Source organism: Burkholderia sp. SRS-W-2-2016 (genome assembly GCF_001931485.1).
Classification (GTDB): Bacteria; Pseudomonadota; Gammaproteobacteria; order Burkholderiales; family Burkholderiaceae; genus Paraburkholderia.
In genome coordinates this window covers 56798-114468 of sequence record NZ_MSDV01000022.1, presented here as the reverse complement: position 1 = coordinate 114468, position 57671 = coordinate 56798, and the positions used below count along the sequence as shown (strand labels likewise).

Annotated in this window: 52 protein-coding genes (2 of these 52 running past the window's edge); 32 read left to right on the top strand and 20 right to left on the bottom strand. The window is 65.4% G+C overall.

Annotation, left to right across the window (positions count from 1 at the left end; all coding sequences use genetic code 11):
* The 5 genes from dmpG to BTH42_RS10700 form a co-directional block, all read right to left on the bottom strand.
* Positions 1-555, bottom strand: partial view of a 4-hydroxy-2-oxovalerate aldolase gene (gene dmpG / locus BTH42_RS10720; protein WP_075298909.1) — the 5' portion only. Its footprint begins 510 nt before the window's first position; only the first 555 of its 1065 coding nucleotides appear in the window; its start codon is at positions 553-555; the stop codon falls past the left edge of the window.
* Positions 555-1514 (bottom strand): acetaldehyde dehydrogenase (acetylating), encoded by a 960-nt coding sequence (locus BTH42_RS10715; protein ID WP_075298907.1) that lies wholly within the window; start codon positions 1512-1514, stop codon positions 555-557. Before BTH42_RS10715 ends, dmpG begins: the two co-directional genes overlap by 1 nt.
* Before the next feature lie 94 nt (positions 1515-1608).
* Entirely contained in the window at positions 1609-2376 is a 768-nt protein-coding gene (locus tag BTH42_RS10710) for a 2-keto-4-pentenoate hydratase (RefSeq protein ID WP_075298905.1), read from the bottom strand.
* Positions 2373-3188, bottom strand: a complete 816-nt coding sequence (gene mhpD / locus BTH42_RS10705) for a 2-keto-4-pentenoate hydratase (RefSeq protein WP_075298903.1) — start codon at positions 3186-3188, stop codon at positions 2373-2375. The genes BTH42_RS10710 and mhpD overlap by 4 nt, the downstream gene beginning before the upstream one ends.
* A complete protein-coding gene (locus BTH42_RS10700) occupies positions 3185-3394 on the bottom strand; it encodes a tautomerase family protein (protein ID WP_075298939.1) in 210 nt (69 codons plus the stop codon). Before BTH42_RS10700 ends, mhpD begins: the two co-directional genes overlap by 4 nt.
* 193 nt (positions 3395-3587) lie before the next feature.
* Between BTH42_RS10700 and BTH42_RS10695 the strand changes: the two genes are divergently transcribed.
* A complete protein-coding gene (locus BTH42_RS10695) occupies positions 3588-4502 on the top strand; it encodes a LysR substrate-binding domain-containing protein (RefSeq protein ID WP_075298901.1) in 915 nt (304 codons plus the stop codon).
* A 48-nt stretch (positions 4503-4550) separates the two neighbouring features.
* On the opposite strand, the gene BTH42_RS10690 is transcribed toward BTH42_RS10695, so the two are convergent.
* Both BTH42_RS10690 and BTH42_RS10685 read right to left on the bottom strand, forming a co-directional pair.
* Positions 4551-4775, bottom strand: a complete 225-nt coding sequence (locus tag BTH42_RS10690) for a hypothetical protein (RefSeq protein WP_075298899.1) — start codon at positions 4773-4775, stop codon at positions 4551-4553.
* A gap of 47 nt (positions 4776-4822) precedes the next feature.
* The gene (locus BTH42_RS10685) at positions 4823-5350 is read right to left on the bottom strand and encodes a hypothetical protein (RefSeq protein WP_075298897.1); all 528 of its coding nucleotides are present in this window, start codon (positions 5348-5350) and stop codon (positions 4823-4825) included.
* A gap of 422 nt (positions 5351-5772) precedes the next feature.
* On the opposite strand from BTH42_RS10685, the gene BTH42_RS10680 reads away from it, so the two are divergent.
* From BTH42_RS10680 to BTH42_RS10650, 7 genes are all read left to right on the top strand, one after another.
* Positions 5773-8172, top strand: a complete 2400-nt coding sequence (locus BTH42_RS10680; RefSeq protein WP_075298895.1) for a phosphoketolase — start codon at positions 5773-5775, stop codon at positions 8170-8172.
* Between the two features lie 96 nt (positions 8173-8268).
* Positions 8269-10857 carry a phosphoenolpyruvate--protein phosphotransferase gene (ptsP, locus tag BTH42_RS10675; RefSeq protein ID WP_075298893.1) on the top strand — a complete coding sequence of 863 codons (2589 nt, stop codon included), beginning with the start codon at positions 8269-8271 and terminating at the stop codon, positions 10855-10857.
* 33 nt (positions 10858-10890) lie between these two features.
* Positions 10891-12735 carry a PTS glucose transporter subunit IIBC gene (gene ptsG / locus BTH42_RS10670; protein ID WP_075298891.1) on the top strand — a complete coding sequence of 615 codons (1845 nt, stop codon included), beginning with the start codon at positions 10891-10893 and terminating at the stop codon, positions 12733-12735.
* Between the two features lie 141 nt (positions 12736-12876).
* Positions 12877-15339 carry a glycogen/starch/alpha-glucan phosphorylase gene (locus tag BTH42_RS10665; RefSeq protein WP_218642002.1) on the top strand — a complete coding sequence of 821 codons (2463 nt, stop codon included), beginning with the start codon at positions 12877-12879 and terminating at the stop codon, positions 15337-15339.
* Positions 15323-17434, top strand: coding sequence for a glycogen-debranching protein (locus BTH42_RS10660; RefSeq protein ID WP_372237255.1), 2112 nt, complete (start codon positions 15323-15325; stop codon positions 17432-17434). Before BTH42_RS10665 ends, BTH42_RS10660 begins: the two co-directional genes overlap by 17 nt.
* A 52-nt stretch (positions 17435-17486) precedes the next feature.
* Entirely contained in the window at positions 17487-19076 is a 1590-nt protein-coding gene (locus tag BTH42_RS10655) for an aspartate:alanine exchanger family transporter (RefSeq protein WP_075298885.1), read from the top strand.
* A 51-nt stretch (positions 19077-19127) separates the two neighbouring features.
* Positions 19128-20123 carry a 2-hydroxyacid dehydrogenase gene (locus BTH42_RS10650; RefSeq protein ID WP_075298883.1) on the top strand — a complete coding sequence of 332 codons (996 nt, stop codon included), beginning with the start codon at positions 19128-19130 and terminating at the stop codon, positions 20121-20123.
* A gap of 9 nt (positions 20124-20132) precedes the next feature.
* On the opposite strand, the gene BTH42_RS10645 is transcribed toward BTH42_RS10650, so the two are convergent.
* Positions 20133-20822, bottom strand: a complete 690-nt coding sequence (locus BTH42_RS10645; protein ID WP_075298881.1) for a CBS domain-containing protein — start codon at positions 20820-20822, stop codon at positions 20133-20135.
* 499 nt (positions 20823-21321) lie between these two features.
* Here BTH42_RS10645 and BTH42_RS10640 point away from each other — a divergent pair, with 499 nt between their 5' ends.
* The 3 genes from BTH42_RS10640 (at position 21322) to BTH42_RS10630 (ending at position 22911) form a co-directional block, all read left to right on the top strand.
* Entirely contained in the window at positions 21322-21921 is a 600-nt protein-coding gene (locus BTH42_RS10640) for a chorismate mutase (protein ID WP_075298879.1), read from the top strand.
* Positions 21922-22149: 228 nt separating this feature from the next.
* Positions 22150-22407, top strand: coding sequence for a LysR substrate-binding domain-containing protein (locus BTH42_RS36435; RefSeq protein WP_372237254.1), 258 nt, complete (start codon positions 22150-22152; stop codon positions 22405-22407).
* Positions 22408-22662: 255 nt separating this feature from the next.
* Positions 22663-22911 carry a hypothetical protein gene (locus BTH42_RS10630; protein WP_075298877.1) on the top strand — a complete coding sequence of 83 codons (249 nt, stop codon included), beginning with the start codon at positions 22663-22665 and terminating at the stop codon, positions 22909-22911.
* A 132-nt stretch (positions 22912-23043) separates the two neighbouring features.
* On the opposite strand, the gene BTH42_RS10625 is transcribed toward BTH42_RS10630, so the two are convergent.
* The 4 genes from BTH42_RS10625 to gtdA form a co-directional block, all read right to left on the bottom strand.
* Complete coding sequence (locus BTH42_RS10625; protein WP_075298875.1) at positions 23044-24441, bottom strand: aromatic acid/H+ symport family MFS transporter; 1398 nt, start codon at positions 24439-24441, stop codon at positions 23044-23046.
* 41 nt (positions 24442-24482) lie between these two features.
* Positions 24483-25124, bottom strand: coding sequence for a maleylacetoacetate isomerase (gene maiA, locus BTH42_RS10620; protein ID WP_075298873.1), 642 nt, complete (start codon positions 25122-25124; stop codon positions 24483-24485).
* A 30-nt stretch (positions 25125-25154) separates the two neighbouring features.
* Positions 25155-25853, bottom strand: a complete 699-nt coding sequence (locus BTH42_RS10615; protein ID WP_075298871.1) for a fumarylacetoacetate hydrolase family protein — start codon at positions 25851-25853, stop codon at positions 25155-25157.
* 149 nt (positions 25854-26002) lie between these two features.
* On the bottom strand, positions 26003-27049 hold the full coding sequence (gtdA, locus tag BTH42_RS10610) for a gentisate 1,2-dioxygenase (protein ID WP_075298869.1): 1047 nt from the start codon (positions 27047-27049) through the stop codon (positions 26003-26005).
* Between the two features lie 180 nt (positions 27050-27229).
* Between gtdA and BTH42_RS10605 the strand changes: the two genes are divergently transcribed.
* Entirely contained in the window at positions 27230-28216 is a 987-nt protein-coding gene (locus BTH42_RS10605; protein ID WP_075298867.1) for a LysR substrate-binding domain-containing protein, read from the top strand.
* Here BTH42_RS10605 and BTH42_RS10600 read toward each other — a convergent pair.
* Positions 28191-29096, bottom strand: coding sequence for a cation diffusion facilitator family transporter (locus BTH42_RS10600; protein ID WP_075298865.1), 906 nt, complete (start codon positions 29094-29096; stop codon positions 28191-28193). The two genes, BTH42_RS10605 and BTH42_RS10600, sit on opposite strands and share 26 nt — an antisense overlap.
* Before the next feature lie 264 nt (positions 29097-29360).
* Between BTH42_RS10600 and BTH42_RS36430 the strand changes: the two genes are divergently transcribed.
* A complete protein-coding gene (locus BTH42_RS36430; protein ID WP_075298863.1) occupies positions 29361-29588 on the top strand; it encodes an AbrB/MazE/SpoVT family DNA-binding domain-containing protein in 228 nt (75 codons plus the stop codon).
* Between the two features lie 59 nt (positions 29589-29647).
* Here the strand turns inward: BTH42_RS36430 and BTH42_RS10590 are convergent, their stop codons facing one another.
* Positions 29648-30520: a LysR family transcriptional regulator gene (locus tag BTH42_RS10590; protein ID WP_075298861.1), complete on the bottom strand. Its 873-nt coding sequence runs from the start codon at positions 30518-30520 to the stop codon at positions 29648-29650.
* Between the two features lie 188 nt (positions 30521-30708).
* On the opposite strand from BTH42_RS10590, the gene BTH42_RS10585 reads away from it, so the two are divergent.
* From BTH42_RS10585 to BTH42_RS10575, 3 genes are read left to right on the top strand one after another with little or no spacing between them, the layout of a single operon-like run.
* The gene (locus tag BTH42_RS10585) at positions 30709-32043 is read left to right on the top strand and encodes an MFS transporter (protein ID WP_256701946.1); all 1335 of its coding nucleotides are present in this window, start codon (positions 30709-30711) and stop codon (positions 32041-32043) included.
* Positions 32044-32079: 36 nt separating this feature from the next.
* Positions 32080-33273 (top strand): M20 aminoacylase family protein, encoded by a 1194-nt coding sequence (locus tag BTH42_RS10580; RefSeq protein ID WP_075298857.1) that lies wholly within the window; start codon positions 32080-32082, stop codon positions 33271-33273.
* A 35-nt stretch (positions 33274-33308) separates the two neighbouring features.
* Positions 33309-34409, top strand: coding sequence for a M14 family metallopeptidase (locus BTH42_RS10575; RefSeq protein ID WP_075298855.1), 1101 nt, complete (start codon positions 33309-33311; stop codon positions 34407-34409).
* A 1-nt stretch (position 34410) separates the two neighbouring features.
* On the opposite strand, the gene BTH42_RS10570 is transcribed toward BTH42_RS10575, so the two are convergent.
* The 4 genes from BTH42_RS10570 to BTH42_RS10555 all read right to left on the bottom strand — a co-directional run bounded on the left by BTH42_RS10570 (position 34411) and on the right by BTH42_RS10555 (position 40160).
* Positions 34411-35580 (bottom strand): oligogalacturonate lyase family protein, encoded by a 1170-nt coding sequence (locus BTH42_RS10570; RefSeq protein WP_075298937.1) that lies wholly within the window; start codon positions 35578-35580, stop codon positions 34411-34413.
* A 150-nt stretch (positions 35581-35730) separates the two neighbouring features.
* Positions 35731-37542, bottom strand: coding sequence for a transporter (locus BTH42_RS10565; RefSeq protein ID WP_075298853.1), 1812 nt, complete (start codon positions 37540-37542; stop codon positions 35731-35733).
* Positions 37543-37565: 23 nt separating this feature from the next.
* Positions 37566-38753, bottom strand: coding sequence for a porin (locus BTH42_RS10560; RefSeq protein ID WP_075298851.1), 1188 nt, complete (start codon positions 38751-38753; stop codon positions 37566-37568).
* A gap of 252 nt (positions 38754-39005) precedes the next feature.
* Positions 39006-40160 (bottom strand): mandelate racemase family protein, encoded by a 1155-nt coding sequence (locus BTH42_RS10555; protein ID WP_075298849.1) that lies wholly within the window; start codon positions 40158-40160, stop codon positions 39006-39008.
* Between the two features lie 165 nt (positions 40161-40325).
* Between BTH42_RS10555 and BTH42_RS10550 the strand changes: the two genes are divergently transcribed.
* Positions 40326-41027 (top strand): FadR/GntR family transcriptional regulator, encoded by a 702-nt coding sequence (locus tag BTH42_RS10550; RefSeq protein ID WP_075298847.1) that lies wholly within the window; start codon positions 40326-40328, stop codon positions 41025-41027.
* On the opposite strand, the gene BTH42_RS10545 is transcribed toward BTH42_RS10550, so the two are convergent.
* The gene (locus BTH42_RS10545) at positions 41021-41605 is read right to left on the bottom strand and encodes a hypothetical protein (protein ID WP_256701942.1); all 585 of its coding nucleotides are present in this window, start codon (positions 41603-41605) and stop codon (positions 41021-41023) included. The genes BTH42_RS10550 and BTH42_RS10545 overlap by 7 nt on opposite strands.
* A 40-nt stretch (positions 41606-41645) precedes the next feature.
* The gene (locus tag BTH42_RS34300; RefSeq protein WP_083654730.1) at positions 41646-42542 is read right to left on the bottom strand and encodes an IclR family transcriptional regulator C-terminal domain-containing protein; all 897 of its coding nucleotides are present in this window, start codon (positions 42540-42542) and stop codon (positions 41646-41648) included.
* Positions 42543-42644: 102 nt separating this feature from the next.
* Here BTH42_RS34300 and BTH42_RS10535 point away from each other — a divergent pair, with 102 nt between their 5' ends.
* From BTH42_RS10535 to BTH42_RS10465, 15 genes are all read left to right on the top strand, one after another.
* Positions 42645-44228, top strand: coding sequence for an alkaline phosphatase family protein (locus tag BTH42_RS10535; protein ID WP_075298845.1), 1584 nt, complete (start codon positions 42645-42647; stop codon positions 44226-44228).
* A 236-nt stretch (positions 44229-44464) separates the two neighbouring features.
* The gene (gene dctP, locus BTH42_RS10530; RefSeq protein ID WP_083654729.1) at positions 44465-45481 is read left to right on the top strand and encodes a TRAP transporter substrate-binding protein DctP; all 1017 of its coding nucleotides are present in this window, start codon (positions 44465-44467) and stop codon (positions 45479-45481) included.
* Positions 45478-46032 (top strand): TRAP transporter small permease, encoded by a 555-nt coding sequence (locus BTH42_RS10525; protein ID WP_075298843.1) that lies wholly within the window; start codon positions 45478-45480, stop codon positions 46030-46032. Before dctP ends, BTH42_RS10525 begins: the two co-directional genes overlap by 4 nt.
* Positions 46029-47321 (top strand): TRAP transporter large permease, encoded by a 1293-nt coding sequence (locus BTH42_RS10520; RefSeq protein ID WP_075298841.1) that lies wholly within the window; start codon positions 46029-46031, stop codon positions 47319-47321. Before BTH42_RS10525 ends, BTH42_RS10520 begins: the two co-directional genes overlap by 4 nt.
* Before the next feature lie 571 nt (positions 47322-47892).
* Entirely contained in the window at positions 47893-49182 is a 1290-nt protein-coding gene (locus BTH42_RS10515) for an MFS transporter (RefSeq protein ID WP_075298931.1), read from the top strand.
* Between the two features lie 142 nt (positions 49183-49324).
* The gene (locus BTH42_RS10510; RefSeq protein WP_075298839.1) at positions 49325-50254 is read left to right on the top strand and encodes a LysR family transcriptional regulator; all 930 of its coding nucleotides are present in this window, start codon (positions 49325-49327) and stop codon (positions 50252-50254) included.
* 172 nt (positions 50255-50426) lie between these two features.
* Positions 50427-50927, top strand: coding sequence for a hydroxyquinol 1,2-dioxygenase (locus BTH42_RS10505; RefSeq protein WP_075298837.1), 501 nt, complete (start codon positions 50427-50429; stop codon positions 50925-50927).
* A gap of 42 nt (positions 50928-50969) precedes the next feature.
* Positions 50970-51989: a hydroxyquinol 1,2-dioxygenase gene (locus BTH42_RS10500; protein WP_075298835.1), complete on the top strand. Its 1020-nt coding sequence runs from the start codon at positions 50970-50972 to the stop codon at positions 51987-51989.
* A 127-nt stretch (positions 51990-52116) separates the two neighbouring features.
* Entirely contained in the window at positions 52117-53583 is a 1467-nt protein-coding gene (locus BTH42_RS10495) for an aldehyde dehydrogenase family protein (protein ID WP_075298833.1), read from the top strand.
* 7 nt (positions 53584-53590) lie between these two features.
* Positions 53591-54658, top strand: a complete 1068-nt coding sequence (locus BTH42_RS10490; RefSeq protein WP_075298831.1) for a maleylacetate reductase — start codon at positions 53591-53593, stop codon at positions 54656-54658.
* A 63-nt stretch (positions 54659-54721) separates the two neighbouring features.
* Positions 54722-55597 (top strand): intradiol ring-cleavage dioxygenase, encoded by an 876-nt coding sequence (locus BTH42_RS10485; RefSeq protein WP_075298829.1) that lies wholly within the window; start codon positions 54722-54724, stop codon positions 55595-55597.
* A gap of 2 nt (positions 55598-55599) precedes the next feature.
* Positions 55600-55911 carry a YciI family protein gene (locus BTH42_RS10480; RefSeq protein ID WP_075298827.1) on the top strand — a complete coding sequence of 104 codons (312 nt, stop codon included), beginning with the start codon at positions 55600-55602 and terminating at the stop codon, positions 55909-55911.
* Between the two features lie 3 nt (positions 55912-55914).
* The gene (locus BTH42_RS10475) at positions 55915-56247 is read left to right on the top strand and encodes a Rieske 2Fe-2S domain-containing protein (protein WP_075298825.1); all 333 of its coding nucleotides are present in this window, start codon (positions 55915-55917) and stop codon (positions 56245-56247) included.
* Between the two features lie 88 nt (positions 56248-56335).
* A complete protein-coding gene (locus BTH42_RS10470; protein ID WP_075298823.1) occupies positions 56336-57178 on the top strand; it encodes an AraC family transcriptional regulator in 843 nt (280 codons plus the stop codon).
* A gap of 167 nt (positions 57179-57345) precedes the next feature.
* Positions 57346-57671 carry the beginning of an APC family permease gene (locus tag BTH42_RS10465; RefSeq protein WP_256701941.1) on the top strand. 1027 nt of this gene lie beyond the right edge of the window, so 326 of the gene's 1353 nt are visible here — the first part of the coding sequence; the start codon lies at positions 57346-57348; its stop codon lies beyond the right edge, outside the window.

Here is a 57671-nt window from a genome sequence, read left to right as displayed (position 1 = left end):
CGCGCGAAAACGATCGCGGATATCGTTCATTCCCAGCGCGCCACCCGAATCGACCACATACACGCAACTCGCGCCATAACTCTCCATCAGCTTCGCCTGTTCGGCGAGCTTCTGCGGCGTGGTCATATGGCTCATCATCAGAAAGCCGACCGGATCCATCCCGAGTTCGCGCGCGAATTCCAGATGCTGACGCGACACATCCGCTTCCGTGCAATGCGTAGCGACCCGCACCACTCGCGCACCGGCATCGTACGCATTGCGCAGATCGTGCATCGTGCCGATGCCTGGCAGCAGCAGTGTCGCGATCTTCGCGTTCTTCACGCTCTCGGCCGCTGCGGCGATCCACTCCACGTCGCTATGCGCGCCAAAACCATAATTGAAGCTGGAACCTTCGACACCATCGCCATGCGCGACTTCAATGCTATCGACACCCGCCTGATCGAGCGCGGCCGCGATCGTCTTCACATGAGCGATGCTGTACTGATGGCGAATCGCATGGCTGCCGTCACGCAGCGTGACGTCGGAGATATAGAGCTTTTTGTCGATCGTTGTCATTACGCGGCCTCCTTGTGTCCACGCGCGATGCCGGCCGCAATGCGACGGCGCGCCATCATATCGGCGCATGCGAGCGCGGCCGACGTCATGATGTCGAGATTGCCCGCATACGCAGGCAGGTAGTGAGCGGCGCCTTCCACTTCGAGAAACACCGAAGTCTTCAGCCCATGCTTCAAGCCGAGGCCGGGCACGTTCAGCGGCTGATCGGGCGAAATCACGTCGAACTGCACCTTCTGCTTCAGACGATAACCCGGCACATAAGCCTGCACGCTCGCGACCATCCGCGCGATGCTGTCTTCGATCGCCTGCTGGTCCGCCAGATCGGACAGCACGAACACGGTGTCGCGCATGATCAACGGCGGCTCGGCCGGATTCAGCACGATGATCGCCTTGCCGCGCGTCGCGCCGCCGAGCGTTTCGATCGCGCTGCGGGTCGTTTCGGTGAACTCATCGATGTTCGCGCGCGTGCCCGGGCCCGCCGATTTGCTCGCGATCGAAGCGACGATTTCCGCGTAGTGCACCTTGGCGACGCGCGAGACCGCCGCCACCATCGGAATGGTCGCCTGGCCCCCGCAGGTAACCATGTTCATGTTGGTCGCGTTCTCGGCTTCGAGGTTGATCGCGGGGATCACGTACGGACCGATCGCCGCCGGCGTCAGGTCGATCACCTGCACGCCATGCTGCTGCAGCACGTCGTTGTGACGCTTGTGCGCGCCGGCCGAGGTCGCATCGAACACGATGTCGATGTCCTTGAAGAGATCGAGCTTCAGCAGCCCGTCGAGGCCTTCGGCGGTCGTCGTCACGCCGAGCCGCGCGGCCCGTGCGAGGCCGTCCGATTGCGGATCGACACCGACCATCGCGCTCATTTCGAGGTGCTGACTATTGCGCATCACCTTGATCATCAGATCGGTGCCGATATTGCCGGACCCGATGATCGCCACTTTTACCTTACCTGTCATATTCACTCCGGACTCATGCTTGATGCTTCAGGTTGCGTGCTCGGGGTCGAGCGGCGCGCGCGCCGGTGCTCCACGGCCGCGCGCCGCCAGCGCGTCAACCCCTGACGTGAAAGCCCGCGCTGCCGAGCTGTTCCATCTCGACCGACACATACTGGCCCGGCTTGATCCATTCCGCCGGCGTGGCGCCGCCCGCCATCACGATCCAGCCCGCCTGCAGCGGCTCGCCCGCCTGCGCGGAGAGCCGCGCGGCGGCCACCAGCGAGCGCAGCGGCTGGCCGAGCAGCGCGGCGGTCGAACCGACCTGCACGACCTTGCCGTCGATGTTCAACGTCAGGCCCAGGTTGCTGAAGTCGGTACGCGGATCGCGCCACGCGCCGATCACGAAGCCGCTCGACGACGCGTTGTCCGCGATCACTTCGGGCAGCGTGAATTTGAAGTCCTTGTAGCGCGAGTCGATGATCTCCAGCGCGGGCGCGATCGCCTCGACGGCCGCGAGCGCCTGCGGCCCGGTCACGTCGCCGTCGAGCGAATGCTTGAGCACGAACGCGATTTCCGGTTCGACGCGCGGATGCACGAAGCGCGAGAAATCGATCGTGCTGCCTTCCTCGATCTGCATGCCGGCGGTCAGGCGTCCCCAGATCACGTCGGACAGGCCCATCTGCACCATCTTCGCGCGGCTCGTGAAACCCATCTTCACGCCGACGCGGCGTTCGCCGCGCGCCACCCGCCGCTGGATCGACGCGGACTGAATCTGATAGGCCTCGTCGAGCGACAGGCGGCCTTCGGGGTCGAATTGCGAGACTTCGGTGGCGGTGCGCGCTGCGTCGTCGAGCAGCGTCGCGTATTCGTTAATCTGGCTCATTGACGTGCCTCGTTCGCGGAAGTGGGGTTGGCGTCGAACACGGCTCGCACCGAGCCCAGTCCGTTGATGCGCGCCTCGAAGATGTCGCCGGGCGCGACCGCGACCATCGGGCCGAGCGCGCCGGACAGCACGAGGTCGCCCGCTTTCAGCGGGGTGCCGACCGCGGCCATCGTGCGCGCGAGCCAGACCACCGCGTTGATCGGATTGCCGAGGCAGGCGGCGCCCGCGCCGACCGACACCGGTTCGCCGCGCCGCTCCATCACCATCCCGCACAGACGCAGATCGAAATCGGCGAGCTTGCGCGGCCGGTTGCCGAGCACGAAGGCCGACGACGACGCGTTGTCCGCGATCGTGTCGGTAATGCGGATGTTCCAGTTGGCGATCCGGCTGCCGACGATTTCGAGCGCCGGCAATGCGTAGTCGATCGCGTTCAGCACGTCGAGCTGGCCCGGATTGCGCTGGTTCAGATCGCGGCCGATCACGAACGCGATCTCCGCTTCGATCTTCGGCTGCGTGAGGATCGACGCCGGAATCGGTTCGCCGTCGCCGTAGCCCATGTCGTCGAACAGCATGCCGAAATCGGGCTGATCGACGCCGAGCTGCTTCTGCACCGCGACCGAGGTCAGGCCGATCTTGCAGCCGACCACGCGGCGGCCGGCGGCGATGCGCCGCTCGGTGTTTACGCGCTGGATCGCGTAAGCATCGTCGATGCTCATCTGTTCGTAGGTCTCGCGCAGCGGCGCGATGTAGGCGCCGCTACGTTCGGCGTCGACCAGCGCGCGCGCCGCGGTTTCGATCTGTTGGGGTGTCATTTGGCCTTCTCCTGGGCGGCGGCGATTTCGTCCTTGGTCTGATCGCCGACGGCCCAATGGTTGGCCGGCGTCAGCGTTGCGTAGACGCGAATCGAATTGAGCGGCGCGCCGAGCGTTTCGTGCACGGTGCGCGCGACGGCTTTGACGCACGCCTTGATCGCGGCGTCGTCACGTCCTTCGACGAGGGAAATATGAACGATTGGCATGCTGGGTTCCTGGTTGCGCGAGCACGGAGGAAGCGGCGGCACGTTGCGCGAACGATGCGGCAACGCGGCGGCGCCATCGGAATCGGCTGCCATGATCGCGGTTTTGGCGGCATACCGTCCAATACTGTTTTTTGAAAATCTGATACCGTTCCGGTATGGCTTGACCCGCACGCTCACGCAAGGAAATGAACCGATGGAACTGAAGCAGATGCGCTATTTCCTCGCGCTGGCCGAGGAGTTGAATTTCGGCCGCGCGGCCGAGCGGCTGCATATCGCGCAGCCGCCGCTCACGCGCAACATCCGCGCGCTCGAAGAGGAACTGGGCACGCCGCTGTTCATCCGCACCAGCAAGGGCGCGGAGCTGACCGAGGCGGGGCGCGCGCTGCTGGAGGAGGTGCCGAACATCCTCGCGCTGTCGCGGCGCGCGGAGGAACAGACCCAGCTGGCGGGCCAGGGTTATACGGGACGGCTCGACGTCGGCATTTTCAGTTCGGGGATTCTGAACGTGATCCCTCGTCTGCTCGCCGACTTTCACACCGAGCGGCCGGCGGTGAAGATCGGTTTGCACAATATGTCGAAGGCCGAGCAGATCGCGGCGCTGCGCGAGCGGCGCATCACGATCGGCTTTAACCGGCTGGTGCCGAACGAGGCCGACATCGCGGTCGACTGGGTGCAGCGCGAGTCGTATCTGATCGCGCTGTATGAAGGGCATCCGCTGTGCGAGAAGAAAACCATCACGCTGCGCGACCTCGATAACGAGCGGATGATTCTCTACCCGAACGCGCCGGTGCACGGGCTCGCGCAGGAGGTCGCGGCGGCGTTTCGCGCGGACGGCGTGCGGCTGCGGGTCGAGCAGGAAGTGGAGGACGTGGTGACCTGTATCGCGCTGGTGGCGAGCCGTTTCGGCGTGTGCGTGACGACCGAGTCGGCGGTCAATCTGCGGCTGCCGGGCGTCGTGTACCGGCCGCTCAGATCGACGCGCTTGCGCGAGATCGAGTTGAGCTGTCTGTACCGGCGCGACGATAGCTCGCCGATTCTGCAGGCGTTTCTGAAGCTGATCCGCGCGTCGCGCGGGAAGGCGGGCAGGGCGCGGGCGGCGGCGACTTAGCGGCGCTCGTTGTTCCGCTTGCGCGCGTTCTGCTCAACACCCGCTCGTTTACTGCGACGCGGCGGCCGGTGCGGATGCCGGATGATCGGTCTTGTGCGTCTGCCCGGCGGGTTCGTTCTTCGCTTTACGCGCCTTTTGCTGCGCGGCCCGCTGCGTGTCCTGCATCTGTTTGGTCGCGCTCATACCCATCTGTGCGTAAGCCGCGGTGGACCACATCGCATTCGCGATGACGAATGCCGCAATCGCCGGCACGACGGTATAAAACCTGTTCATCTCGTTCCCCTAACTAACTACGCGTCGCTTCGAAAGTGCGCGTCGCTTCAGAATTTGTTGCGCTGGCTCGGATCGAATACCGGGTCCGGCTGCTTCTGCGTTTGCCTGAGCACGCCCTGCGGGTCGAAATAGAAATTGAAGATCATGTGGTAGATGTTGCTTTCCATGTACCGGTACGACCACACCTCGCGCTCCATCCGCTTGAAATACGCGGTCTCGAACGGCCGGCCGAACGCGACCAGCACGTCGTTGCGGGTCCATTTGTTGACCTCTGCGCGATAGAACTCCTGTTCCTGAAGTACTTGCTGCACACGGGTCGTCTTGCCCGATGCATCGATATCGACGGCGGTGGTCGTGGTGCCCATCGGCTGCGTGGGCCACATCAGACGCTTGCCGCCGTCGGGCAGATCATAGGTTTCCTTCGGAGGACCAAGCGTCGCGATTACCGTCTGCTGATCCATGCCGGTCTGTACGCGCTGCTGCGGCTGCGCGCACGCGCCGAGCAGGAGCGTAAGCGTGAGCGCGACCGCGCACGCGCACGGCGACGACGACGCAAAAGTAATGCGCTGTTTCATAGGTCTCTCCCGCGTTTGTGCATGGCGTGGGTGGCGGCTGTCACGTGACCGTCAAGTGATCGTCACATGAAAATCCCGCGCGAAACATACGCAAATCGTACGCGAATCGCACGCGGCGAACACCGCACCAGGCTCAAACGTGCCACGCGCGGCCGGGCGGCAAATCGGACCAAGGTCCGATAGGCAAGCGGGCAGCGCGCGACTAGGCTGAGAGTTGCAGCCGGAAAGCGTGAAAGCCAGAGAACCCTGGAACCTGAGAACCGCACAGCGCGAAAACCGCCTACGGCATCGGCAATACCGACGGCCGTCGCGAGGCTCGCCGCGCTCCGGCACCTTCCCATCGCTACACCGCGTCGTTGCAGCGCGCCCGACGCTGCGCCGTTTCAAGCCGGGCCCGCGCCGCACGGACAGGAGACGTCAGGATGAGCGCACCAACCGCTTCAGACGCTTCGCTTCGCACGCCGCTATCCGGCGACGAACTCGCCCGCATCGACGCGTGGTGGCGAGCCTGCAATTACCTGTCGGTCGGCATGATTTATCTGCGGGACAATCCGCTGCTGCGCGAGCCGCTCGTGGCCGAACACGTCAAACACCGGCTGCTCGGCCACTGGGGCGCGAGCCCGGCGCTGTCGTTCGTGTGGGCGCATCTGAACCGCGTGATCAAACGCGACGACCTCGACGTGATTTTCATGGCCGGCCCCGGCCACGGCGCGCCGGGCGTACTCGGTCCCGCTTATCTGGAGGGCACCTATTCGGAGGTGTATCCGGACAAGAGCGAAGACGTCGAGGGGATGCAGAAGTTTTTCAAGCAGTTCTCGTTTCCGGGCCATATCGGCTCGCATGTGACGCCCGAGACGCCCGGCTCGATCCACGAAGGCGGTGAGCTTGGCTACAGCCTGTCGCACGCTTACGGCGCCGCGCTCGACAACCCCGATCTGCTGGTCGCCTGCGTGATCGGCGACGGCGAGGCCGAAACCGGGCCGCTCGCGACCGCGTGGCATTCGAACAAGTTCATCAACCCCGCGCGCGACGGCACCGTGCTGCCGATCCTGAACCTGAACGGCTACAAGATCGCCAATCCGACGATTCTTTCGCGCATCAGCCACCGTGAACTGAAAGCGCTGTTCGAGGGCTACGGTTATACGCCGCATTTCGTCGAAGGCTCGGACCCCGCGCAACTGCACCAGAAGATGGCCGCGACGCTCGATACCGTGCTCGCCGAGATTCGCGCGATTCACGACTGCGCGCGCGCCGATGGCGCGACCCCCGAGCGGCCGCTGTGGCCGATGATCGTGTTGCGGACCCCGAAGGGTTGGACCGGGCCGAAGGAAATCAACGGCCATAAGGTGGAGGGCACGTGGCGCTCGCACCAGGTGCCGTTTTCCGACGTGCGCGGCAATCCGGCGAATCTGGCGCTGCTGGAAAGCTGGCTGCGCAGCTATAAACCGGCCGAACTGTTCGACGGCGACGGCCGCCTGCTGGCCGAACTGCGCGAACTCGCACCGCGCGGACCGCGCCGGATGAGCGCCAATCCGCACGCGAACGGCGGCCTGCTGCGCCGCGAATTGAAGCTGCCGGACTTTCGCGACTACGCGGTCGAGGTCACGCACGCGGGCGCGGTGCTGCGCGAGAACACGCAGCCGCTCGGCCAGTTCCTGCGCGACACGATGCGCTGCAATATGCGCACCTTCCGCGTGTTCGGCCCGGACGAAACCGCGTCCAACCGCCTGCAATCGATCTACGAGGTCAGCAAGAAAGTGTGGATGGCCGACCGGCTGCCGGAAGACGACGACGGCGGCGAACTCGCGCCCGACGGCCGGGTGATGGAGATGCTCTCCGAGCACACGCTGATGGGCTGGCTCGAAGGTTATCTGCTGTCCGTCCGGCGCGGCTTTTTCCACACGTACGAAGCGTTCGCGCATGTGGTGGACTCGATGTTCAACCAGCACGCGAAATGGCTGGACGTGTGCAAGAACCACGTGCCGTGGCGCGCGTCGGTGGCGTCGCAGAACATCCTGCTGTCGTCGACGGTGTGGCGTCAGGATCACAACGGCTTTTCGCATCAGGACCCGGGCTTTATCGATCTGGTCACCAACAAGAGTCCGTCGGTGACGCGGGTGTATTTGCCGCCGGATGCGAACACGCTGCTCGTCGTCGCGAACGAATGCCTGCGCTCGACCGACTGCATCAACGTGATCGTCGCGGACAAGCAGAAGCACCTGCAATTCACCACGATCGACGAAGCGGTCGTGCATTGCGCGAAGGGGATGGGCGTATGGCGTCGTGCGAGTAACGACGAGAACGCCGAGCCGGATGCGGTAATGGCCTCGTGCGGCGACGTCGCTACCCAGGAAGCGCTCGCGGCCACCGCGATTTTGCGCGAGCGTCTGCCAGAGTTGAGATTGCGTTTCGTGAACGTGGTCGATCTGTTCCGGATGCAGCCGGTGAGCGAGCATCCGCACGGCTCCAGCGAGCGCGAGTTCGACAGCCTGTTTACCGTCGATAAACCGGTGATCTTCAATTTTCACGGCTATCCGTGGCTGATTCACAAGCTCGCGTACCGGTTCCGCAACCACGAGAATCTGCACGTGCGCGGCTACACCGAAAAGGGCAACATCAACACGCCGCTCGAACTGGCGATCCTGAACAAGGTCGACCGCTTCAACCTCGTGCTCGACGTGCTCGACCGGGTGCCGCGGTTGCAGGGCAGGACCGCGCATCTGCGCGAAGACATGAGGAACGCGATCATCCTCAATCTGAATTACGCGCACGAGCACGGCACCGATCGCACCGAAATCTCCGAATGGACGTGGCCGTATTGAAGCGGGCGCTGCATTTAGCCGGTTAATCGAACCGCTTTATCGGACAGCTGTATCGCACCGCTTCACGCTGGCGTCACCGCACCGGGAGTCATCGCCATGCAAGCCCCTCAGCATTCGCTGCGCGTCGAACTGATCGCACCACTGTCGGGCGTGATGGTGCCGCTCGACAGCGTGCCCGACCCGGTCTTCGCGGGCAAGATGGTCGGCGACGGCGTGTCGATCGATCCGACTTCGGACGAACTGCTCGCGCCGCTGGCCGGCAAGATCACGCTGCTGCACGCGTCCCATCACGCGGTGACGATCACCGCCGACAACGGTCTCGAAGTACTGCTGCATATCGGGCTCGACACCGTGCTGCTGCGCGGCGAGGGCTTCCAGCCGCTGGTGAAGCAGGGCGACTCGGTCGCGGCGGGCGCGCCGCTGATCCGCTTCGATCCTGTGGTGGTCGGCGCGAAGGCGGCCAGTCTGCTCACGCAGATGGTGATCGCGAACGGCGAGCGGGTCGCGCGCTACCTGCCCGCGCAAGGGATCGTCAGCGCCGGCACCGACGTCGCGTTGTACCTCGAACTGGTCGCCGGCAGCGCGGCGGGGCAGGCGCCGGACCCGAGCGGCACGGTGCTGTCGGGCGAAATCACGCTGCCGAATCCGGCGGGTCTGCATGCGCGGCCCGCCGCGGTGGTCGCCGCCGAAGCGAAGAAATTCCAGTCTGAGATCCGGCTGTTGCGCCCGGGCGGCACCAGTGTGAATGCGAAGTCGGTCGTCGCGATCATGGGGTTCGCGACCCAGTTCGGCGACAAGCTGCGCGTCGAGGCGCGTGGTCCCGATGCGGCCGAGGCGGCGAGCCGGCTCGCGCGTCTGCTGGCCGAGGGCTCCGGTGAAGAGCCTGGCGCCGCGCCGGCGGCGGCGGTGAATGGTGCTGCGGCGAGTGCAACAGCGAATGCAATCGGAACCGCTGCGGCGAATGCAGTGGCGCCCGCACCGGCCTCCATTCCCGCCGCCGCGCGCGACGCCAACGAATTCTCCGGCGTATCCGCATCGCCAGGCCTCGCGGTCGGCCATGTCGTGCAGTTTCGCCAGCAGGTGATCGAGGTGCGCGAAGCGGGCGAGTCGCCGCCACGCGAACGCGCGCAACTCGAAGCGGCCCGCCACCAGGCGCGTCAACAGATCGAGGCGCTGAAGGCGACGCTCGCCGATCCATCGAAGGCGCAGATTCTCGCCGCCCATCTCGAACTGCTCGACGATCCCGACCTGAACGACATCGCGATCGCTCATATCAGTGCGGGCAAGAGCGCGGCATTCGCGTGGCGCGAAGCGTTCCAGCGCCACGCGAGCACGCTGGAAAAGCTCGACAATCCGCTGCTGCGCGAACGCGCCGGCGATATCCGCGACGTGGGCCGCCGGGTCCTCGCGTTGCTCGCGGGCGCGACCCAGGCGAGCATCGACGTGCCGGCCGAGTCGATCCTGATCGCGGAAGAACTGTCGCCGTCGGATACCACCTCGCTCGATCGCAGCAAGGTACTCGGCTTTTGCACCACGAGCGGCGGCGCGACCAGCCACGTCGCGATTCTCGCGCGCTCGCTCGGCATCCCGGCGATCTGCGGGATCGACGAACGCGCGCTCGACCTCGCCGACGGCACGCCGGTCGTGCTCGACGGTTCGCGCGGCAGCCTGCGGCGCAACCCGAGCGCCGACGAACTCGCAAAGGCGCGCGAGCGCATCGAACGCCAGGCCGCCCGACGCGAGCAGGAGCAACTGGCGGCGGGCAAGCTCGCGATGACCGCCGACGGCCACCGCATCGAAGTCGTCGCCAACATCCGCAACGCGCAGGAAGCGCGCGACGCGGTCGCAGCCGGCGCCGAAGGTGTCGGGCTGCTGCGCTCGGAGTTCCTGTTCGACGCGCGCGACACCGCGCCGACCGAAGACGAACAGGCCGCCGAATACTGCGCGGTCGCCGAAGCGCTGGGGCGCGACCGGACGCTGGTGGTGCGCACGCTCGATGTCGGCGGCGACAAACCGCTGTCGTATCTGCCGCTGCCGAAGGAAGACAATCCGTTTCTCGGTTTGCGCGGCGTGCGGGTGAGCCTCGCGCGTCCCGACATTTTTCGCACGCAATTGCGCGCGATTCTGCGCGCGGCGCCGCTCGGCAAACTGCATGTGATGTTCCCGATGATCGCCGCGATCGAGGAGGTCCTCGCGGCGCGCAAGATCCTGCTCGAAGAAGCCGGCGAGCGCGCAACCGAGGTCAAGGTCGGCGTGATGATCGAGGTGCCGGCCGCGGCGCTGATCGCCGAGCCGCTCGCTCGCGAAGTCGATTTCTTTTCGATCGGCACCAACGATCTCACGCAATACACGCTCGCGATGGACCGCGGCCATCCGCAACTCGCGAAGCAGGCCGACGCGCTGCATCCGGCGGTGCTGCGGCTGATCGGCATGACGGTCGACGGCGCGCACCAGCACGGCAAGTGGGTCGGCATTTGCGGCGGGATTGCATCCGATGCGATGGCCGTGCCGGTGCTCGCGGGTCTCGGCATCGATGAACTGTCGGTCAGCATTCCGGCGGTCGGTTCGATCAAGGCGCAGCTCGCGCGGATCACGATGGACGAAGCGCGTCAGCTCGCGGCCGAAGTGCTGCGGCTGGGCACCGCCGCCGAAGTGCGCGCGCATCTTGCCCGCTTCGCCGAATGAGCATCGGTTGAGCGGATCACGAGGAGACCAGCCATGTTCTCGCAGGCATTCGGAGTGTTGCAGAAGGTCGGCAAATCGCTGATGCTGCCGGTCGCGGTGCTGCCGGTGGCCGGGCTGCTGCTCGGTCTGGGCGCGACCGACTTTCACGGTTACGTGCCGGCCGCCGTGCTCGCGCTGATGAAGAACTCGGGCGACGTGATCTTCGCGAACCTGCCGCTGATCTTCGCGGTCGGCGTCGCGCTCGGCTTTACCGAAAACGACGGCGTGTCCGGCATCGCCGCGACGATCGGCTATCTGGTGATGACCGCGACGCTCGGCGTGATCGCGAAGATCGAGGGGATCGAGACCGACACGATCATGGGCATTCCGTCGATCCAGACCGGCGTGTTCGGCGGGATCCTCGCCGGCGGCCTCGCCGCGTGGATGTTCAACCGCTACTACAGGATCACGTTGCCCGCGTATCTCGGCTTCTTCGCCGGCAAGCGTTTCGTGCCGATCGTGACCGCGATCGGCGCGATCGTGCTCGGCGCGATCCTGTCGTTCATCTGGCCGCCGATCGGCAGCGGCATCCGCGCGTTTTCGCACTGGGCCGCGGTGTCGGATCCGCGGATGGCGGCGACCGTGTACGGCTTCGTCGAGCGACTGTTGATTCCGTTCGGACTGCATCACATCTGGAACGTGCCGTTCTTCTTCGAAATGGGCAGCTACCTCGATCCGAGCACCGGCAAGACCGTGCACGGCGACATCACCCGTTATTTCGCGGGCGATCCGACCGCCGGTATTCTCGCAGGCGCGTTCCTGTTCAAGATGTTCGGGCTGCCGGCCGCCGCGATCGCGATCTGGCATTGCGCGAAGCCGGAGAAGAAGGTGGCGGTCGGCGGGATGATGGTGTCGGCCGCGCTGACCTCGTTTCTCACCGGCATCACCGAGCCGATCGAATTCGCGTTCCTGTTCGTCGCGCCGGTCCTGTACCTGATTCACGCGTGCCTCGCGGCGTCCGCGCAGTTCGTCGCCAATACGCTGGGGATGCGGATGGGCTTCACGTTCTCGCAGGGCGGCATCGACTTTCTGATGTTCAACCTGATCGGCGGCAAGGCGACGCATGCGTGGTACGTGTTCATCCTCGGTCCGATTTATGCGGTCATCTACTACGGCGTGTTCCGCTTCGTGATTCAGCGCTTCAATCTGAAAACGCCGGGACGTGAGGACGATGCGGTCGAAACGCAGGCGGTCACCTCAGGCGGCGTGGGCGGACGCTCGCGCGAGCTGGTGCTGGCTTTTGGGGGCCGCTCGAATATCACGAGTCTCGATGCCTGTATCACGCGCCTGCGGATTTCGGTCAAAGACCCGGCGCGGGTCGACGAACACAAGCTCAAGGCGCTCGGTGCCGCCGGCGTGGTGCGGGTCGGCAACGGCGTGCAGGCGATCTTCGGGCCGCTGTCGGAGAACATGAAGACCGATATGCAGGAGTACCTGAAGACCGCGGGAAGCGAAGCGGATTTGCCGGCGGTGGGTGCGGTTGGCGATGTGGCGGCAGCGGGCGCCGCTGTTGGCGCTGGCGCTGTAGCGGTTGCGGGCACGGCGGCGGCCGCAGCCACTGCCACTGCTACTACCACCGCCGAGACCGCACAACAAACCTCACCCGACGAGACCGCGCGCGCCCAGCAGATTCGCGCGGCATTGGGCGGCGCGGCCAACATCAGGAAACTCGACGCGCTGGCCGCGACCCGCCTGCGCGTCGAAGTACTGGACGCATCGCGGATCGACGCGGCCGCGCTGACCGCCGCGGGCGTGGCCGCGACCCAGGCGTTGAAGAACGGCGCGCTCGATCTGATCGTGGGGCTCAGCGCGGCGAGACTCGCGGGCGCGATGCGTTAGCAGGCAAGCAGGCAGCGGACAGCGGACAGCGGGCAGCGGGCAGCGCGGGCGTGCTAATGCCCGCAGGCTGCCGAACCGGAGCGGAGTACCAGCATGAGCGACATTCCCGCGACCTCCACGGTCGCGCAGCACGGCGCGGCGATGAACGACGCGACCTCTGAGTCAGCCACGGCGCCGTTTCATCAGGACGTCATACGAAATCTGATCTGCCGTCAGGCGCGCTACCCGGACGTCGCGACCCCGCACGACTGGTACATGGCGCTCGCGTACAGCGTGCAGGGCCGCATGCTGGCGCGCTGGGCCGCGTCCACCAAAACCTACGCGGCGCGCGACGTGAAAGTCGCGTGCTATCTGTCGGCGGAATTCCTGATCGGTCCGCAACTGGGCAATAGTCTGCTGAACCTTGGTATGCAGGCCGAAGCGCGCGACGCGATGCGCGCGCTCGGCCAGGACCTCGACGCACTGCTCGCGCTCGAAGAAGAACCGGGACTCGGCAACGGCGGCCTCGGGCGCCTCGCCGCCTGCTATCTGGACTCGCTCGCGACGCTCGAAATCCCCGCGATCGGCTACGGCATCCGCTACGAGTTCGGCATCTTCGATCAGCAGATTCGCGACGGCTGGCAGGTCGAATGCACGGACAAGTGGTTGCAGAAGGGCAACCCGTGGGAAATCGTGCGTCACGATGTCGGCTATTACGTGTCGTTCGGCGGCCACACCGAGAGCACGACCGATGCCGAAGGCCGCTTGCGGGTGCGCTGGATTCCGTCGCGCCAGGTGAAAGGCGTCGCCTGCGATATGCCGATGCAGGGCTATCGGGTGAACACCTGCAACATGTTGCGTCTGTGGAAGAGCGAAGCGGTCGAATCGTTCGACTTTCAGGACTTCAACGCGGGGCAGTACTACCAGGCGGTCGAGGAAAAGGTCGTGTCGGAGACGCTGTCAAAAGTGCTTTATCCGAACGACGAGCCCGATGCCGGCAAGCGCCTGCGTCTCGCGCAGCAGTACTTTTTCGTGTCGTGCTCGCTGCAGGACATGCTGCGCCTGATGGATGCGAAGGGCACGTCGATCGACCGTTTCGCCGATCTGTTCGCCGCGCAGCTGAACGACACGCATCCATCGATCGCGGTCGCCGAACTGATGCGTCTGCTGATCGACGAGCGGCTGCTGTCATGGGATGCCGCGTGGGATCTCACACAACGCACGCTCGCGTACACGAATCACACGCTGTTGCCCGAAGCGCTCGAAACGTGGGGCTTGCCGCTGTTCGCAAACCTGCTGCCGCGCCCGCTCGAAATCATCTACGAGATCAACCGGCGCTTTCTCGACGACGTGCGGCGCCGCTATCCGGGCGACGACGCGCGCGTCACGCGGATGTCGCTGATCGACGAAACCGGCTCGAAGAAGGTGCGCATGGCGCATCTGGCGAGCGTCGGCAGTCATTCGGTCAACGGGGTGGCCGCGCTGCATTCGGACTTGCTCAAGCTCACCGTGCTGCGCGATTTCGCCGGGATGTATCCGGAGCGTTTTCTGAACGTGACCAACGGCGTCACGCCGCGACGCTTTCTGATGCTAAGCAATCCGGGCCTCGCGCGGCTGCTCGATACGACGATCGGCACCGACTGGACCCGCGACCTCGCCCGCCTCGACGCGCTCGCCGCGCATGCCGACGACCCCGCGTTCCACGACGCGTGGCGCGCGATCCGGCGCGACAACAAGGCGGCACTGGCCGCGCGTATCGAAACCGCGACGGGCATCACGGTCGACCCCGACGCGCTGTTCGATATCCAGGTGAAGCGCATCCACGAATACAAGCGCCAGCATCTGAACGCGCTGTACATCATCGATCTGTATAGCCGGCTGCGCCGCAATCCAAACCTCGACGTCGCGCCGCGCTGCTTCGTGTTCGGCGGCAAGGCCGCACCCGGTTACGCGATGGCCAAACTGATGATCCGTCTGATCAACGGGATCGCCGAAGTGGTGAACAACGATGCGGCGCTCAATGGCCGGCTCAAAGTGGTCTTCTATCCGGACTTCAACGTGAAGAACGGCCACTGGATCTATCCGGCCGCCGATCTTTCCGAGCAGATTTCGACGGCCGGCAAGGAAGCGTCCGGCACCGGCAACATGAAGTTCATGATCAACGGCGCGCTGACGATCGGCACGCTCGACGGCGCGAACGTCGAGATTCGCGAAGAAGCGGGCGCGGAGAACTTTTTCCTGTTCGGTCTGACCGCGCAGCAGGTGGAAGAACTGAAGGCGTCCGGCTATCGTCCCGCCGACTACCTGCAACGCAGCGACGCGTTGCGCGACGCGCTCGAACAGATCGCGCAAGGGCGCTTCTCGCGCGGCGACAAGGACATGTTCCGGCCGCTGCTCGATAACCTCGTGCACCACGATCCGTTTCTGGTGCTCGCCGATTTCGCCGCCTACGTGGAGTGTCAGGAGCGCGTGAGCGACGCATGGCGCGACGCGCGGCAATGGACCCGGATGTCGATCATGAACACCGCGCGCTCGGGCAAGTTCTCGTCGGATCGCGCGATCGCCGAGTATTGCGCGCGCATCTGGAACACGCGCGCGGTGAGGATCGATCTTGCTCAGCCCTGAAGCATCCGCGCCGGCGCGCTATCGCACCCGGCCCGGCTCGCGCTTTCCGCCCGGCGCGACGGTCGTGCCGGACGGCGTGAACTTCTGCGTGTTCTGCCGGTACGCGACGCGCGTCGAACTGCTGCTGTACGCGGCGCCGGACAGCGTCGAGCCGTTTCAGGTCGTCGCGCTCAGCGGCGACGCGAATCACCCCTATTTTTACTGGCATGTGCTGGTCGAGGATCTGCCGCTGCGCTGCTGCTATACGTGGCGCGCGTACGGCCCGCTCGGCGTGCCGCAGATGAGCGACGAGGCCGCCAGCCGCAAGGAACTGCTCGACCCGCAGGCGCGCGGCGTCAGCGACCGGCTGTATTCGCGCGAGCTGGCAACGCAGGCCCAGGAGCCGCAAGCGGCGGTCGCGGCCGGCTCGCTCAGAGGCATCGTCACCGAACCGCTGCCGCGCCGCGCGGACGACATCGCGATCCGCACGCTCGACGACGCGATCATCTACGAGCTGCATGTGGGCGGCTTCACGCGGCATCCGTCGAGCGGGGTCCGGCATCCGGGCACTTTCGCGGGCCTGATCGAGAAAATCCCTTATTTGAAGGCACTCGGCGTCACCCATGTCGAGCTGCTGCCGGTGATGGCGTACGACGAACAGGATGTGCCGGCCCAGGTCGCCGCGCTCGGCCTGTCCAATTACTGGGGCTACAGCACGCATAGTTTTTACTGCGCGCATCCGCGCTATTGCGTCGACCCGGCGCGCGCGCCGCAGGAATTTCGCGCGTTGGTCGACGCGTTGCACGAGGCCGGCATTCGCGTGCTGCTCGACGTGGTGTTCAACCACACCGCCGAAGCGGGCAAGAACGGTCCGGTGATCCACTTCAAGGTGTTCGGCAACGACGCGTTCTACCTAGTCGATCCGAATCACCCGCAGCACTATCTCGACTACACCGGCTGCGGCAACACGGTCAACTGCAATCATCCGATGGTGACCGCGTTCATCGTGCGCTGCCTCGAATACTGGGTGCGCGAACTCGGAGTGGACGGTTTCCGCTTCGATCTGGCGAGCGTGTTCGCGCGCGGCGAGAACGGCCAGTTGCTGCACGTGCCGCCGTTGCCGTGGGTGATGGAGGCGTCGTCGATTCTCGCGCGCGTGCCGCTGATCGCCGAAGCGTGGGATGCCGGCGGCCTGTATCAGGTCGGCGCGTTTCCGGGCATGGCGTGGGCCGAATGGAACGGCCGCTACCGCGACATGGTTCGCCGCTACGTGCGCGGCGAGCCGGGTCTTGTCGGCGAGCTGTGCACCTGCATCGCGGGCAGCGCCGATCTGTATCAGGACGACGGCCGGCTGCCGGCGAACAGCATCAACTTCGTCACCTGTCACGACGGTTTTACGCTGAACGATCTGGTCAGCTACGACGCGAAGCATAACGAAGCAAACGGCGACGATAACCGCGACGGCTGCAACGACAACCTGTCGTGGAACTGCGGCGCCGAAGGCGAGACCGGCGACCGCGAGATCGTCGCGTTGCGGTTGCGCCAGGCGCGCAATCTGCTCGCGATCCTGCTGCTCAGCCGCGGCGTACCGATGCTGCTGGCCGGCGACGAAACGCTGCGCACGCAGCGCGGCAACAACAACGCGTACTGTCAGGACAACGAGATTTCATGGTTCGACTGGAATTGTTCCGCCGACGCGCTCGACATGCTGCGCTTCGTGCGCGGAATGATCGCGCTGCGCAAACGCCACCCGAGCCTGCGCGGGCGCCGCTTTCTGACCGGGCGCCCCGCGCCGGGTCAGAGCCAGCCGGACATCGCGTGGCACGGCGAACGGCTCGACGCGCCGCCGTGGGGCGATCCGGCGGCGCGCCTCGTCGCGTTCACGCTTGCGGGCACGGTGAGCGGCGAGCCGATGTTGCACGTCGTCCTGAATATGAACGCCGACGCCCGCGACGCGGCGTTGCCCGCGGCGGACGGCGCGAGCTGGCGGCGCGTCGTCGATACGGCCGAGGCGGCGCCGCGCGATTGCTGCGTGACGGAGCTCGGCACCGCGCGTGTCGAGACGAGTGTCTGCCGCGTGGAAGCGCGCAGCGTCGTCGTGTTCGAAGCGGGGTGACCGCGCTGTCGTCTCGCGCCGCATTGCCGGGTCCATCGTTAGGAGGGGCGGTATGGAAGCAGTCCGAACTTTCCTCGACAGTCAGCCGCTGTTCGCGCTGTTTCTGACCATCGCGCTCGGCTACCTGATCGGCGAGGTCAACATCAAGGGCGTCGCGCTCGGCTCCGGCGCCGTGCTGTTCGTCGGGCTGGCGGTCGGCGCGTTCGCGCCGAAATCCACGCCGCCGGCATTGCTGGGCACGCTCGGGTTGCTGCTGTTTCTATACGGGATCGGCATTCAGTACGGCGCGCAGTTCTTTCGCGGGCTGACCAGCCGCGAGGGCGCGAAGGCGAACGCGGCCGCCTGTCTCGGCGTGATCGCGTCGGGCCTCGTCGCGTGCGGGTTGATCCGCTTCGGCATCACGCTTGCCGATGCGCTCGGGATGTTCGCGGGCAGCGGCACCAGCACCGCGAGCCTGCAGGTCGCGATCGCGTCGATGAAAAGCAACGACGCGGCGGTCGCGTATAGCGTCGCCTATCCGTTCGGCGTGGCCGGGCCGATCCTGTTCATCTACGCGCTCAGCGTCGCGTTGAAGGTCAAGATCGCGAAGCCGCCCGCGAAGCTGATGGAGACCGCGGAAATCGCGCTGCGCAACGCGAGTCTGTTCGGTTTGCGGCTCGCGGAGTTGTCGACCCGCCTGCCGGCCGGCGTCGCGATCGCGGCGGTGCGGCGCGCGCATCACAACCAGCTGCCGAGCGAAGATTTCACGCTGCGCGCCGACGACGTGCTGCTCGCGACCGCCACCGAACGCCGCCTGCTCGACGAAGCCACCGCGCTATGCGGCGAACTCCAACCCGGAAGAATGGCGAGTCATCGCGAGGACCTCGACTATATGCGCGTGTTCGCATCGAACCCGGCGGTGGTCGGCATCGCGCTCGGCAATCTGCGCTTTCCGGACGGCGTGAACTGCTCGATCGCGCACGTGCGGCGCGGCGACGCCGATCTGCTGTCGACGCCCGACCTGATCCTCGAGGCGGGCGACCGCGTCGGCCTGCTGGTCAACCGCGCGCATCAGGCGACGGTGCGCGCGTTCTTCGGCGATTCGATCAAGACCACCGCCGACCTCAGTTTCATTTGCCTGGGCATCGGCGCGGCCGTGGGGCTGCTGGTCGGCGCGATTCCGCTGCGCCTGCCGGGGCTGAGCGCGTTCAGTCTGGGTCTCGCGGGCTTGCTGCTGGTCGCGTTGTGTCTGGGCAAGGCGCGCCGCAGTGGACCGTTCGTGTGGGTGATGCCGCTGTCCGCGAATCTGGTGCTGCGCAATCTCGGGCTGACGATCTTTCTCGCCCAGGTCGGCATCGCGTGCGGACCGAAGTTCATCGCGACCGTGGGCAGCGCCGGGCCGCTGCTGCTGCTCTACGGCGCGATCACGCTGCTGGTGCTGGTCGGCGTGACGGCGGCGTGCTGCCTGTGGCTGTTCCGGCTGCCGTTCGATACGTCGGTCGGTGTGATCTGCGGCGCGACCGGCAATCCGGCGATTCTCGCGTTCGCGAACCGGATCGCGCCGACCGAACAGCCCGACGTCATGTACGCGATGATTTTTCCGTCGATGACCATCGTCAAGGTGCTGTTCGTGCAGATCGCGATTTCGATCGCGGCGGGTTAGAGATGAACCACGCGCACGGCGGTCCGATTTCGATTCGATAAGGAGTCCATCATGGAAGTGGCGATATTCAGCTCGACGCGCTACGAGCGCCAGTATCTCGACGCGGCCAACCAGGCCGGCCAGCACCGGCTGCAATACTTCGACGTCGCGCTGGAGATGGACAGCGTCGGTCTCGCGGCGGGCTACGGCGCGGTCTGCGTGTTCGTCAACGACCGCGCCGACGCGCAGGTGCTGGAGGCGCTGCACAAAGGCGGCACGCGGCTGCTCGCATTGCGTTGCACGGGCTTTAACAATGTCGATCTCGAGGCCGCCGCGCGGCTCGGCATGAAAGTGGTGCGGGTCGTCACGTACTCGCCGAACTCGGTCGCGGAACACGCGGTTGCGCTGCTGCTCGCGATCAACCGCAAGGTTCACCGCGCGTACAACCGCACGCGCGACGCGAATTTCTCGCTCGACGGCCTGACCGGCTTCGACCTGTGCGGCAAGACCGTGGCGGTGGTCGGCACCGGCAAGATCGGCTGCGTGTTTGCGAAGATCATGCTCGGCTTCGGCTGCGAGGTGATCGGTTTCGATCCGTATCCATCGAAGGAATTCGAGGCGTTGGGGCTGCGCTATGTGAAGCCGGGCGAGATCGGCGAGAAGGCCGACATCATTTCGCTGCATTGCCCGCTCACGCCGGCGACGCATCACATCATCAACGCGAAAACGCTGGAGCGCGCGAAGCCGGGCGCGATCCTGATCAACACCAGCCGCGGCGGGCTGGTCGATACCGAGGCGGTGATCGACGCGCTCAAGAGCGGCCAGCTCGGCGGTCTCGGGATCGACGTGTACGAACAGGAGGCGGATCTGTTTTTCCGCGACCTGTCGAGCGAGATCATCACCGACGACGTGTTCCAGCGCCTCGTGTCGTTTCCGAACGTGATCGTCACCGGCCATCAGGCCTATCTGACGCGCGAGGCGCTGACGACCATCTGCGAAACGACGCTCGCCAGCATCGCCGCGTTCGAACACGGGCAGCCGCTGGAGAACGAGGTGAAGGCAGCGTAGCGGCGTACGCTACATCGTCGGCAGCACGGTCGGCGATTCGAGGTGGCTTTCCACCCGCCTGATGCCGGGCACGTTTTCGGCCGCGATGCGGATCGCGCGCTTTTCCTCTTCGGACTCGATCACGCCCCACAGATGCGCGACGCCGTCCTGGACGATCACGCCGTGCTTCGCGAGTCCCCAGCGTTGCCCTTGCATTTCCGCGACGATCGCGTCGCGCAGGCTTGCATCGTCATGCGTGCCGGAATCGACGATCGGCTCGACGCTGGCCAGCGCGCGAATCAGATTCGAGCGGCTGACGATGCCGACGAGGCGGCCGTCGCGCAGCACCGGCACGCGCTTCAGATGGCGGCGCTCCATCAGATCGGCGATCTGCTGCAACGGCATGTCGTCGGGAATCGAGATCACGTGTTCGCACATCACGTCGCCGACGCAATGCCCATGCTCGCGCACGTAGCGGGCGGCTTCCTCGCGCGAAGATGACAGCAGTTCGAGCCACCATCGGCGCTTCGCGTGGCCGGTGCCGTTTTCCACCCGGTGCAGCAGATCGCCCTGGCTGACGATGCCGATGAGCTGGCCGTCGGCGTCGAGCACCGGCATGCCGCTGATGTGATGGTCGACGAACAGTTTTGCTGCGTCGTGGATCGTCATGTCCGGGGTGGCGGTCACGACGGTGGAGGTCATGATGTCGGCTGCGCGCATGTTGGTCCCCTTGCGGGCCGCGACGCGTCCTCAACTGCTGCACCCGTCGCGCGATTCCGGCAGACGCACCGGCGGCGGTTCGCCCGGTGCTGAGGCGCCTGGATAAACAGAGGCCTGCGAAAAATCGACACGCACTGAGTGTAGGTTAACTTTGCTGCGTAGTATGCGCGGCGCGGAAGGTTTTGCCGCTTCGTCATAGGACACAACAGGTTCGAGGCAAACCGTTTTCAGCACATAAATAACAGTACAGTTGGTTCCAACCGCGATTTTTCGCATTGCGTTGCAGCAATTGCGTCACAACGTGGAGCGATTCCGCAGAACACGATGCCGTCGACTTGTCGAGATCGGACATTTGTCCGATTCCGTTGCGGTGCCCGACCGGAGATCATTGTCGCGTTGGAACCTCAAGCAAGCCACGACGCACCCGACCTCGCGCGCCAGGACGGCGAGCAAAGTATTGCAACGTCGGCGTCCGCATCCATTTATAACGAACCGCCCCATGCTGAAATTCTGTCTCTATAGATCGCGTTTTCTGATTGCGCCGCTCGCTGCGGTCCTGCAGTTCGCCGTGCCTCCGTCCGGGAGTGTTGCGGCAGTCAACCAGCCGTTTCTTCCGCTACTCGATATGACGGTTGCGCGCCTGCATATTGCGCGGCAAGTGGCGTTGTCGAAGTGGGACTCGCATAAGCCGGTCGAAGATTTGCCGCGCGAGGCGGATGTGATCCGCGCGGCCTCCGAAGAGGCGCGTGCGCTCGGTCTGCCGGCGGAACTGGCAATGCGTTTCTTCGCTGACCAGATTGAAGCCAATAAACTCGTGCAATACGGGTTGATTGCGCAATGGCATCGAGCAGGACGCGCGCCCGACGACAAACGCGTCGACCTGACGACAGACGTTCGCCCGAAACTGGACCGGTTGCAGCAAGGCATTATTCAAGCACTGGTCGATACGAAGAGCTTGCGTGCGCAACCCGATTGCAATACCCAATTGGCGCGAGCGACGCAAGAATATATCGCTAGTCACGCACTGGATCCGCTGTATGCGATGGCGATGGATCGGGCGCTCGCGCGTGTGTGTCTGGACCACTTTCCGTCAATGTAATTGCGGTTCACGCCGGCGCCCAGTGCCCTGGCTCTTGATGCCATTGACGTAGCGGGTTTGCTGACCCGAACGCCCGCAGGCGTCTGGAAGCGACCCTGAGCGCTGTTTAGTACAAGTGTTTCCATATTGAAATTTCTTTCGATGTAAGACTTTGTCAGGCGGGCGCCCAAGGCCGATGGTGATCGAGGACGTAATGAACGCCATGCGCCAGCACCCACTCGCGGCTCTCTGTTCGCGAGGCCGTGGGCGATAGCGGGGGAAGGTCTTGTCTATAAATCGCGACTCGATCTCATCGACGATCTGAAGGCCGGGAGACTGATGGAGTTATTTCCGCCGGAGTACTGTGAGCCTTCGCCGTTGCACTTGATTTGCGCCCGCCGTGAGCAACTGACGCCGGCGATTAATGAATTGAGTGCCTTCCTGCGGGAGCGCTGCGCTGCATTGCTTGCCAGCCACCCCTCCGGTGTTTCCCGATCTGCGCAATGAAGCTTGTCCCTTTCTCGGCGTCTCGACTTCACGGATGCACTCGTTGGCGGAAGCTACTCGGCTGAATGAAACGCGCGCGCCGCTGTCGCGCGAAATTGCTTAGGTGTCCGGGAGGTTGTCAAAAGAATCGCGGATAGATTAAACGCTGCAAGGCGCCGTAAGCTTCCCGACACTTACCACAGCGCAATCGTCGGCTGTCGCGCGGTAAGGTCGTCCGCGTTGTCGCCCCCGCGACGTTCGAACAAGGACAGCTAGATGAAAGGCAGGCTCGCAGCGCTCACGCTCGCCGTGTGCGCGCTTGGCGTATCTCTAACGGCTCACGCGCAATCGTCCGCCGGCGATGGCGGCAATCGCCCGCCGCCGCCGTGCTTCGACCATCCGCCCGGACCGCCGCCGTCGGACGCGGGCTCCGGCCGTCCGCCGCCACCACCGCGCGATGGCGACGGCAACGGCAATCAGCCGCCGAAAGGACCGCCGCCCGATTGCGGCCGGCCGTCGAACTAAAGCGGCGGCAGGCAAAAATCACCCACGCGTAACAACGCAAAAGCGGTACGGCAACGCGAATCGCCGTACCGCTATCAGTCAACCAGTCAATTAATCAGTCAATTAATCAGTCAAACAGAACCGCTCAGCGCATCAGCGCGCCGACTCGGTTTCCGCAAACCCCGCCGCATCATCAGCCTGCTTGCCATGCCCGCCGAACACCCCGAGCGCCAGCATCGACATCCCCGCGAACACAGCCGGCACGCCGACCACGAGGAACAGCGCCGGCATCGACATACCGGCCGCGAGCATCGCGCCGCCCGACAGCGAGCCGACCACCGAACCGATCCGGCCGATCCCGTTGGCCCAGCTCACACCGGTCGCGCGGCAGTCGGTCGGATAGAACGCCGCCGACAGCGCATTCGCGCCGACCTGCGAGCCCGACACGCAGAAGCCCGCGCCGAACACCGCGAGCGCGGCGAGCCACGGCGTCGCGGTCAGCGTGCCGATCGCCGCGGTGAACACGCCGGCGAGCGCGTAGCTGATCGCCAGCACGTAGTGCGGGTTGATGCGGTCCATCAGCCAGCCGAGCACGATCGCGCCGATCGTGCCGCCGACCTGGAACATCGCGGTGACGAGCGCGGCGGTTTGCAGCGACACGCCGGTGCTACGCAGCAGCATCGGCAGCCAGCTCGACAGCAGATAGATCACCAGCAGGCTCATGAAGAACGTGAACCACAGCAGCACGGTGCCGCGCAGCAGATCCGGACGGAACAGGCGCGCGATCGGCGAGCCGGCCGCCTTGCCGTGCGACGTGACGAAGCTCGCGCCCGTGAAATCCTCGTGCGGCGCGATGCGTTGCAGGATCGCGGTAATTTCCGGCGCGGGACGGCCGGCCGCCGCGAGATAGCGCACCGACTCCGGCAGGAAGCGCGCGAGCACCGGCAGCAACAGCAGCGGCACGACGCCGCCCGCCAGCAGCACCGAGTGCCAGCCGTAGTGTTCGATCAGCGCGGCCGCGGCGAAACCGCCGAGCGCGGAGCCGACCGTGAAGCCGCAGAACATCGTCGTGACGAGGAACGAGCGGCGCGCGGCCGGGCAGTACTCGGAGGTCAGCGTGATCGCGTTGGGCATCGCCGCGCCCAGTCCCATTCCGGTCAGAAAGCGCAGCACGACCAGCATCGTCAGCGAGGTCGAGAACGCGGACGCGACGCTGGCGATACCGAAGCCGAACACGCACAGCAACAGCATCCGCTTGCGGCCAATGCGGTCGGCGATCGGCCCGAACAGCAGCGCGCCCGCCATCAGGCCGGCGAGGCCGGCGCCGAGCGCCGGCGCGAGTTCGGCCGGGCTCAGCTGCCATTGCGCGCGGATCGCGGGCGCGATGAAGCCGATCGCGGCGGTATCGAAGCCGTCGATCGCGACGATCAGAAAACAGAGAACGACGATCAGCACCTGAAACGGCGAAATGCCGTTGCGGTCGATCATCTCGGTCACGTTGACGAGCCGCGCGGATTGCGGCGGCTGCGAGTGTGCGCTGTAAGCGGTCATGGGTGTCTCCAGTGGTTTTTATCGGTTGATCCGGGATCGCGTCAGGCCACGTAGTCGGGCTGGCGTTGCGGCTCGGCCGCGCTGAAGGCCGGATGTTCGAGCGCGTGCCGATAGATCGCGAGCGCGCGCGGAAAGTCGCCCAGATCGCAGCCCATCCGGTGCGCGTTGGCGATCTGCGGGACGAGGCAGCAATCGGCGAGCGTCGGTTGCGCGCCGAAGCACCACGGACCGGTGTTCGAGCGCGCGAGCAGACGTTCGACCGCGGCCATCCCTTCGGCGACCCAGTGGCGATACCACGCGTCTTTCTGCTCGGTCGTGACCTTCAGCACGTCCTGCAGATAGCGCAGCACGCGCAGGTTGTTGACCGGGTGGATATCGCAGGAAATCAGGTTCGCGAATTCCAGCACCCGCGCGCGCTCGAGCGGGTCCGCCGGAATCAGGCGCGGCTCCGGAAACACGGCGTCCAGATAGTCGATGATCGCGAGCGACTGGCCGAGCTGAAACTCTCCGTCGACCAGCGCCGGCACCGCCGCCGACGGATTGATGTCGGCCACGTAGTGCGCGTCGCGATTGGCGCCGACGCGGATGTTGACCGGCACGCATTCGTAGTCGACGCCCTTCAGCGCGAGCGCGATGCGAACCCGGTAGGACGTCGAACTATTGAAGAAACTGTAGAGCTGCACGATGACTCCTGTTTCGCTGGGAACGGCGGCTCACACCACTTTCACGGTCAGTTCGCCGAGACGTTCGACACCGACCGTCATCGTCTCGCCGCGCTTCACCGCGCCGACGCCTTCGGGCGTGCCGGTGTAGATCAGATCGCCCGGTTCGAGGCGGAAGAACTTCGACAGATCGGCGACCGTCTCCGCGACCGACCAGATCAGATGCGATACGTCGCTCTTCTGACGGGTTGCGCCGTTCACGTTCAGCCACAGCGCGCCTTGTTCGAAGTGACCGACGTCGCTCGCGCGATGGATCGGGCCGATCGGCGCGGAGCGATCGAACGCCTTGCCGATTTCCCAGGGCCGGCCCATCTCGCGCATCTTCATCTGCAGATCGCGGCGGGTCATGTCGAGGCCGACCGCGTAGCCCCATACGTGCGAGAGCGCGTCGTCGAGCGCGATGTCCGCGCCGCCCTTGCCGATCACCGCGACCAGTTCGGCTTCGTAGTGGTAGTTCTCCGTTTGCGACGGATACGCGAGTTCGAGCGTGTCGCCGTAATTGACCGGCCCCACCGAGTCGCCCGGCTTGCAGAAGAAGAACGGCGGCTCGCGATCCGGATCGAAGCCCATCTCGCGCGCATGCGCCGCGTAGTTGCGGCCGACGCAGTAGACACGGCGCACCGCGATCTGCTCGTCGCCGCCGGCGACGGGAACGGCGACGGGCGCTTCAGGGGTAAAGACGAATGTCATGGTTCGGGTCTCGCTTGCTCGGAATTGAAAAAAGGGGCGCGCCGGGCCACCGGCGCACGGCTGGCCGTCTGCTCGCGCGGGTTCGGGGAGTGCTGGCGCGGCCGGGTTGGCGCGTGGCGTCGTGACGCTGCCCGGTCGCGCGAGAAGGTTCAGTTGCGCTGCTCGCGCAGCAGGTTCAGCGCGGCCAGCACCGGCCGGTCCGAATAGCTGAACAGCACGCTATCGGCCGACGCCGACAAACGCACCGGCTGCCACGACGGCACGACGAACACGTCGTGCGGTTCGAACGCGAATTCCTCGTCGCCGATCCACGCGTTGCCGCGGCCCTCGACCACGCAATAGACGGTCGCGTCGGTGCTCTGATATGAACGGCCGGCGAAGCCCGCCGGCAGAAACTGCATGAAGGTCGCGATGGTCGGCATCGGCCAGCCGCCGGTGGCCGGATTGACGTAGCGCAGCTTCACGCCGTCCCACTCGTCGAGTTCGCCGTTGCGATAGAGCGCATCGAGCGCCTCGCGGCTGCGTTCATACGGATAACTGAAGATCGGCGAAGTCGGGTCGGTCGCGCGATGACGAACCGGCGCCATGTTGTGGCCGAAGCGCGCGAAGCTGTCGCCCTCGGCGCGCGCGACCGGTTGAGTGGCGTGCGGATAGTTCTCCGCGAAGCCGGCGTCCAGATGCGCGACGAGCGGGATGTCGAGACCGTCGAGCCAGACCACCGGCTCGCCGCCTTCGTCGGCCGATGGATTGCCGTGGTCGTGCCACGTCCACGACGGCGTGATGATGAAGTCGCCCGGATGCATCGTGGTGCGCTCGCCGTTCACCGCGGTCCACGCGCCGCGCCCTTCGACGATAAAGCGCAGCGCCGACTGCGTATGCCGGTGGCTCGGCGCGATTTCGCCGGGCAGGATCAGTTGCAGACCGGCATACAGGTTCGGCGTCATGCTCGACTTGCCGGGCAGCCCGGGGTTTTCCAGCACCAGCACCCGGCGCACCGCTTCCTCGGCGCTGATTACCGCGCCCGCCTGCATCACCAGATCGCGGATTTGCGCGTACTTCCAGATCGCCGGCTGCGCGCTCGGCTGCGGCTCTTTGGGCACGAGGTTGTGCAATGACTCCCACAACGGCGCCAGGCGCTGTTGCGCAATCGATTCGTAATAGGCGGCGCGTTGTTCGCGTTGGGTGGGTGCGTTCATGCGTGTCTCCGTGCAACCCGTCCGGTTGCTGTTTTCGGCTTCGCTGGCTCCCGCGTGGCGCGGATCGGCGGCCGGAAATCTGATCGTTGCGTAGTTATAAGGCAGCGAGGTATAACGCGTAAAATAACGAAATATTCTTATCTATAACTATTTGGACATACCTGACGGAGACGCGACGACATGGACTGGACTCACCGGCTGCGTTTGCGGCATCTGCAAGTGCTGCTCAGTCTCGCGGAGACCGGCAATCTGAGCCAATCCGCGGTGGCGCTGAACTCGTCCCAACCCGGTCTTTCGAAGTGGCTCAAGGAGCTGGAGGAAGACGTCGGCCTGCCGCTGTTCGAGCGGCATGCGCGCGGTTTGCGGCCGACGGTCTACGGCGACGCGCTGATCCAGCATGCGCGGCGCATTGAAGCGCGCCTCGACAACGCGCGCGACGACATGCAGGCATTGCGCGACGGCGGCAGCGGCCTCGTGACGATCGGCACCTCCGGGGTGGCCGCGGCCGATACGGTGCCGCGCGCGGTTGCGCGGCTGCTGCAGCAGATCCCGCGCGCGCAGGTACGGCTACAGGAAAGCACGATGAACGAATTGCTGCCGCAACTGGCGCGCGGCGAGCTGGACATCGCGGTGGGCCGCTCGGCGGCGCCTAACGACAATCCCGAGATCTGCGTCGAGACGCTCTATATGGAGCCGATCAATCTGGTCGCGCGGCCCGGCCATCCGCTGGTCGGGCGCGGGCCGCTCGGCTGGAACGACGTGTTCGACTATCCGTGGATCGTCTGGCCGCAGGGCACGCCGGTGCGCAACGCGATGGAACAGGCGCTCGCCGAAGCGGGGCGCACGATGGCGAACCATCATTTTGTCGAGTCGAATTCGTCGATTCTGAACATCACGCTGCTCAATCACACCGATTTGCTCGGCGTCGCGTCGCATCGTTCGGCGCTGCGCTTCGAGCGGCTCAACACGATTCGTATTCTGCCGATCGAACTGGCCGGCGCGGCCGCGGTGTCGATGTACTGGCGCGCGGAGAACATGGATCGCGCGGCGGTCGCGCTGGCGATCGAGAGTCTGCGCGAATGCGCGCGCGGTCTGCCGGGCGAAGCCGATTACGGCGAACCCGTGCGCGGCGCCAGAACCGTTACAGCCAGCGCGGATCGCGCGTGAACGCGACGGTCAGCCAGCGGTCCGGACCGGACTCGCCGATCGCGCGCGAGATGCGGTCGCGGATCTGGTCGAGCTGGCGCACGCCGGCATGCTCCATCGCCTCGGGCAGCACGATGTGCACTTCGACGAAGAGCCCCCGGCCGACCCGCGTCGCGTAGTGCGAGTGGCGGACGAAGCCGTAGTCCACGGTCAGTTGCTGCATCAGTTCGCGCAACTCGTGTTCCAGTTCCGGCGGGGTAATCAGCAGCACTTCCTTGACCGCGGCGATTACGGTGCCGAGCGGCATCGGAATCAGCGCGAGCGTCAGGACCGCGAGTACGCCGGGGTCGATGAACGGCGTCAGATGGCCGTGGCCGAGCCGTTCGAGCAGCCACGCGACCGAGAACGCGACCAGCAGCGCCGAGCTGATGCAGGCCGACATCAGCCAGCTTTTGATGTCGAGGCCGATCAGCTCGGATTCGATCACGCGATTCACGCGCCGCTCGCGCCAGAACATGAAGAAGCAGAACGCGGCGACCACCACCGCGTAGAAAATGCCCCAGCCGAATTCGAGTTCGTGGCCGCCTTCGAGCAGACCCTTGACCGCGTTGATGAACGCGTAGAAGCACAGGACCGACAGCACGCTGCCGTTGAGCACCAGCACCAGCGGTTCGATATGCCAGAAGCCGTGCTGGAAGCGTCGGCTGGTTTCCTGTTTGAGCAGCCGCGTGACCAGCAGCGACAGGCTGCACATGGCGGCGTCGAGCGCGGAGAACATGCCGTCGAAGATGATCGCCAGCGAGCCGCTCAGAATCCCGAACGCGATCCCGAGCGCCGCGATCAGCACCGTGCACAGCAATGATTGTCTGAGGATGCGCTGTTCGAGGTCCGTGCCTTTCATGATGGGGCTCGCCCGGTAGTGAAAGAGGTGGAGTGCTGAAGTATATCGGGACGGAGTGGGGCGGATAACGGGTTGGCGAAGTCTCGTATGAGTTTATTAACGCAACTAACTGTCAAGTTCTTGCGACCTTGGCGACGAAGGTCAAAACCCCATCAGCTCGCAATGGACCGGGCCGAATCTAGCTTACTTTTTGCTGTCTGTTGAAGCTGCGAGGATTAAAGTGCTTGCTAGCAAATTCATGGAAGCGATCATGCGAGTCGAAAAATGGGAAGCGGCCTGGCGGTTCGGCTCCCTGCGGGCGTCGTTGATGAACTCGGTCTGAAGGAGGGCGACCACGTCGAGATTCATGCCCACCATTCCGGCGCGATCTCGATCAGCAGCAAGCCGACCGTGACTGAGCGGATCGAGCGTCTGCGTAAGTACCGCGGCCGGCTGCCTGCCGATTTCAAGTTCGAGCGAGAGACACTTGGCGGAAGTGGCAACAATGAATGACGGTTGAGGCATCGACACGATTTGCCGTAGAGCGATTGCGAAGTTCTCCGCAGCAAAGGTCAAATCACCTCCTTCAACTCCCTCACCAACGCCCCCGTCACCCCCATCTTTCCATGCTGCGCGCGCTCCAGCATCCCGACGTGGCGCTTCACGCCCGCCTCGGGCAGCGGCACGACCCGCAGCGCGTCGTCGCGGGTCCACGATGAGCGGCGCAGCAGCGGCACCACCGCGATGCCGATCCCCTGGCGCACCAGTTCCGCGATCCCTTCCAGCGAATTCAGCTCGAGAAACTCGTTGACCTTGAAGCGCTGCTTGCGCAACGCCCGGTCGATCAGCGCGCCGGTGCGCTGCGTACGATCGAAGCGCAGAAAACGCTGCGACTTCAGCAACTCGGCGGGCGGCGCGTCGGCCACATTCGTATTGACGAGCAACACCACCGGCTCCGAGTAGACCGGCGTCCATTGCACGCTGGCCGGCCGGCGGCCCGGCGTATCGATGATCACCGCCGCGTCGATCTCGCCCGAATCGACACGCGCGGCGAGGTCGACGGATTTCGCGGCGGTGATCCGCACGTCGAGATTCGGCCGCGTCATCTTCAGATGCGCGGCCGCTTCGGCCAGCGCGCCGACCACCGATTCGACCGCGCCGATTGTCACCGGCCCGACATCCTTTTCCAACCCGCCGGCGGTCATCCGCATCGCCTCATAGACGGCGAGCAGTTGCTGCGCGTGCGGCAGCAGGTTCTTGCCCATCGCGTTGAGCAGCACCTTGCGGCCGCTGCGGTCGAACAGTTCGTGTTTGAACTCGGTTTCGAGCGCGCGCATCTGCATGCTGACCGCCGACTGCGTGAGCGCCATCTGCTCGGCGGCAATCGCGAACGAGCCGTGTCGCGCGACGGCGACGAAAGTGCGGAGAAAACGGATCGTGCTCATCAACCGGCCTCTACATGGATAAAAGCAAAACCGCGCGAGCCGCGGCAGCGCGCGCCGACACATCAAATTTCTTGATGTAAATAACAATAAATTTTAGCTTTCCTTGATGTAAGCGGCTATGGACAATGGACGGCAAAACATCAGGCGAGATCGCGCGCGAGCCGGCCGCCGTACACAAGGAGACAGGAATGGATGTATCCGTTCAACGACGCGAGTCCGCCGCGTCGCCGTTCGCCGCCCCCACGGCGAAACCGTTCGACGCGCGCGTGATCGTCGTCGCGACCATCGGCAATGCGCTCGAATGGTTCGACTTCACGGTCTTCTCGTTCTTCGCGGCGATCATCGCGAAACAGTTTTTCCCGAGCGACAACCCGACCGCGTCGCTGCTCGCCGCGTGGACCACCTTCGGCGTCGGCTTTCTGACCCGTCCGCTCGGCGGCATCGTGCTCGGCAATTACGCGGACCGGCATGGCCGCAAGTCCGCGCTGGTCGTGACGATCTCGCTGATGGCGGTGGGCGTCGGCATCATCGCGCTGGCGCCGACCTATTCGCAGATCGGCATCTTCGCGCCGATCCTGATGCTGATCGGCCGGTTTTTTCAGGGCTTTTCGGCGGGCGGCGAGGTGGGCAGCGCGACCGCGTTTCTGGTCGAGCATGCGCCGGTCGAACGGCGCGGCGTGTACGGCAGCTTCCAGATGATCAGCCAGGCGTGCAGCATGCTGCTCGGCGCGCTGACCGGCGTCGCGCTCACGCGTCTGCTGAGCACGCAGCAGCTCGAAGATTTCGGCTGGCGGATTCCATTCATGCTCGGTCTGCTGATCGTGCCGGTCGGTCTCTACGTGCGCTCGAAGCTCGACGAATCGCCGGTGTTCAAGCAGCACGCCCAGCACGCTCAACGCGCGCCGAGCGCGAAGGCGCCGTTCCTTGAATCGATCGCCGTGCATTGGCGCGCGATTCTGGCCGGCTTCGGCCTCACGGTGTACGGCACCATCGGCACGTACATCTTCTATTACTACATGCCGAGCTACGCGACGAAGACGCTCGACATCCCGTTCGCGAGCAGCGTGATCGCGTCGTGCTGCGCGGCGATCGCGTATATCGCGGCGACCTTCGCGTCCGGCTGGATCTCGGACAAGGTCGGCCGCAAGAAGCCGATGATCGCGTCGACGCTGCTGAGCCTCGTGATCTCGTATCCGCTGTTCGCGATGCTGACCAGCCACCCGACGCTGCCGGTGCTGATCTTCGTGCAGTGCTGCCTGATGGCGTCGCTCGGTCTGTTCCAGGGCTCGTATTGCGCGTTCGTCTGCGAACTGTTCCCGGCGCACGTGCGCTCGACCGGCATGGCGATCGGCTACAACTTCGCGGTGATGATCTTCGGCGGCTTTGCCGGCGCGATCGCGACGCTGCTGATCAAGATCACCGACGACAAACTCGCCGTCGTCTATTACGGGCTGTTCGGCTGCGTGATCGGTCTGGTCACGATCGCGCTGCTGAAAGACCGCTCGAAACAGCCGCTGATGTAATTCCTCGCACGGCCATTCAATCGACAAGGACACCCAATGAAAATCATCCCCGAAATTGCTCACGCCAATACCGGCATCCAGGCGATCCGCCGCGACATCCACGCGCATCCGGAGCTGTGCTACGAAGAACACCGCACCGCCGACGTGGTCGCGCGCCAGCTCGAAGCGTGGGGTATCGAAGTGACCCGCGGGCTCGGCAAGACCGGCGTGGTCGGCGTGCTGCGCAACGGCTCGAGCCGCAAGGCGATCGGCCTGCGCGCGGACATGGACGCGCTGCCGATCCAGGAGCTGAACACGTTCGAACATGCGTCTCAGCACCCGGGCAAGATGCACGCGTGCGGCCACGACGGCCATACCGCGATGCTGCTCGGCGCCGCGCAGTATCTGTCGCAGCATCGCAATTTCGACGGCACCGTGGTGTTCATTTTCCAGCCGGCGGAAGAGGGCGGCGGCGGCGCGAAGGCGATGATCGAAGACGGGCTGTTCGAGCGTTTCCCGGTCGATGCGGTGTACGCGCTGCACAACTGGCCCGGCATGCCGGCCGGCGAATTCGGCGCGCGGGTCGGCGCGACCCAGGCGTCGAGCAACGAATTCCGTATCACCGTGAAAGGCGTCGGCGCGCACGCGGCGATTCCGCACAACGGCATCGATCCGGTGTTCACCGCAATGCAGATCGGCACCGGCCTGCAAAGCATCATGACGCGCAACAAGCGGCCGATCGACGCCGCCGTGCTGTCGATCACGCAGATCAACGCGGGTGAGGCGGTCAACGTGATCCCCGATACCGCGACGCTGGCCGGCACCGTGCGCACGTTCTCGGTCGAGGTGCTCGATCTGATCGAAAGCCGCATGAAGCAGCTGGCCGAAGCGACCGCGCTCGCGTACGGCTGCTCGGTCGAGTTCTCGTTCCGCCGCAACTATCCGCCGACCGTCAACACCGAGAAGGAAACCCATTTCGCGCTCGGCGTGATGCAGCAGATCGTCGGCAACGAGCACGTCGAAACCAATATCGATCCGACGATGGGCGCCGAAGACTTCTCGTTCATGCTGCTGGAAAAGCCGGGCTGCTACGCGTATATCGGCAACGGTAGCGGCGAGCATCGCGATCATGGCCACGGGCTCGGGCCGTGCATGCTGCACAACACCAGCTACGATTTCAACGACGACGTACTGTCGCTCGGTTCGACCTACTGGGTGCGTTTGACCGAAGCGTTCCTGACGGCGGCGTAAGTCACGCGGCCCTGACTCCCGACACTGGAGATGCGATGAATCCATCGTCGTTTTTTACCGCGTCGTATGCGGACGCGCGGCGGCTGTATTTGCACAGCGCCGCCGAAATCGCGGCGCGGGTAGACAGTCACGTGATCCCCGCGCAGCGTGGTCTCGCCGGCGAGGAACTGGCAATCGACGTCGTGCGTCTCGGGCCGGCGAGCGCGCGTCGCCTGCTGGTGCTGACATCGGGCACGCATGGCGTGGAAGGTTTTTGCGGCTCGGCCGCGCAGATCGCGCTCTTGCACGACCGGCCGCTGCACGCGTTGCTCGAGAAGTTGAACGTCGCGATTCTGGTCGTCCATGCGATCAACCCGTACGGCTTCTCGTATCTGAGCCGCACGAACGAGGACAACGTCGACCTGAATCGCAACAGCATCGATTTCGCGCAGCCGTTGCCGGTCAATCCCGCGTACGACGATCTGCGCGCATTGCTGGTGCCGCCCGCGTGGCCGCCGTCAGCGGAGAACGCGGCGGCGATTACCAGGTACATCGAAGAGCGCGGCGAGGCCGCGTATCAACAGGCGCTGACGATCGGCCAGTATCGCCACGCGGACGGGATGTTCTTCGGCGGCGCGCGCACCGTGTGGAGCACGCGGCTATTGCAGACGCTGCTCGAACAGTACGGCGGCGCGTGCGACAGCATCGGCTGGATCGATTTTCATACCGGGCTCGGGCCGTACGGGCACGGCGAGAAAATCTGCGTGGGCCAACTGGCCGCCGATGAATTGCAGCGCGCCCGCGCATGGTGGGGCGCCGATGTGACGAGTCCGCTCGACGGCACGTCGGTCGCAGCCAATGTCGCGGGGCCGTTGCTCGATACGCTGCGCCGTACGAGCACGCATGCCCGAACCACCGCGATTGCGATCGAGTACGGCACGGTGCCGCTCGTCGACATGCTGCATCGGCTGCGCGCCGATGCGTGGGTGCGCCGGCATCCCGATGCGGATCCGCAAAAACTCGATGCGATCCGCGCGGAGATTCGCGCGGGTTTCTACTGCGAGGACGATGTGTGGCGCGGGCTGATTCTCGGTCAGGCGCGCGCCGCGATCCTGCAAGGGGTGACCGGCCTGTCGCGCGAGCCGGTTATCGCGTAGGTCACGCGCAGGCGGTAGCGGCGGGCAGTTCCGCGAGATACAGCGCGGGCTGGCCGTCGCAATCGGACGTGAACAGCACGCTGCGGTTATCCGGCGCAAACGACGGATGCGGATGCGTGACCTGGCGATTGCCGTCCAGCACCTTCCACGACGTGTTGTGCGCGGCGATGCGGCGGGTCGTGCGCGTCGCCGGTTCGAACAGGTACAGGTACGGATCGTTCTCGATCGTATGCGCGCCGGTGTCGGCGACATCGACCGGCGTGTCGGAGCCGTCGCCGACCAGCAGCGAGCCGTCGTGATTGCTCATCAGATGCGAGCACGGCGGCATTTCCATCAGCTCGACGTCGGCGCCGCTCTGCGGATCGAAGCTGCGGATATAGCGGCGCGGATCGCCCTTGCGGTACGACACGTAAATCATCCGGCTGCCGTCCGGCACCCAGAATTCATGCGTGCAGCTCTCGCCTTCCGCGTGTTCGTGGACCTTGCGCAGATTGGCGCCGTCTTCGTCCACCAGCCACATCCGCGTGTCGATCAGATCGTGCGGCCCTTCATGGCAGAACGCGACGGTGTGATCGTCGAACGGCCGATAGATCGGATGTCCTAACCATTGGTTGGTCTCGTGGATCACGCTGCGCGAGCCGTCGCGCAGGTCGATGCTGAGCAGCCGGCAGCGCGGCTGTTTGAAATAGAACTCGTGAAACTTGCGCCAGTCGGTCAGCGGCATGTAGTCGGACGCGGCGATCTCGATGCCGACCACCTTGTTGCACGCTGAATTCGCGACCCACGTGCCATAGCCGACGTAATCGTCCGGCACTTCGTAGACCACCGTTTCTTCCAATGTACTCAGATCGAGCCGGTGTAGACGGCGGTCGTTCTTTACGTAGTACAGCTGCGTATCGTCGGGCGACAGAAAGCCGCCGAACGTGTTGTCGCCCGGGCCTTCGGTCAGTTGCGTCGCGACACCGGTCGGCAGATCCAGCAGCCAGTAATTCCAGTGACCGTCGAAGCCGCCGCCGAACAGCAGACGCTGGCCGTCGTTGCTGAAGCACTTCTGATAGAAGTAGTTGCGATGACAGGTCACCTCCGGCGGCGTGAGCCGCGTGACCTTCGCGCCGGTCAGCGGATCGGTGCGTTCGGTGTAGTGCAGTTGCAGCGTGTTGCCCTTGCTCATAGTCAGTCCTTCGGAACGGCGCGCGCGGCGTGCTTGTCGCGCGTACGGTTCCATGCGTTTCGTTTATTCGATTTTCGCGGTGAGGGTCGTTGCCCTCACGCGCTCTCAGGTTCTTCGCGGCTTTCTCTCAGGTTCCCCGCGGTGCTTTTCTCAGGTGCGCGAGCGCGTCATCTCGCCTTTCACGTTGTCTTTGGCATTGCGGCGCTGCTCGACCGCGGCCATCCGGTTCGCACTGGCCGAGTAATACAGCCACGCGCCCGGAATCAGCAGGATCGCGCCGCAGATCAGGAACACGAAGCGGCCGTTCATCCCGTTGGGCAGCAGCGCGAGCGCCATGATGCCGACCGCGGCGAGGCACACGAGCCGGCCGAGCAGTGCGCGCTGACGATGCTCGCGCTGGCTGTCGGCGGCGGCGTCGCTCTGGTCGGCTTCGACCGGCGTGTCCCAGCGCTGGAACAGGTCGCGCCGTTCGGCGGCGCGCGCGGCGTCCTTCTCGGTATAGAACAGGCGCGTCGACACGAAGAAGCCGCCGGTGATCACCACATGCGCGGCGAGCACGATCGACACCCGCAGATCCGCCCATTCGCGCCCGCTCAGCTTGATGCCGAACCAGCCTTCGATCGTGCTCTGACCGATCACCATGCCGAACACGTACGACACCACGAGGCCGACCAGCAGCGTCGCCCAGCCCGACCAGTCGGGCGTCTTGCGGATCACGAAGCCGAGCATCGCCGGCACCGCGAGCGGGAACGTGACCATCGCGCTCAGCGTGACGAGGATGTCGAACAACGTCATTCCGTGCACCGCGTTGATCGCCATGCCGACCCCGACCACCATCAGGCCGAACACCAGCGAAGCGAGTTTCGACGCGACCATCAGTTCTTTTTCGCTGGCCGCCGGACGCAGCACGGTGCGATAGAAATTGCGCACGAAGAACCCGGCGTTACGGTTGATGCCCGCGTCCATCGCCGACATCGACGCGGCGAACATCGCCGCCATCAGCAGGCCGAGCATCCCGGCCGGCATGAACTTCGACACGAACGCGACGAACACCGCTTCGCGCGCATCGTGGCCGAGCATGCCGAAATCGCCGGCGAAATCGGGCATCCGGTAGTGCATGAACCACGCCGGCACGAACCACACGAGCGGCCCGAGAATGCTCAGCACGCAGGTCAGCAGCGCACCCTTGCGCGCATGTTCGCTGTCCTTCGCGCAGATATAGCGATACGAGTTCAACCCGTTGTTCATCATGAAAATCTGCTTGACGACGATCATCACGACCCACACCGCGAACAGCCCCGCATACGCATAGCCGTGACCGATCCAGAACGTATCGTTGAAGCTGCCGATGATCGGCGTGATGCCGCCCGCGTTGCCGAGCGCGACGATCGCGCAGGTGAACGTGACGGCCATCACGATCAGCATCTGCAGATAGTCGGAGGCGACCATCACCCATGCGCCGCCGGCGAGCGCCATCGCGATCACCACCAGCCCGGTGCCGACGATCACGGTGCCGACCGGCAGATGAAACACCGCGCCGGTGATGATCGCCAGACCGTTCAGCCATTGCCCGGCCGACAGCAGCCCGTCGAGCACGCTGAGCCACACGAAGCTCTGTTCGCTGGTGCGGCCGAAGCGCGAGCGCAGCGCTTCGGTCGCGGTCACGACGCGCATCTGCCGGAAGCGCGGCGCGAAGTACAGGTAGTTGCTCAGATAGCCGACCGCGTTGGCCAGATACAGCACGACGATCGCGAAACCGTCGTTGAACGCCTTCGATGCCGCGCCGGTAAACGTCCACGCGGAGAACTGCGTCATGAACGCGGTCGCGCCGACCATCCACCACAGCACCTTGCCGCCGCCGCTGAAATAGTCGCTGGTGTTCCGGTTGAAGGAACGGAACGACAGGGTGATCGCGATCAGAAAGCCGATATACGCGACCACGACGAGAATATTGATGTCCATGCGTTGCTCCGCGTGAAGCCTGCTCAGAAGTAGTGAATGATGCCGAGGGACACACCCTGCTGATCCTTGCCGGGGCTTTGCACGCCCATCGGTTTGATGCCGTAGATCGCGTTCGACGCGTTCCTGAGCGCGACCAGCTGTCCGTACAGCGCGGTGCGTTTGGACATGTCGTAGCGGGCGGTGAAGACGATGTGCTGCGCGCCGGTGTCCGGGCCTTTCTTGACCGCGCCGACCGACGCGCCGGTCGGCGCGCTGCCGTAGCCGCTGCCGGCGATCCCGTAGTTCAGCTCGAAGCCCCACGGTCCCGGCGTATAGCGCGCGACGAGGCCGAGCATGTTCTGGCGGATGTTCTGGCGCTGCGCGTTGACCTCGTAATTGAGCTGCTGGACGATGCCGCCGAAGTAGACCGACTGCGTGAGCTGATAGCCGGCGACGATCTCGGCCGCGTAGCTGTTCTGGCCGGGACCGAGCACGCCGTAGTCGCCCTCGAAGCCGATCGCCGCCTGCAATCGCCCGCTCACGTAGTTCAGCGAGCCGGACCACACGTGCGGCGCGCCGAGGCCGCCGTTGTGGACGTCCTGGTCGTACGCGTAGTACTGCACCGCGCCGAAAACCGGCCCGAAATGCGGCGAGTCGTAGCGGATCGAGGTCGGGTATTTGATGTCGAAGCAGCCTTGCGCTTTCGTATAGCCGGCGGTGCCTTTCATCGCGATGCCGCAGTTCGACCACAGCACCGTGGTGATGCCGAGCCCCTGGGTTTCGGCGAGCGTGTCGCCGAATATCCCGTGGCGGTCGTACGGCGCCTGGAAGCGGCCCATCCGCAGCGAGCCGAAGGTCTTGCTGGCGAGGCCGACGAAGGTTTCGCGGCCGCCGAAGGTGCCGGTGCCGTCGGTCGTGCTGAACGCGCTCTCGACCTGAAACACCGCCTTGAGGTCCGGGGTCAGCGTCTCCGAGCCGCGAAAGCCCCATGCGGAGCCGTAGTTGGCCATCCGCACGCTGGCGGGATTGCCGCCGCCCGTGACCCAGTCGACCGAGTTGATGAAGCGTCCATAGAAATTGACCGAATCGCCGCCGGCGGGCGAGTAGGCCTTGTCGGTCCAGCCCGAGAACTGCACCGGCGTCTCCTGGGCCAGCAGTTCGGGCGAATACGTAGCGGCCAGCTGGCCGATGCACAGTGCGAGAGCCGTGCATGTTCTATTTGCGATCGACATCCTGATTCACTTGCGTTCACGTTGGAAGGTCGTGCCCGGCCGCTGTTGTTGCTGCGAGCGGCCGGACGGGTGTCTGTTTGCACCGGTTGCTGGATGACTTGTTTTTATTTATTCGTCATCGTACAACCGACAACGAACATTATCAGTCATCGAACAACTGCCTCAATAGCGGTATACCCTCGCGAGTGATTTAGAGATGCGGTGGGGGTGTTGAGGGCGCTCGCCGTGTCGCGCCGGCGTCCGCCCGGGCCTTCAGTTGCCCTGCACCGTATGCGCGGCGATGTACTCGAAGTCGATGTCCTCGCCGAGCCCCGGCGCCTGCGACAGATGCACGAAACCGTCCGTATCCATCGGATCGGCGAGGCTGCGCAGGTAGGCGGGCGGCGTGTCGTAGTCGAGGAACGGATGCAGCAGCCCGCGCTCGTACCAGCGGCAGTTCGCGATCGCCGCGGTGACGGCCAGGTTGGCCGCGCCGTTGCCGTGAACCTCGCAGTTCATCCCGAAGGATTCGGCCAGGTGCGCGACCTTGAGCGTCGGCGAGATGCCGCCGACCCCGGCCACCCCGGCGCGCAGGATGTCGCACGCGTTGCCGGCGATCCAGTCGGCGCGCAGATGATGTTTGCCCGACATCGACTCCGGCCCGACGATCGGGATGTCGAGCTGGTCGGCGAGCCACTTGTACGAGGCCATGCTCTGTTCGTCCATCATCTCCTCGAACCACGCGAAATTCAGTTGTTCGAGCGCGCGGCCGATCCGCAGCGCGTCGGTGCGGCTGTACCAGTGGTAGCCGTCGAGCATCAGCGCGATGTCCGGGCCGACCGCCTCGCGCACCGCCGCGCACGCGCGGATGTCCATCGTTACGTCGGGCGCGAACGAGACCGGCGGCATCCACGTATGCAGCTTGATGGCCTTGTAGCCGCGCGCGACCAGCTTCTCGGCGAAGCGCGCGTAGTCGTCGGGGGTGGCGAGCCCGCCGGCCAGCTCGTCGCCGCACATCGTGCTGCCGTAGGCCGGCACCTTGTCGCGATAGCCGCCGATCAGCCGGTACACGGGCGTGTTCAGCGCGCGCCCGGCCAGATCCCACAGCGCCTGATCGACGACCGCGAGCGCGCGGTCGGTCAGTTGCCCGGCGCTGCCGCGCTGGCGGTGCGCGAGCTCCCGCCAGATGGCCTCGCGCTGGAACGGGTGACGGCCGCCCAGCACCCGCCGCACGTGCGCGGCGAGCAGTTCTTCGCGGATCACCTCGGGCGGGCCGAACGCGTGGCCGGCGGCGCCGTCGTCGGTCTGAATGGTCAGCAGCGCCATCTGCGCCTGCCGTTCGTCGCCCGGATGCGAATGGCCGCCGCTGTCGACGGCGCGCCGCGTGGGATAGGTAAACACGGTGCGCGTCACGCGTTCGATCTTCATGGGTCGGTTCCTCGGAGGTTGGAATCCCGTCCGCCGCGGCGCGCGCGGGCGTCCGGACGGCGAGCGGAGATCGCCGGCGCGCGGCGCCAGCGGTATACTCGGTAGATCAACTACTGTCAGTCATCGTATGACGGACAATTTACCACAACGCATTTGGACGACTCAATGAATTCTCCGTTGCCCGTACGCCGCACGCGGCGGCGTGCCGAAAACGTGTTCGACTGGCTCAGCGAGCAGATCCGCAGCGGCGCGCTGAAGCCGGGCGACCAGTTGCCGACCGAGTTCGAGCTGATGCGCAGCCAGGAAGTGAGCCGCGCGGTCGCGCGCGAAGCGGTGCAGCGGCTGCGGATGTCGGGTTTGATCGAGACGCGCCAGGGAATGGGCAGCTACGTGCTCGACGCGGGCGCGCCGGCGCCGACCGTCGAACTGACGCCCGCCGCCGCGCGCACGCGCCGCGACGTGCTGGCGATTCTGGAGCTACGTATCTGTATCGAGACGGAAAGCGCGGGTCTCGCCGCGCAGCGCGCGTCGCGCCAGGACCTCGCGGCGATCAAGCTCGCGCTCGACGAACTCGAAGCGCACGCGAGCGCCGGCGTCGATGCGGCGCCGTACGACTTCCAGTTTCATATCCAGATTGCGCGCGCGACCGGCAATCCGTTTTTCGTCGATGTGCTGTCGCAGCTCGATCCGTCGTTCGCGCCGCGCCCGCGGCTCGATCCGTCGAACTACGCGAGCCGCGTGAACAGCGAACACGCGAATATCTACGAAGCGATTTCACGCGGCGACGTGGATGGCGCGCGCGCGGCGATGTACATGCACCTGTCCAATAGCCGCGCGCGCTTGAAGAGTGCGGAGGGCACTCAGTAAAGCGTGTCGCCGGTTTGCCGCATGGGATCGGGCGATTGCTGCGTGAGCCGCAGCACGCCGGACTGGTCGAAATAGAAGTTGTACAGCAGATGCCAGACGCCGCTGTCCTGATAGCGATAGCTCCACACTTCCTCGTTCAGGCGCGGCAGCGTTTTCTTCTCGGCGGGGCGGCCGAAATGCACCAGTACGTCTTCGCGCGTCCAGCTGCCGACTTTCGCCTGGTTGAATTCGCCCGGTTGCAGCACCTGGCGCACGCTCTCGATCCTGTTGTCCGCCGATACATCCGCGGCGACCGTCGTATAGCCGAGCGGCTGGGTCGGCCACATCAGGCGCTTGCCGCCGTCGGGCAGGTTGTAGGTTTCGGCCGGGTGGCCTAGCCGGGTGGTCAGCAGCGCGGCGTCGTCGCCGGGCTGGAATGCGGTCAGCGGCTGCGCGCAGGCGCCGAGCAGGGTCGCGGCAAGCAACGCCGTTGCGCGGGTTGTTGCCCTGCTCGCTACAGCGGACGCGATACCGCGTCGCTTTGCGGTTGCAATGACCGCTGTGCTGCCGTCGCAATCGCCTTCAGTATGGTTCAGCATGACGCCCCTCCATCGGTGATGACATCGCCCGTTCGACAGGTTACGACGAACGGAGTTTGCGCGCCGGCGCGGCCGGCTGCCGGTTCTGGCCACCGCTATCGGACGCTGCGGATTCCTGAGTTTCCATTGCGCTGCCCGCTATTTTCGCCGCGATCTTGCGCGACGCGTCGACCAGCCGCTTCAGATGTTTCGCGGCCATTTCCTCAGTCTTGAACAGCCGTTCGATCCACACGATATTGATGCACGCGGCCACCGTGCCGTCCGGCAGCATGATCGGCACCGCGATCGCGGATAGTCCGTCGTTGTACGCGCTGCGGCTTTTGTCGTACGAGCCGCCGAAATTGCGATCGCGCACGCCGTAGCCGGCCTGGCGCGTGTCGCGCAGCATCTGTGCGACATAGCGGCGATTGCCGGCCAGCTCGTCGCCGGCGCGCGGGTGGGCGCGCAACGTCGCGAGGATGTCTTCGCGTTCGTCGTCCGGGCAATACGCGAGATACGCGCGCCCGACCGCCGAGCGCAGGATGTTGATCTCGTAGCCCATCTTGTCGCGATTGACGACGAAGTACGACTGCGGACGGTTCGACTCGCACAACTCCATCGTCGTGCCGCGCCGTACCGCGAGATCGGACGGCCACAGGATGCTCGCTTGCAGCTGTTCGAGTTCCGGCGCCGCGCATTCGATCACATGATTGGCCCGGTCGATGCGCCGCGCGCGCTCGTGCAGCGTATAGCTCGGACGAAACAGCCCGTCCGCGAGACGCTGCCAGATCAGCCCCTGGCGCTCCAGCGTCAGAAGAATGCGCAGCAGCGTCGCCTTCGGAATGCCGGTGCGCAAATGCAGGTCGTGCAGGCTCGCGCTCTGCATCTCCTGCAGCGTCTTCAGCGTGACCAGCCCGCGCTCGAGCGCATCGATCGTCTTGACTTTCGGAGACCACATCGCCAATTCCCGTGCGTTTCACTGGGTGAAATGTTAGTCGAAATCGCTCGGTAATGTCGACGCGTTGATCTACCTTAGCTCCACCTGAAGGAGATCAAAACGATGGAGACAGTCCGCAACATCCTGTTCGTGATGTGCGATCAACTGCGCTGGGATTATCTGTCCTGCTACGGACACCCGACGCTCGCCACGCCGAATATCGACGCGCTCGCGCAGCGCGGCGTGCGTTTCGAACGCGCGTATGTGCAGAGCCCCGTATGCGGGCCGTCGCGCATGTCGTACTACACCGGCCGCTATGTCGCGAGTCATCGCGCGTACTGGAATTTCGTGCCGCTGCCGGTCGGCGAGCTGACGATCGGCGATTATCTGCGTCCGCACGGGATGCGCGTCGCGCTGGCCGGCAAAACCCATATGGTTGCGGATACCGCCGGCATGCAGCGGCTCGGGATGGAGAAGGGTTCGGAGCGCGCGGTGCTGGTCGAGGAATGCGGCTTCGAGCCGTACGATCGCGACGACGGCATTCATCCCGGCCTGTTCGGCAAACGCGTCGCCACGCCGTATTGCGAGTACCTGCGCGGCAAAGGCTACGCAGGCGACAATCCCTGGCATGACTACGCGAATTCGGCGCAAGGCCCGGACGGCGAAATTCTCAGCGGCTGGAAGATGCGCCACGCGTCGTTGCCGGCCAATATCGACGAGAAGGATTCCGAAACGCCGTACATGATCGATCGCGCGATGTCGTTCATCCGCGAGCAGGGCGACGCGCCGTGGTTCCTGCATCTGAGCCTGATCAAGCCGCACTGGCCGTATATCGTGCCCGCGCCGTACAACGACATGTACGGTCCCGACGACGTGAAGCCGGTCGCGCGTACCGCAGCCGAGCGCGACAACCCGCATCCGGTGTACGACGCGTTCATGCAGCACGACGAAAGCCTGAGCTTCTCGCGCGACGAAGTGCGCAACACGGTCGTGCCGACCTACATGGGCCTCGTCAAGCAGATCGACGATCACCTCGGCCGGCTGTTCGACTTCCTGCGCGAAACCGGCCGCGACCAGGACACGCTGATCGTGTTCACCAGCGACCACGGCGACTATCTCGGCGATCACTGGCTCGGCGAAAAAGAGCTGTTTCACGATGCGTCCGCGCGCGTGCCGCTGATCGTCGTCGATCCGCGCCGCGCGGCCGATGCGACGCGCGGCACCGTCGAGACCCGGCTCGTCGAGGCGATCGATCTCGTGCCCACCTTTCTCGACGCATGCGGCGTGGAGATTCCTGCCCATATCGTCGAGGGCCGCTCGTTGCAGCCGCTGCTGCACGGCGCGGATGCGAACACGCCGTGGCGCGAGATGGTCTTCAGCGAGTTCGACTACTCGTTCCGCTCGCGCACCCGTACGCGGCTCGGCCGCGAACTCGACGGCTGCCGTTGCTTCATGGCCTGCGACGGGCGCTGGAAATACGTGTACTACGACGGCTTTCGCCCGCAGCTGTTCGATCTCGAGAACGACCCGGACGAACTGGTCGATCTCGGCAACCACAGTGCGCACGCGGCGGTCAGGACGCGGATGCACGAAGCGCTGTTCGACTGGTTGCGGCATCGCACGTTGCGGCAGACCGCGCCGGCGCGGATGGTCGAGCGCTGGACCGAGGTGTCGGAGAAGGGCGGCATTCTGCTCGGCGACTGGTAATCACACCGCTCGGCTCGCGGCAGGCAGTTAATAAGGAATCGCGAACAACCGCATCAAGCGGCATCCGCATCACGCATCAAGCAGCAGGCATCAGGGAGAGAGGTAGTAGCAGTACCGCGGCATCAGCCGCAACAACGGGCACCGGCCCCGGCAGCACCCCCCGCGCGCTGTCAGCCCCGTCAGAGGGCAGCACGCGCGGGCGCCGGTAAAACTATTTCAATAGCTGGAGACAACTCATGGTCCGCCTTATCGCAGTCGCCTTCGCGGTGCTGTGGATCGCGTTGCCGGCCGTCGTGCGCGCACAGACGACGCTGGTCATCAACGCGTTCCTGCCGCCTCAACACATTTTCAACGTCGCCGTGATGAAGCCCTGGGCCGCCGACGTCGAACGCGCCACCCAGGGCCGCGTGAAGATCGTGTTTCCGCCGACCAGTATCGGCTCGCCGCAGCAGCAGTGGGACGTGGTCAGAAAACGCATCGTCGATGGCGCGTACATCTTCAACGGGATGATCCAGAACAAGGCCAGCCTCGTGCAGCTCGCGCACCTGCCGCTCGGTTCGTCGACCGCCGAGGCGATGTCGGTGTCGCTGTGGCGCACCTACCGGAAATATTTCGAGCCGGCCGACCAGTATCGCGACGTGCATCTGCTCGCGCTGGCCGTGTTTCCGGCCGGCGAGATCTACGGGCTGCATCGTCCGGTTACGTCGCTCGATTCGATTCATGGCGTGAAATTCTGGGCGCTGCCCGGCGTCGCGTCGACGCTGATGGATCGCGCCGGCGCCGGCGTGGTCGCGACCCCGGCCGCGAAGATGAGCGAGCTGGTGGCGGGCGGCACCGTCGACGGCTTCGCCGGCATCCCCGAGATGGACGCCGCGCGCTTTAACGTACTGCGCTATGCGCGCTACGAAACCTCGGTGCCCGGCGGCGTCACCGCGCCCGGCTTCTCGCTGTTCGTGAACCGCGAGGTGTGGGACTCGATCGCGCCGGCCGATCGCGACGCGATCACCGCGTTGTCGGGCGAAGCGTTCGCGCGCCGCATGGCCGCGCTCGACAAGGTCAACCGCCAGGCGCGCGCCGAAGCCGTCGCGCAGGGGCTGAAGCTGATCGAGCCGAGCCCCGCGTTCCTCGACAGTCTGCGCGGTCTCGCTCAGCCGCTCGACCGCGCATGGCTCGCGAATGCCGCGCGTTTGCATGTCGACGGTCCCGCCGCGCTCGCGTACTACCGCTCGGTTGCCCAACAGGAGGCGCAATGATTCCGTCACAGCAATCCGATCCGCTGAACACGATGGCGACGCGCCGCGGCGTCGCGCTCGACAAAGGCTGCGCGACCCGCTGGCTGCGCCGCGTGCTCGGCGCGATCGTCGCGGTGGTGCTGTGCGTGATCATGGGCCTCACGTTCTGCGACGTGTTCATGCGCTACTGGTTCTCCGCACCGATTCGCGGCGCGTCGGAGATGGTGCGCTTCGCGATGGCGATCCTGATCTTCTCGGCGTTTCCGCTCGTCACGCTCGATCAGCAGCACATCACCGTGAATCTGCTGCAAGGCAAGCTCGGCCGCGTCGGCAGCTGGGTGCAGCAGCTGTTCGTGCTGCTGGTCAGCGCGCTCGCGCTGGCGATCATGACGTGGCAGCTCGCGAGCGACGGCGCCGATCTCTCGCACAACCGCCTCACCACCACCGTGCTCGAATGGCCGCTCGCGCCGCTTTCGTACTACATGAGCGCGCTGGCCGGCGTCACGCTGATCGTGCTCGTCGCGCTCACGCTCGTTCATCTGACCGCACTGCTGCGCCGGGAGGCCGCATGACACTCGCCCTGACCGCATTTTTCGCCGTGCTGCTGCTCGCCTTCGTCGGCGTGCCGCTCGGCTTCGCGATGCTCGGCATCGGCGTCGGCTTCTTCGCGCTGATCCGCGGCTGGGAACCGGCGCTCGCGATGGCCGGCATGACGATCGCCGATCTCGCCGCCAACGAGAACCTGTCGGTACTCCCGATGTTCATCCTGATGGGCACCTTCATCTACAAGGCCGATCTCGCGGAGGAACTGTACGACGCGGCCAACGCGTGGATCGGTCACCTGAAGGGCGGCCTCGCGCATGCGACGGTGCTGGCCTGCGCGGGCTTCGCGTCGATGTCGGGCAGCTCGATCGCGACCGCCGCGACGATGACCAAGGTCGCGATGCCGTCGATGCGCCGCCATCGCTACGCGGACAGTCTCGCGGCCGGCTGCGTGAGTTCGGGCGGCACGCTGGGCGCGCTGATTCCGCCGAGCTTTCCGCTGCTGATTTACGGTGTGCTGACCGATCAGGACATCGGCAAGCTGTTCATCGCCGGGATCGGGCCGGGGCTGCTGCTCGGCACGCTGTTCCTGCTGTCGATCTGGTGGACCGTGCGGCGCGATCCGAGCAAGGGGCCCGAGGGCGTGCGGGTCGACTGGCCGACGCGGTTTCGCAAGCTCGGCAAGATCTGGGGCGTGCTCGCGCTGTTCATCCTGGTGGTCGGCGGTCTGTATAGCGGCATCTTCACGGCGACCGAAGCGTCGAGCATCGGCGCGTGCGGCGCGCTCGTGTTCGCAACGCTGCGCCGCAAGCTGAACGGCAAGCTGCTGCTCGAATCGCTGGTCGAGGCCGGCAAGACCACCGCGATGATCTTCGCGATCGCGTTCGGCGGGATGATCTTCGCGAACTTCATCACGCTGTCGGGACTGACCGCGACGCTGGTCGCGTGGATTCATGCGCTGCATCTGCCGCTGCTCGGCGTGATCGCGGTAATCACCGTGATCTACGTGGTGCTCGGCTCGCTGATGGAAGCGCTCGCGATGATGCTGCTGACGATCCCCGTGTTCGCCGCGATCGTCCAGCCGCTCGGCGCGAACATGATCTGGTTCGGCATCTACGTCGCGATGATGATGGAGATCGGCATGATCCATCCGCCGGTCGGCATGAACATCTTCATGGTCAAGACGATGCTGCCCGATCTGTCGATCCGGACCATCTTCCGCGGCACGATTCCGTTCCTGGTCGCCAATGTCGTCGCGCTGGTCGCGGTGATTCTGGTGCCGGGGATCGCGCTCGGGCTGGTGGGGCTGATGCGATGAACTGCAACGGCTGGGGCCGCTGTAGCGGCAGGGGGCGCTGGATCTGGCGGCCGCGGCAGTTGCAGCGCTTGCGCAATGCGCTGCGCAGGCGGGTTTATCGGCTGGTGCGGCGCTGAGGGCAGCGGTAGCGCGATGCCTGCGCCGTAGCGGCAAGGCGGGCCGGGCGGGGCGGGGAATCAGCTGGCGAGGCGCGCTGTGCGGCTCGCGCGGCGACCCACCGCCCGCCGCCCGCGCGCGCGTCTACCCGGGCTTGTCCTGGGGGGCCTCGCCACACCGCCGGCGGGCGTAGGCCGCGCCGCGCGGACCCTCATCCACGCTCGTTCCCGCGCCATTCGCCGGGATTATTCGCGATTCGCAAATGCCGCATTCGGCGCTTGTCCCGTACCTGATGCGGCGCGCTTGCGCCAATCTTCGCAACGTCGCCGCCGCCTCGGCCATCGCGTCGATCCTGGATCGATCGCGCATCACGCAGCGCGGCGCGGCATCTCGCACTGAATTCGACGAACCCGGCGCCGCTGATCGCGGCAGCGAATGCCAGGCCGCGCACAGCGGCCGGCTCATGGAGACACAAATGAAATCGAACGATTGGGACGTGGCCTACGAATGGAAGGCCGTCGCGCTGCTGGCGCTGGGCTTCGGCCTCGTCGGGCTCGACCGCTGGCTGATCGCGCCGCTCTTTCCGTCCATCATGAAGGACCTGAATCTGACCGCGCAGGACGTCGGCAACTGCATCGGCATTCTCGGGTTGTCGTGGGGGATTTTCGCGGCGCTGATGGGCGGCATCTCCGACAAGATCGGCCGCCGCAAGGTGCTGATTCCGTCGATCATCGCGTTTTCGCTGCTATCGGGCTTCTCCGGCATCGCCGGCGGGCTGACCAGCCTGCTCGCGATGCGCGCGCTGATGGGCGTCGCCGAGGGCTCGTTCTGTCCGACCAGCTTCGCGGCGACCGCCGACGCATCGCATCCGAAGCGGCGCGGCTTTAACCTGGGGCTGCAGCAAAGCGGTTTCGCGCTGTTCGGCCTCGCGCTCGCGCCGATCATCGCGACGCAACTGCTCAACGTGATGTCGTGGCGCGGCGTGTTCGCGCTGGTGTCGGTGCCGGGCCTGATTCTCGGCGTGCTGATGTACTTCGTGATCCGCGAGCCGAAGGCGGCCGCGGACGCACCGGCGCGAGCTTCGGCGCATGGCGGATCGCACAGTAGTGCGGCGGCGCCCGCCGCGCGCGGCAACTGGCGCGACGTGCTGAAGAGCCGCAACATCCCGGTCGCGATGGCCGCGCTGTTCTGCGCGATGACCGGCGTGTTCGTGCTCGGCGCGATGCTGCCGCTGTATCTGACCGAGTATCTGTCGCTCGATACGCAGCGGATGGGCGTGGTCGTGTCGGCGATCGGCTTCGGCGGTTTCATCGGCCAGTTCGGCTTGCCGGGGCTGTCGGATCTGATCGGGCGTCGCCCCGCGAGTATCGTCGGTTTCGCCGGCACCGCGGTGATGCTGTATCTGTTTCGCGGCCTTGGCGCGCAGCCGGTGCAATTGTTCGCGGTTCTGTTCGTCGCGTCGTTCTTCACGCTCGGGCTGGTGTCGCTGCTGTCCGGACCGGTGGCCACCGAGGCCGCGCCGCTCGGGATGATCTCGACCGCGATCGGGATCGTCGTCGGTGCGGGCGAGATTTTCGGCGGCGGTATTGCGCCGGCGATCGCGGGCTTCGTCGCGACTCACTTCGGGATCCAGAATATTTTGTGGCTGCCGATCTGCGCGGTGCTGCTCGGCATCGTGGTGAGCCTGCTGCTCGAAGAGACCGCGCCGGCCAGATTGCGGCGGCGTGGCGGCGCGCCGGCGCTCGAATTGCCGGCGAGCGAGTAAGCCGCATGACGACCGCGCTGCGTTCGGTCAGCGAGGCTGCAATAGAGGCCCGCAAGCGGGCCGCTATTGCTGAAAACGCTGCACATCCACGCGCGCGAGCCCGGCTACACTGACGGGCAACTCGCGTGGACAAGGACCCAGCATGGACCGTTTTCTGAGTATCGAAGCATTTGTACGGGTGGCGGAGACCAGCAGCTTCGCCGAGGCGGCGCGGCAGTTGGGCGTAACGAGTTCGGTGATCACCACGCGGATCCAGCAGCTGGAGAAGTTCGTCAACGCGCCGCTGTTTCATCGCAGTACCCGGCATGTGCGGCTCTCGGACGTCGGCGAGGCGTTCTATCGCGAGTGCGCGGAGGTGGTCGGGCGCGTGAACGAGCTGACCGACCAGATGCGCGAGCTGCGCGCGACGCCGACCGGGCGCCTGCGCATCCAGATGCTGCCGGGCTTCGCGCTCGGCCACTTCGGCGCGCCGCTGGCCGAATTCAACCGCCGCTATCCGGGCATCCAGCTCGACGTGATCGTCAACGACCGCGTCGTCGATCCGATCGAAGAAGGCTTCGACGTCGCGTTCCAGATCTTTCCGCCGATCGCCGAATCGCTGATCGAGCGGCGTCTGTTCAAGGTGCGGCGGCTGTTCTGCGCGACGCCTGCTTATGTGGCCGAGCATGGCGCGCCGCAGCATCCGCGCGAATTGCTGCAACACACCACCGCCCTTTACTCCGGCTACCCGTCGCGCAATCGCTGGACGATGACGCGCGGCGACGAGGCCGTCGAGATCGAACTGCCCGGGATGATCCGTTCGAACTCCGTGCATCTGCTGCGCGATTACGCGCTGACCGGCGGCGGCGTGGTGTGCCTGCCGACGCTGGTCGCGAGCGCGGCGCTGCTCGACGGCTCGCTGGTGCCGATTCTGACCGACTACACGCTGTCGCCGCTGAACTTCGCGGCCGTGTATCCCGCTACCCAACGACAGGCGCTCAAAGTGCGGGCGCTGGTCGAGTTTCTGGCCGAGTACCTGGGTCCCGAACCCGAGTGGGACCGGCCGCTCATCGAGCGCGGCTGGGTGACGTAACCCAGCCGGGCGAACGGCATGGCGCGCCGCGATTATTTGGAAAGCGCGAATGCTGTAATCGCCCGATCGCCGGTTGTTGCGATCCCGCCGTGCTCCTACAGTTGAAGCCAACGCCACCCGCTTGCCTCGATGCGAAGCAGACGCGGTGCGATAACTCTGACAGGAGACAGCAATGACCGAAGCGCAATTCCATACCGTGTTTGGCTCGCTCGACGGCTACCGCAAGGGCGAGATCGAAATCACCACCGGCGACGCCCGCCACTACGTGTTCTCCAACGTGTTCGAAGTCGCCGCGAAGTCGGCGCCGTACGAGAAAGTCGTGGTCGGCAAGAACCTCGACTACGTGATCGAGGTGCTGCGCACCGAAGGTCAATCGCCGTGGTTCGCGTGCGCGCACGACGAGTTCGCGATCCAGATGGACGGTGAAGTACGGATCGATTTCATCAAGCTCGATACCCCGCCGCAAAGCGGCAACGGCACGGTCAGCGCCGGCGCCGGTGCGCAACCCGCCGGCCGCGCGATGGGCCACGTGGTGCTGCGGCGCGGTCATCAGTCGCTGCTGCCGGCCGGCTGCGCGTACCGCTTCACCGCGCAGAAGCCGGGCGCCGCGCTGGTGCAGACGATGGCCGGCGAGCTGTCGGTGCAGAAGTGGGCCGATATCTGCCTGCATTGATACGCATCCCGAACGATCATCCGCCCCATCAGGAGACAGAACATGGCATCCCTCGACACCCTCGATCATCCGGCCGGCTTCGCCGCCGACACCGTCCGCGCGAGCGCACCCGACGCGGTGACCGGCTATCGCCGCTTCACGCTCGGCGCGTTCGAATTCATGCGCGACGAGTACTTCGTCAAGATTCAATGGCCGGCCAAAGGCCAGACCCGCACCCACGCGGTACCCGCCGACGCATTCCTGCGCGCGATGATGCGCGACGTCGCGTGGGGCTTCTTCTACGGCTGGGTCAACTTCGACCACGTGTTCGGCACGCGTAACCACTACGGCAAGGTCGACATGTACGCGGGTTCGTTCAACGGCATCATGAAGGAAGCGGGCGTCGATTATTCGGAGACCTTCGAAACGCCGACCATCATGGCGACCTTCAAGGCGATCCTGCACGACTGGACCAACGAAGGCTTCGATCCGTTCGCCGCGCCCGAGGAAACCGGCACTGCGTTCGGCCGCAAGCACGGCGAGAACGAAGCGGCGATCGAGCGCTCGCGGATTGCGACGCGCCGTATGCCGGGCCTCGAAGGCGACTCGCCGCTGCGCAACGATCTGCCGGTCAACCGCGCGTTCGCCGACGTGACTCAGGACGAACCGGAAGTGCACGTCGAGCCCGGCTTCGAGGGCCAGCTGCACGCGTTCAATCTGTTCAAGTACCTGTCGCGCTCGGATGTCACGTGGAATCCGTCGGTTACGTCGGTGTGCGGCCAGAGCCTGTTCTGCCCGACCACCGAGGAATACATCCTGCCGGTGTTCCACGGCAACGACCGGGTCGAGTGGTTCCTGCAACTGTCGGACGAAATTGTCTGGGATATCGGCGACAAGAACACCGGCGCGCCGCGCGCGCGGATCACGATGCGCGCGGGCGATATCTGCGCGATGCCGGCCGATATCCGTCACCAGGGTTATTCGACCAAGCGCTCGATGCTACTGGTGTGGGAGAACGCGACGCCGAATCTGCCGAAGCGTTATGAGAGCGGCGAACTGAAGCCGTATCCGGTCGATTTCTGAGCTTCTGAGCTTCTGAGCTTCTGAGCTTCTGAGCTTCTGAACGCGCGGTTTCTTCCGCGCGTTGTCCGAGCATCAATCTGCACCTCAGGCGCGGCCCAGCCGCGCCCGCCTTTCCCGAGGACTCTTCATGCAAACCCAATTGTTCATCGACGGCCGCTTCACCGACGCCGTCGAAGGCGGCACGATCGACGTGCTCAATCCGCACGACGGCTCGCTGATTACGAAGATCGCCGCGGCCACCGCCGCCGACGTCGATCTCGCGGTAGCCGCCGCGACCCGCGCGTTCCCGAAGTGGGCCGCGCTGCCCGCCGCCGAACGCGGCCGCCTGCTGCTGAAACTCGCCGACGCGATCGAAGCGAACGCCGAAGAACTCGCGCAACTCGAATCGCTCGACACCGGTCACCCGATCCGCGATTCGCGCGGCCTCGACGTGCCGCGCACCGCCGCGTGCTTCCGCTACTTCGGCGGGATGGCCGACAAGCTGCAAGGCTCGGTGATCCCGGTCGAAACCGGTTTCCTGAACTACGTGCAGCGCGCGCCGATCGGCGTGGTCGGGCAGATCGTGCCGTGGAATTTCCCGCTGATGTTCACCAGCTGGAAGATGGGCCCGGCGCTCGCGGCCGGCAATACGGTGGTGTTGAAGCCGTCGGAGATCACGCCGCTGTCGACGCTGCGGATTGTCGAGCTGATGGCCGAGGTCGGTTTTCCGGCGGGCGTCGTCAATATCGTCGCCGGCTATGGGCATACCGCCGGGCAGCGGCTCGCCGAACATCCGGGCGTCGGCAAGATCGCGTTCACCGGTTCGACCGCGACCGGCCGGCGCATCGTCGAGGCATCGCAGGGCAATCTGAAGCGCGTGCAGCTCGAACTGGGCGGCAAGGGCGCGAACATCGTGTTCGACGACGCGAATCTCGACGCCGCGATCAACGGCGCCGCGTGGGCGATCTTCCACAACCAGGGGCAGGCGTGTATCGCCGGCTCGCGGCTGGTGCTGCACGAGCGCATCGCCGATCAGTTCCTCGAACGATTCGTGTCGCTTGCATCGTCGATCCGGCTCGGCAATCCGCTCGACCCGAACACCGAAATGGGACCGCTGACGTCGAAGCAGCATCAGGAACGTGTGCTGCAATTCGTCGATGTCGCGCGTCAACAAGGCGGCCGCGTATTGACCGGCGGCAGCGCGCCTCAGGATGCCGCGCTCGCGAACGGCTACTACGTGCGTCCGACCATCGTCGAAGCGGCGAGCACGAAAGACCGCGTCGCGCAGGAAGAAGTGTTCGGCCCGTTCGTCACGGTGCTGCGTTTCGGCAGCGACGAAGAAGCGCTGGCGATCGCGAACGGCACCGAATACGGTCTCGGCAGCGGTCTGTGGACCCGCGATCTGTCGCGCGCGCACAAGATGGCCGCGCAGATTAACGCGGGCATGTGCTGGGTCAACTGCTACAAGCGCGTGAATCCGGGCAGCCCGTTCGGCGGCGTCGGTCAGTCGGGCTACGGCCGCGAGATGGGCTTCGAGGCGATGCACGACTACACCGAAGCGCGGTCGGTGTGGGTCAACGTCGACGGTCAGGTGCCGCCGCATTTCAAACGCTGAGGTGCGTATGGAGCGCTTCGTCTATCAGGGCACGCCGTCGCGCGTGGTGTTCGAATGGGGCGGGCTCGCCGCGCTGCCCGCCGAAATCGAACGGCTCGGCGCGCGGCGCGCGCTGATCCTCGCGACGCCCGAGCAGCATGCATTGGCCGATGAAGTCGCGCGCGTGCTCGGCGCGCGCGCGGCCGGCGTGCACGCCGAAGCGGTGATGCATGTGCCGGTCGAAGTCGCGCGGGCGGCGCGCGATAAGGCCGCCGCGCTCGATGCCGATTGCTGTGTCGCGGTGGGCGGCGGGTCGACGGTCGGGCTCGGTAAAGCGATTGCGCTCGAATCGTCGCTGCCGATCCTCGCGGTGCCGACCACCTACGCGGGCTCCGAGATGACGCCGATCTACGGCCTCACCGAAGGACGTCTGAAGCGCACCGGCCGCGATATGCGCGTGCTGCCGCGCACCGTGATTTACGATCCGTCGCTGACGTTGACGCTGCCCGCGCCTATTTCGGCGGCGTCGGGCATCAATGCGATGGCGCACGCGGTCGAGGCGCTGTATGCGGAAGACGCGAACCCGGTGATCAGTCTGATGGCCGAGGAAGCAATCCGCGCGCTCGGCGAAGCGCTGCCGGTAATCGTGCGCTCGCCGTCCGATCGCGAAGCGCGCAGCCGCGCGCTGTATGGCGCATGGCTCGCGGGCACTTGTCTCGGCGCGGTCGGGATGGCGCTGCACCACAAGCTTTGTCATACGCTCGGCGGCACGTTCAATCTGCCGCACGCGCAGACCCATGCGGCGATGCTGCCGCATACCGCGCACTACAACCACACCGCCGCCGCGGATGCGCTGACGCGCGTCGCGCGCGCGCTCGGCGGCACGCAGGCGGCCGATGCGGGGCCGCTGCTGTTCGAGTTGAATCGCAAGCTGGGGATTCCGGCCGCGCTGGAACAGATTGGGATGCCCGAGCAGGGACTCGACGAAGCGGCCGATCTCGCCTGCAAGAATCCGTATGCGAACCCGCGGCCGGTGGAGCGCGCGGCGATTCGCGCGTTGCTGCAACGCGCGTGGCAGGGAGCGGAGCCGGCGTGAGCGGCGCTGTATCGCGACGTACCGCGCCCCGTCGCGCTGCCGAAAACAATCATGGAGGAAGACATGTCGACCGATAACAAGGACACCGAACAGGCGTTGACCGAGCAGGTCGTCGCGAGCTTCGCGAACACGCCCGACGAACGGCTGCGCACAATGATGCAGGCGCTCGTGCGGCACATGCATGCATTCGTGCGCGAAGTCGAACCGACCGAAGCGGAATGGATGACGGCGATCCGCTTCCTGACCGACACCGGCAAGATGTGCGACGACGTCGTGCGTCAGGAATTTATTCTGCTGTCCGATACATTGGGCGTATCGATGCTGGTCGATGCGATCAACCACCGTCTTGCGACCGGCGCGACCGACACCACCGTGTTCGGCCCGTTCTACATTCAAGGGATGCCCGAGCGCGCGTACGGCGAGAACATCGCGCTGAGCCCGGGCACGCCGGCACTCGTGCACGGCCGTGTAACGTCGACCGACGGCGCGCCGCTCGCCAATGCGGTGCTCGACGTATGGCAGACCGCCGAGAACGGCATGTACTCCGGTCAGGACACCGAACAGCCGCACGGCAATCTGCGCGGCCGCTTCCGTACCGACGCCGAAGGCCGCTACGCGATCTCGACGATCGTGCCGGTCAGCTATCCGATTCCGACCGACGGTCCGGTGGGCCGCATGCTCAACGCGACCGGGCGGCACCCTTGGCGGCCCGCGCATCTGCACTTCATGATCGACGCGCCCGGTCATCGCACGCTGGTCACGCACGTGTTCGATCACGAGGACGAATATCTGGGCTCGGATGCGGTGTTCGGCGTGAAGCCGTCGTTGCTGGTCGATTATTGCGAGCGGCCCGCGGATCACGAACTCGCACGGCGCTTCGGTTTCGACGGCCCGTTCCGCGAAGCGCGCTACGACTTCGTACTCGACCGGAGCGCCTGACGATGGGACGTTATTTCGCGGTCTTCGCCACCGATAAACCCGGCATGCGCGACGTGCGCGAACGGGTGCGGCCGGTGCATCGGACGTGGCTGCGCGGCGACTCGCATCGCGGCGTGTTCGTGCGCCTCGGCGGTCCGACGCTGGCGCCGCAATGCGATGCGATGAACGGCACGTTGCTGGTCGTCGAAGCGGAGCGGATCGACGACGTGATGGAGTTCATGAGCCACGACCCGTATATGCAGGCGGGTCTGTTCGACCGCGTCGAGATCCGGCCGTGGGACTGGAGTCTCGGCAACCCCGAGCGGAGAGTGTGAGCGATGAACGCGACGGCGCTATGTGCGGTCGATGACGTGCCCGACGGCGGCGCGCGCGTGGTCGATGCGCCCGAGGCCGGCGGGTCGGTGGTGATCGTGCGGCGCGGCGGGCAGGTGTGGGCGTATGCGAACCGCTGTCCGCATTTTTCGGTGCCGCTCGATTTCGAGCCGGGCGATGTGATGTGCTACCGCTCGCAGGTGCTGATGTGCGCGCATCACAGCGCGTTGTTCCGGTTCGAGGATGGGCACTGTATCGATGGGCCTTGTATGGGGGCCGGGTTGGATGTGGTTCGGGTGCGGGTGGAGGCGGGCACGCGCGTGGTACTGGATCGGTGAGCGAGCGGCTGGCCCGGGGCTACAATAGCGGTTCGATGCTGGAGTTCCAGCGTCCAATACTCTCTCCTAGCGCTTCCGATACTTCTCCGTGGCCCGCAACGATTCAGCAAACCAGGCTCACTTTTGGTGGCACGCGCGCACGCCGGGCCTGAGCCTGATGCGGGCCGATTTCACGACTCAGCAATACGCGCCCCACACGCACGATGGGTTCGTCATTGCGATTACGGAGTCGGGCGGCTCGGTTTTCAAAAGCCGCGGCGTGACCGATGAAGCGCGGACTTCCACGCTGCTCGTCTTCAATCCGGCAGAGGCCCACTCGGGATGGATGGGATGGAGCGAGCGTTGGCGGTATCGGTCGCTCTATCTTGCCGAATCGGCGATCGCTACCGTCACGGATGGCCTCGGAATCGAGGAGTCGCCGTACTTCATACGAAACCTCTTCGACGACCCGGATCTCATCGCCTCCTTTCTGAAGCTGCACGTTTCCCTCGAGGACGGGAAGGATGTTTTTCGTGAGCGCGAACTGCTTTTCTCCACGTTCGGCCAGCTTTACGAACGCCATGGCTGCGGCGGCGGGCGCATCGAGCCGGCGCCGCGCGACAAGGCGCTGCTGCGCGTCGTAACCGATCTGGTCAACGATCGATACGCCGATGAACTGCTGCTGGAGGACCTGAGTGCCGCGGTCGGCCTGACTCCGTTCCAGCTCATTGGTCTTTTCAAACGCTGCCTCGGCTTGACGCCGCACCTGTATCTCACGCAGGTGAGACTCACGAACGCACGCCATTACCTCGCGCAGGGACTGCCGATCGCGCACGTGGCCGCGCTGACCGGGTTTTATGACCAGAGCGCGCTGACCAAAAACTTCAAGCGCTGTTATGGCATCACACCGCAGCAGTTCGCGGCAGCCGCTGCTGACGGGCGCCGGCACTGAAGGCGCGCGGCGCTGCAATTTTTGCCAATACGCCGGCCGCAACTCTCTGAACAATGGGGCTTTCGAATCAATCTGGAAGTCGCCATGGCCGTATTCGTCTGCGAGCGCCCCGTCGCTCGCCCCTTTTCTGATCGACTCATTACGTCCTCGCAGCGGTCGCAGGGGCAATGCGTCTGCAATCGACAAAACAATCGACAAAACGCGACGGGATCGCGGTCATGAGCGCGAATACCCGGAAGACGGCACGCGTGCAATTGCGGCGCTCATTGGGCTTGCGCGGCGCGGTGGCGGTGGGAGTCGGTGGAACGATCGGAGGCGGCATTTTCGTTCTCGTCGGCCAGACGGCCGCGCTGGCAGGGCCGGCTGCGCTGCTGTCGTTTGCTCTCGCATTCGTCGCATCGCTGGTGATCGCACTGCCTTACGCGGAGTTGGCCTGCCGGTTTCCGCACGCTGGAGGCGGCTATGCATTCGTGCGTCAGGTACTCGGAAGCCG

Bases quoted from the DNA above. Each gene is read 5' to 3' on its own strand.
- BTH42_RS10715 (WP_075298907.1), bottom strand. From the start codon at position 1,514: ATGACAGGTAAGGTAAAAGTGGCGATCATCGGGTCCGGCAATATCGGC.
- BTH42_RS10710 (WP_075298905.1), bottom strand. From the start codon at position 2,376: ATGAGCCAGATTAACGAATACGCGACGCTGCTCGACGACGCAGCGCGC.
- mhpD (WP_075298903.1), bottom strand. From the start codon at position 3,188: ATGACACCCCAACAGATCGAAACCGCGGCGCGCGCGCTGGTCGACGCC.
- BTH42_RS10700 (WP_075298939.1), bottom strand. From the start codon at position 3,394: ATGCCAATCGTTCATATTTCCCTCGTCGAAGGACGTGACGACGCCGCG.
- BTH42_RS10695 (WP_075298901.1), top strand. From the start codon at position 3,588: ATGGAACTGAAGCAGATGCGCTATTTCCTCGCGCTGGCCGAGGAGTTG.
- BTH42_RS10690 (WP_075298899.1), bottom strand. From the start codon at position 4,775: ATGAACAGGTTTTATACCGTCGTGCCGGCGATTGCGGCATTCGTCATC.
- BTH42_RS10685 (WP_075298897.1), bottom strand. From the start codon at position 5,350: ATGAAACAGCGCATTACTTTTGCGTCGTCGTCGCCGTGCGCGTGCGCG.
- BTH42_RS10680 (WP_075298895.1), top strand. From the start codon at position 5,773: ATGAGCGCACCAACCGCTTCAGACGCTTCGCTTCGCACGCCGCTATCC.
- ptsP (WP_075298893.1), top strand. From the start codon at position 8,269: ATGCAAGCCCCTCAGCATTCGCTGCGCGTCGAACTGATCGCACCACTG.
- ptsG (WP_075298891.1), top strand. From the start codon at position 10,891: ATGTTCTCGCAGGCATTCGGAGTGTTGCAGAAGGTCGGCAAATCGCTG.
- BTH42_RS10665 (WP_218642002.1), top strand. From the start codon at position 12,877: ATGAACGACGCGACCTCTGAGTCAGCCACGGCGCCGTTTCATCAGGAC.
- BTH42_RS10655 (WP_075298885.1), top strand. From the start codon at position 17,487: ATGGAAGCAGTCCGAACTTTCCTCGACAGTCAGCCGCTGTTCGCGCTG.
- BTH42_RS10650 (WP_075298883.1), top strand. From the start codon at position 19,128: ATGGAAGTGGCGATATTCAGCTCGACGCGCTACGAGCGCCAGTATCTC.
- BTH42_RS10645 (WP_075298881.1), bottom strand. From the start codon at position 20,822: ATGCGCGCAGCCGACATCATGACCTCCACCGTCGTGACCGCCACCCCG.
- BTH42_RS10640 (WP_075298879.1), top strand. From the start codon at position 21,322: ATGCTGAAATTCTGTCTCTATAGATCGCGTTTTCTGATTGCGCCGCTC.
- BTH42_RS10630 (WP_075298877.1), top strand. From the start codon at position 22,663: ATGAAAGGCAGGCTCGCAGCGCTCACGCTCGCCGTGTGCGCGCTTGGC.
- BTH42_RS10625 (WP_075298875.1), bottom strand. From the start codon at position 24,441: ATGACCGCTTACAGCGCACACTCGCAGCCGCCGCAATCCGCGCGGCTC.
- BTH42_RS10615 (WP_075298871.1), bottom strand. From the start codon at position 25,853: ATGACATTCGTCTTTACCCCTGAAGCGCCCGTCGCCGTTCCCGTCGCC.
- gtdA (WP_075298869.1), bottom strand. From the start codon at position 27,049: ATGAACGCACCCACCCAACGCGAACAACGCGCCGCCTATTACGAATCG.
- BTH42_RS10605 (WP_075298867.1), top strand. From the start codon at position 27,230: ATGGACTGGACTCACCGGCTGCGTTTGCGGCATCTGCAAGTGCTGCTC.
- BTH42_RS10600 (WP_075298865.1), bottom strand. From the start codon at position 29,096: ATGAAAGGCACGGACCTCGAACAGCGCATCCTCAGACAATCATTGCTG.
- BTH42_RS36430 (WP_075298863.1), top strand. From the start codon at position 29,361: ATGGGAAGCGGCCTGGCGGTTCGGCTCCCTGCGGGCGTCGTTGATGAA.
- BTH42_RS10590 (WP_075298861.1), bottom strand. From the start codon at position 30,520: ATGAGCACGATCCGTTTTCTCCGCACTTTCGTCGCCGTCGCGCGACAC.
- BTH42_RS10585 (WP_256701946.1), top strand. From the start codon at position 30,709: ATGGATGTATCCGTTCAACGACGCGAGTCCGCCGCGTCGCCGTTCGCC.
- BTH42_RS10580 (WP_075298857.1), top strand. From the start codon at position 32,080: ATGAAAATCATCCCCGAAATTGCTCACGCCAATACCGGCATCCAGGCG.
- BTH42_RS10575 (WP_075298855.1), top strand. From the start codon at position 33,309: ATGAATCCATCGTCGTTTTTTACCGCGTCGTATGCGGACGCGCGGCGG.
- BTH42_RS10570 (WP_075298937.1), bottom strand. From the start codon at position 35,580: ATGAGCAAGGGCAACACGCTGCAACTGCACTACACCGAACGCACCGAT.
- BTH42_RS10565 (WP_075298853.1), bottom strand. From the start codon at position 37,542: ATGGACATCAATATTCTCGTCGTGGTCGCGTATATCGGCTTTCTGATC.
- BTH42_RS10560 (WP_075298851.1), bottom strand. From the start codon at position 38,753: ATGTCGATCGCAAATAGAACATGCACGGCTCTCGCACTGTGCATCGGC.
- BTH42_RS10555 (WP_075298849.1), bottom strand. From the start codon at position 40,160: ATGAAGATCGAACGCGTGACGCGCACCGTGTTTACCTATCCCACGCGG.
- BTH42_RS10550 (WP_075298847.1), top strand. From the start codon at position 40,326: ATGAATTCTCCGTTGCCCGTACGCCGCACGCGGCGGCGTGCCGAAAAC.
- BTH42_RS10545 (WP_256701942.1), bottom strand. From the start codon at position 41,605: ATGCTGAACCATACTGAAGGCGATTGCGACGGCAGCACAGCGGTCATT.
- BTH42_RS34300 (WP_083654730.1), bottom strand. From the start codon at position 42,542: ATGTGGTCTCCGAAAGTCAAGACGATCGATGCGCTCGAGCGCGGGCTG.
- BTH42_RS10535 (WP_075298845.1), top strand. From the start codon at position 42,645: ATGGAGACAGTCCGCAACATCCTGTTCGTGATGTGCGATCAACTGCGC.
- dctP (WP_083654729.1), top strand. From the start codon at position 44,465: ATGGTCCGCCTTATCGCAGTCGCCTTCGCGGTGCTGTGGATCGCGTTG.
- BTH42_RS10525 (WP_075298843.1), top strand. From the start codon at position 45,478: ATGATTCCGTCACAGCAATCCGATCCGCTGAACACGATGGCGACGCGC.
- BTH42_RS10520 (WP_075298841.1), top strand. From the start codon at position 46,029: ATGACACTCGCCCTGACCGCATTTTTCGCCGTGCTGCTGCTCGCCTTC.
- BTH42_RS10515 (WP_075298931.1), top strand. From the start codon at position 47,893: ATGAAATCGAACGATTGGGACGTGGCCTACGAATGGAAGGCCGTCGCG.
- BTH42_RS10510 (WP_075298839.1), top strand. From the start codon at position 49,325: ATGGACCGTTTTCTGAGTATCGAAGCATTTGTACGGGTGGCGGAGACC.
- BTH42_RS10505 (WP_075298837.1), top strand. From the start codon at position 50,427: ATGACCGAAGCGCAATTCCATACCGTGTTTGGCTCGCTCGACGGCTAC.
- BTH42_RS10500 (WP_075298835.1), top strand. From the start codon at position 50,970: ATGGCATCCCTCGACACCCTCGATCATCCGGCCGGCTTCGCCGCCGAC.
- BTH42_RS10495 (WP_075298833.1), top strand. From the start codon at position 52,117: ATGCAAACCCAATTGTTCATCGACGGCCGCTTCACCGACGCCGTCGAA.
- BTH42_RS10490 (WP_075298831.1), top strand. From the start codon at position 53,591: ATGGAGCGCTTCGTCTATCAGGGCACGCCGTCGCGCGTGGTGTTCGAA.
- BTH42_RS10485 (WP_075298829.1), top strand. From the start codon at position 54,722: ATGTCGACCGATAACAAGGACACCGAACAGGCGTTGACCGAGCAGGTC.
- BTH42_RS10480 (WP_075298827.1), top strand. From the start codon at position 55,600: ATGGGACGTTATTTCGCGGTCTTCGCCACCGATAAACCCGGCATGCGC.
- BTH42_RS10475 (WP_075298825.1), top strand. From the start codon at position 55,915: ATGAACGCGACGGCGCTATGTGCGGTCGATGACGTGCCCGACGGCGGC.